The 40,804-nt window shown below is 73.5% G+C and carries 35 protein-coding genes and 1 pseudogene; 14 read left to right on the plus strand and 22 right to left on the minus strand.

The window, feature by feature from the left end:
* Both ETD96_RS05680 and ETD96_RS05685 read left to right on the plus strand, forming a co-directional pair.
* A partial coding sequence (locus ETD96_RS05680) for a DoxX family protein (RefSeq protein ID WP_274704591.1) occupies positions 1–583 on the plus strand: 583 nt, incomplete at its 5' end.
* Between the two features lie 299 nt (positions 584–882).
* The gene (locus ETD96_RS05685; protein WP_138635148.1) at positions 883–2,313 is read left to right on the plus strand and encodes an alpha,alpha-trehalose-phosphate synthase (UDP-forming); all 1,431 of its coding nucleotides are present in this window, start codon (positions 883–885) and stop codon (positions 2,311–2,313) included.
* On the opposite strand, the gene ETD96_RS05690 is transcribed toward ETD96_RS05685, so the two are convergent.
* On the minus strand, positions 2,249–2,914 hold the full coding sequence (locus tag ETD96_RS05690; protein WP_138635151.1) for an ATP-binding protein: 666 nt from the start codon (positions 2,912–2,914) through the stop codon (positions 2,249–2,251). The two genes, ETD96_RS05685 and ETD96_RS05690, sit on opposite strands and share 65 nt — an antisense overlap.
* Before the next feature lie 192 nt (positions 2,915–3,106).
* Between ETD96_RS05690 and ETD96_RS05695 the strand changes: the two genes are divergently transcribed.
* Positions 3,107–3,337 carry a DUF397 domain-containing protein gene (locus ETD96_RS05695; RefSeq protein ID WP_138635154.1) on the plus strand — a complete coding sequence of 77 codons (231 nt, stop codon included), beginning with the start codon at positions 3,107–3,109 and terminating at the stop codon, positions 3,335–3,337.
* 56 nt (positions 3,338–3,393) lie between these two features.
* Entirely contained in the window at positions 3,394–4,929 is a 1,536-nt protein-coding gene (locus ETD96_RS05700; RefSeq protein ID WP_138635157.1) for an acyl-CoA synthetase, read from the plus strand.
* 76 nt (positions 4,930–5,005) lie between these two features.
* On the opposite strand, the gene ETD96_RS05705 is transcribed toward ETD96_RS05700, so the two are convergent.
* The 6 genes from ETD96_RS05705 to ETD96_RS05730 all read right to left on the minus strand — a co-directional run bounded on the left by ETD96_RS05705 (position 5,006) and on the right by ETD96_RS05730 (position 15,867).
* Positions 5,006–6,463: a DHA2 family efflux MFS transporter permease subunit gene (locus ETD96_RS05705; RefSeq protein WP_240807277.1), complete on the minus strand. Its 1,458-nt coding sequence runs from the start codon at positions 6,461–6,463 to the stop codon at positions 5,006–5,008.
* A gap of 477 nt (positions 6,464–6,940) precedes the next feature.
* A complete protein-coding gene (vph, locus tag ETD96_RS05710) occupies positions 6,941–7,792 on the minus strand; it encodes a viomycin phosphotransferase (RefSeq protein ID WP_138635160.1) in 852 nt (283 codons plus the stop codon).
* Positions 7,792–11,049: an NACHT domain-containing protein gene (locus tag ETD96_RS05715; RefSeq protein ID WP_138635163.1), complete on the minus strand. Its 3,258-nt coding sequence runs from the start codon at positions 11,047–11,049 to the stop codon at positions 7,792–7,794. The genes vph and ETD96_RS05715 overlap by 1 nt, the downstream gene beginning before the upstream one ends.
* Positions 11,050–11,157: 108 nt before the next feature.
* Entirely contained in the window at positions 11,158–12,987 is a 1,830-nt protein-coding gene (locus ETD96_RS05720; protein ID WP_138635166.1) for a WD40 repeat domain-containing serine/threonine protein kinase, read from the minus strand.
* A gap of 3 nt (positions 12,988–12,990) precedes the next feature.
* Complete coding sequence (locus ETD96_RS05725) at positions 12,991–14,946, minus strand: WD40 repeat domain-containing serine/threonine protein kinase (RefSeq protein ID WP_138635169.1); 1,956 nt, start codon at positions 14,944–14,946, stop codon at positions 12,991–12,993.
* Positions 14,947–15,081: 135 nt separating this feature from the next.
* A complete protein-coding gene (locus ETD96_RS05730) occupies positions 15,082–15,867 on the minus strand; it encodes a class I SAM-dependent methyltransferase (RefSeq protein WP_138635170.1) in 786 nt (261 codons plus the stop codon).
* A 49-nt stretch (positions 15,868–15,916) separates the two neighbouring features.
* Here ETD96_RS05730 and ETD96_RS05735 point away from each other — a divergent pair, with 49 nt between their 5' ends.
* Complete coding sequence (locus ETD96_RS05735; protein WP_138635172.1) at positions 15,917–16,504, plus strand: TetR/AcrR family transcriptional regulator; 588 nt, start codon at positions 15,917–15,919, stop codon at positions 16,502–16,504.
* A gap of 3 nt (positions 16,505–16,507) precedes the next feature.
* Here the strand turns inward: ETD96_RS05735 and ETD96_RS05740 are convergent, their stop codons facing one another.
* Together ETD96_RS05740 and ETD96_RS05745 are read right to left on the minus strand one after the other, a co-directional pair.
* Entirely contained in the window at positions 16,508–17,368 is an 861-nt protein-coding gene (locus ETD96_RS05740; RefSeq protein ID WP_338072533.1) for an SAM-dependent methyltransferase, read from the minus strand.
* A gap of 41 nt (positions 17,369–17,409) precedes the next feature.
* The gene (locus ETD96_RS05745; RefSeq protein WP_138635175.1) at positions 17,410–18,159 is read right to left on the minus strand and encodes an FkbM family methyltransferase; all 750 of its coding nucleotides are present in this window, start codon (positions 18,157–18,159) and stop codon (positions 17,410–17,412) included.
* A gap of 124 nt (positions 18,160–18,283) precedes the next feature.
* Here ETD96_RS05745 and ETD96_RS46495 point away from each other — a divergent pair.
* Positions 18,284–18,472, plus strand: a pseudogene (locus ETD96_RS46495) (sigma factor); the annotation flags it as partial.
* Between the two features lie 89 nt (positions 18,473–18,561).
* Positions 18,562–19,569 (plus strand): TolB-like translocation protein, encoded by a 1,008-nt coding sequence (locus ETD96_RS46500; protein WP_240807289.1) that lies wholly within the window; start codon positions 18,562–18,564, stop codon positions 19,567–19,569.
* A gap of 64 nt (positions 19,570–19,633) precedes the next feature.
* Here ETD96_RS46500 and ETD96_RS05755 read toward each other — a convergent pair whose 3' ends face one another.
* From ETD96_RS05755 to ETD96_RS05770, 4 genes are read right to left on the minus strand one after another with little or no spacing between them, the layout of a single operon-like run.
* Complete coding sequence (locus ETD96_RS05755; protein WP_138635179.1) at positions 19,634–20,782, minus strand: acyl-CoA dehydrogenase family protein; 1,149 nt, start codon at positions 20,780–20,782, stop codon at positions 19,634–19,636.
* Positions 20,783–20,784: 2 nt separating this feature from the next.
* Positions 20,785–21,708 (minus strand): hydroxymethylglutaryl-CoA lyase, encoded by a 924-nt coding sequence (locus ETD96_RS05760; protein ID WP_138635181.1) that lies wholly within the window; start codon positions 21,706–21,708, stop codon positions 20,785–20,787.
* Positions 21,705–23,657, minus strand: a complete 1,953-nt coding sequence (locus ETD96_RS05765; protein ID WP_138635183.1) for an acetyl/propionyl/methylcrotonyl-CoA carboxylase subunit alpha — start codon at positions 23,655–23,657, stop codon at positions 21,705–21,707. Before ETD96_RS05765 ends, ETD96_RS05760 begins: the two co-directional genes overlap by 4 nt.
* Positions 23,658–23,665: 8 nt before the next feature.
* Positions 23,666–25,279 (minus strand): carboxyl transferase domain-containing protein, encoded by a 1,614-nt coding sequence (locus ETD96_RS05770; protein WP_138635185.1) that lies wholly within the window; start codon positions 25,277–25,279, stop codon positions 23,666–23,668.
* Positions 25,280–25,356: 77 nt separating this feature from the next.
* On the opposite strand from ETD96_RS05770, the gene ETD96_RS05775 reads away from it, so the two are divergent.
* Positions 25,357–25,947, plus strand: a complete 591-nt coding sequence (locus ETD96_RS05775) for an SACE_7040 family transcriptional regulator (RefSeq protein WP_138635188.1) — start codon at positions 25,357–25,359, stop codon at positions 25,945–25,947.
* 15 nt (positions 25,948–25,962) lie between these two features.
* Here the strand turns inward: ETD96_RS05775 and ETD96_RS05780 are convergent, their stop codons facing one another.
* Both ETD96_RS05780 and ETD96_RS05785 read right to left on the minus strand, forming a co-directional pair.
* Positions 25,963–27,324 carry an extracellular solute-binding protein gene (locus ETD96_RS05780; protein ID WP_171068875.1) on the minus strand — a complete coding sequence of 454 codons (1,362 nt, stop codon included), beginning with the start codon at positions 27,322–27,324 and terminating at the stop codon, positions 25,963–25,965.
* Positions 27,321–29,420 (minus strand): vWA domain-containing protein, encoded by a 2,100-nt coding sequence (locus ETD96_RS05785; RefSeq protein ID WP_138635192.1) that lies wholly within the window; start codon positions 29,418–29,420, stop codon positions 27,321–27,323. Before ETD96_RS05785 ends, ETD96_RS05780 begins: the two co-directional genes overlap by 4 nt.
* Before the next feature lie 204 nt (positions 29,421–29,624).
* Here ETD96_RS05785 and ETD96_RS05790 point away from each other — a divergent pair, with 204 nt between their 5' ends.
* Complete coding sequence (locus tag ETD96_RS05790) at positions 29,625–31,175, plus strand: AMP-binding protein (RefSeq protein ID WP_138635194.1); 1,551 nt, start codon at positions 29,625–29,627, stop codon at positions 31,173–31,175.
* Positions 31,176–31,252: 77 nt separating this feature from the next.
* Positions 31,253–32,572 (plus strand): coiled-coil domain-containing protein, encoded by a 1,320-nt coding sequence (locus ETD96_RS44435; RefSeq protein WP_171068876.1) that lies wholly within the window; start codon positions 31,253–31,255, stop codon positions 32,570–32,572.
* A 111-nt stretch (positions 32,573–32,683) separates the two neighbouring features.
* On the opposite strand, the gene ETD96_RS05800 is transcribed toward ETD96_RS44435, so the two are convergent.
* From ETD96_RS05800 to ETD96_RS05815, 4 genes are all read right to left on the minus strand, one after another.
* Complete coding sequence (locus tag ETD96_RS05800; RefSeq protein ID WP_240807287.1) at positions 32,684–33,367, minus strand: adenosylcobinamide amidohydrolase; 684 nt, start codon at positions 33,365–33,367, stop codon at positions 32,684–32,686.
* A gap of 2 nt (positions 33,368–33,369) precedes the next feature.
* The gene (locus ETD96_RS05805) at positions 33,370–34,140 is read right to left on the minus strand and encodes an ABC transporter ATP-binding protein (RefSeq protein ID WP_138635196.1); all 771 of its coding nucleotides are present in this window, start codon (positions 34,138–34,140) and stop codon (positions 33,370–33,372) included.
* The gene (locus tag ETD96_RS05810) at positions 34,137–35,165 is read right to left on the minus strand and encodes a FecCD family ABC transporter permease (RefSeq protein ID WP_138635213.1); all 1,029 of its coding nucleotides are present in this window, start codon (positions 35,163–35,165) and stop codon (positions 34,137–34,139) included. The genes ETD96_RS05805 and ETD96_RS05810 overlap by 4 nt, the downstream gene beginning before the upstream one ends.
* Positions 35,166–35,271: 106 nt before the next feature.
* The gene (locus ETD96_RS05815; protein WP_240807281.1) at positions 35,272–36,201 is read right to left on the minus strand and encodes an ABC transporter substrate-binding protein; all 930 of its coding nucleotides are present in this window, start codon (positions 36,199–36,201) and stop codon (positions 35,272–35,274) included.
* Between the two features lie 276 nt (positions 36,202–36,477).
* Here ETD96_RS05815 and ETD96_RS05820 point away from each other — a divergent pair, with 276 nt between their 5' ends.
* Positions 36,478–37,122, plus strand: a complete 645-nt coding sequence (locus ETD96_RS05820; RefSeq protein ID WP_240807283.1) for a TetR/AcrR family transcriptional regulator — start codon at positions 36,478–36,480, stop codon at positions 37,120–37,122.
* Positions 37,119–37,505, plus strand: coding sequence for a VOC family protein (locus ETD96_RS05825; RefSeq protein WP_138635198.1), 387 nt, complete (start codon positions 37,119–37,121; stop codon positions 37,503–37,505). Before ETD96_RS05820 ends, ETD96_RS05825 begins: the two co-directional genes overlap by 4 nt.
* On the opposite strand, the gene ETD96_RS05830 is transcribed toward ETD96_RS05825, so the two are convergent.
* Both ETD96_RS05830 and ETD96_RS05835 read right to left on the minus strand, forming a co-directional pair.
* Positions 37,483–38,394, minus strand: coding sequence for an LLM class F420-dependent oxidoreductase (locus tag ETD96_RS05830; RefSeq protein WP_138635200.1), 912 nt, complete (start codon positions 38,392–38,394; stop codon positions 37,483–37,485). The two genes, ETD96_RS05825 and ETD96_RS05830, sit on opposite strands and share 23 nt — an antisense overlap.
* 32 nt (positions 38,395–38,426) lie before the next feature.
* Complete coding sequence (locus ETD96_RS05835) at positions 38,427–38,687, minus strand: hypothetical protein (protein WP_138635202.1); 261 nt, start codon at positions 38,685–38,687, stop codon at positions 38,427–38,429.
* A 106-nt stretch (positions 38,688–38,793) separates the two neighbouring features.
* Here ETD96_RS05835 and ETD96_RS05840 point away from each other — a divergent pair, with 106 nt between their 5' ends.
* Positions 38,794–39,540: an alpha/beta hydrolase gene (locus ETD96_RS05840; protein ID WP_420884734.1), complete on the plus strand. Its 747-nt coding sequence runs from the start codon at positions 38,794–38,796 to the stop codon at positions 39,538–39,540.
* Here the strand turns inward: ETD96_RS05840 and ETD96_RS05845 are convergent.
* A complete protein-coding gene (locus tag ETD96_RS05845; RefSeq protein ID WP_138635205.1) occupies positions 39,532–40,197 on the minus strand; it encodes a TetR/AcrR family transcriptional regulator C-terminal domain-containing protein in 666 nt (221 codons plus the stop codon). The genes ETD96_RS05840 and ETD96_RS05845 overlap by 9 nt on opposite strands.
* Positions 40,198–40,269: 72 nt before the next feature.
* Here ETD96_RS05845 and ETD96_RS05850 point away from each other — a divergent pair.
* On the plus strand, positions 40,270–40,804 hold a 535-nt coding region (locus ETD96_RS05850), incomplete at its 3' end, for an MFS transporter (RefSeq protein ID WP_138635207.1).

Below are 40,804 nucleotides of genomic sequence, written 5' to 3' on the forward strand. Positions count from 1 at the left end.
TCACGATGTCGGCGATCCGCATGATCACGCTGTCCACGATGCCGCCGAACAGCCCGGCGACCGAGCCGAACAGCGTGCCGACGAGGACGGCGCCGAGCGCCGCGGCGAGCCCGACCAGCAGCGACACGACAAAGCCACCGCCATCCTGGCCCTGCCCGACGCCGGCCTGCTCCTCGGCAGGCTGGCGGTCGGCGTCGTCTTCGTCGCGCACGGCTGGCAGAAGCTCACCGACGAGGGCCACGCCGCCGTCGCCCGCTCGTTCGACCACCTCGGCATCCCGCTGCCGGGGCTCGCCGCCGTCTACGGCACCTGGGTCGAGCTGCTCGGCGGCATCGCGCTCATCGCCGGCGTCCTGGTGCCGCTCGCCGGCGTGCTGATCGCCCTCGACATGGCCGGGGCCTTCTGGTACGTCCACATGGACAAGGGCCTGTTCAGCCAGGAGGGCGGCTACGAGTACGTGCTCGTGCTCGGCGTCGTCTGCCTGCTGTTCGCGTTCACGGGCGCGGGCCGCTTCTCCGTCGACTCCCTGCTCTGGGGCCGCCGCCGCGACGCCGCGCCCGATCGGCAGTCCGTCCCCGCCTGAGCACCCGCCCGGCGGCCGGGCCGGGCCGGACGGCCCGCCCCGGGGGCCCGGCCCGGCCGCCGATGTGATCTGGATAACTTTTTCGTTCGCGCCCCGGGTGCCGTGACCGCCGCGTCAGGACGGGTCACCTGCCCGGAAAGCAATATGGCCCGCTCCAATCCCCCGGCTGAGTGCTCCCGGCCCCCTGACATCCGCCTTTTCCGCCGCCTGCTCCTTAGCGTCGAAGTGACAAGATGTTCCTGATGACCGTTTTTGGGCATGAGTGATCGCTGAGGGTTTCCTGGAGAGGCGGGTCGCAGGTGTCGCGCGGTAGTGAGTTCGTTGTGGTGGCAAATCGGCTTCCGGTCGACCGGATCGTCGGGGCGGACGGAGCCCCCCGCTGGAGGCGCAGCCCCGGCGGGCTGGTGAGCGCCATCGCCCCGGTCATGCGCCGGCGGAAGGGCACCTGGATCGGCTGGACCGGCGCGCCGGACGAGGAGCTGGAGCCGTTCGAGGAGGACGGCATGTCGCTGCACCCCATCGCGCAGTCCGCCCGCGAGGTCGAGCTCTACTACGAGGGCTTCTCCAACGCGACGCTCTGGCCGCTCTACCACGACGTCGTCGCCCCGCCCGTGTACGACCGCGCGATGTGGGACGCCTACGTCGGCGTGAACCGGCGGTTCGCGGAGGCGGCGGCGAAGGTCGCGGCCAAGGAAGCGATCGTCTGGGTGCAGGACTACCAGCTCCAGCTCGTCCCGTCGATGCTGCGCGAGCTGCGCCCCGACCTGCGCATCGGGTTCTTCCTGCACATCCCGTTCCCGCCGGTCGAGCTGTTCTGGCAGCTGCCGTGGCGGCGGCGGATCCTGGAGGGCCTGCTCGGCGCCGACCTGGTCGGCTTCCAGCTCCCGGGCGCGGCGGCCAACTTCGTGCGGCTGTGCCGCCGGCTGCTGGACGCCCGCTACGTCAAGCAGGACGTCTTCTGGGACGACCGCGTCGTGCGCGCCCGCGCGTTCCCCATCTCCGTGGACGTGGGCGAGCTGAACGACCTGGTGGCGCGCCAGGACGTCCAGGAGCGGGCGCAGGAGATCCGGGCCGACCTCGGCGACGCCACCGTGCTGCTCGGCGTCGACCGGCTCGACTACACCAAGGGCATCACGCAGCGGCTGCAGGCGTTCGGGGAGCTGTTCGAGGACGGCCACCTCAAGCCGGGCCAGGCGGTGTTCGTGCAGATCGCCACGCCGAGCCGGGAGCGCGTCGAGCAGTACCAGCTGCTCCGCGAGGAGATCGAGCAGCAGGTCGGCCGGATCAACGGCGAGTACGGCGAGATCGGGTTTCCGGTCATCCACTATCTGCACAGTTCGTATGACCGCGCCGAGCTGACCGCGCTCTACCTGGCGGCGGACGTGATGGTGGTCACCCCGCTGCGGGACGGCATGAACCTGGTTGCCAAGGAGTACGTCGCCTGCCGCAAGGACCTGCGCGGCGCGCTCGTGCTGAGCGAGTTCACCGGCGCCGCCGCCGAGCTGCGGCGCGGCGGGTTCATGGTGAACCCCTACGACATCGACGGGCTCAAGGGCACGCTGCGCGACGCGCTGAACGCCGAGCCCGCCGAGCAGGCGCGGCGGATGCGCTCGATGCGCCGCCGCGTCATCGAGCACGACGTGGACCGCTGGGCCCAGTCGTTCCTCAGCGAGCTGGAGAGTCCGGAGCGGTCGCGGGCCGAGCCGGCTCCGGTGATGCTGGAGGGCTGACCCGCAGGTCGAAGGCCGCCCAGACGGCCTTCCCGCCGGTGGCGAGCCGCGCCCAGCCCCAGGCGTCGCTGATCGCGCCGACGACCACGAGGCCGCGGCCGCCCTCGGTGAACCGGTCGGGCTCGCCCGGCACCGGCTCGGGCACGCGGCCCGACGGGTCGGTCACCGAGACGACGAGCCGCCGCGGGTGCCCGACCAGCACCAGCTGGATCGGGCACAGCGGCAGCGGCTGGGGGAGGCCCTCCAGCCCGTGCCGCAGCGCGTTCGTCACCAGTTCCGACACCGCGACGACGACGTCTCCGGCGTCCCCGCCGAGGCCCCAGTCGTCCAGCGTGGCCTGCGTGAACTCGCGCGCCGCCCGGGGCGCGGTGATCTCCGCGGGCAGCACCCGCCGCGCGGTGCGCGGGGTGCCGGCGTGCGGGGCGGGCCAGAGCCCGGCCAGGCCCGGCACGGCGGCCGGGACGCTCGGGCGGGGGTTCGCCGGGATGTTCGGCGCGGGCGGCGCCGCGTCCGGCCAGTGCGCGTGCACGGCGGCGCGCCGCGACCGGCCGCCTCCCATGGCGGCGGGGGCCGCGACTTCGTCTGCCTGGTCAACGGTCATGGTCAAACCTCAGAGGCGTGCGGAGTGGTCACCGGTGAGCGTTCGCTATCTTGCTCCCCAAGCCGTGCAGATGCAAGACCGTCTGCATGAACGAATGCAAGAACGAATGCACGTGCATCTCGTACCATTGTGTGGGGTGGGGCGAGATCGCGGCCTCCCGTGTGGAGGCTGAGACGCCTAGAGGGGGCAGACATGGACGGCCACCACATGCCGGACGTCCGGCGGACCGGGCTCGTCTGGCAGAAGAGCCGCCGGAGCAACCCGTCCGGGAACTGCGTCGAGATGGCCGAACTCCCCAGCGGGGAGATCGCCGTGCGCAACTCCCGGGACCCGGAGGGAGCGATCCTCGTCTACACGCGCGAGGAGGTGGAGGCGTTCGTGGGCGGGGCCAAGGACGGCGACTTCGACCACATGCTCGTCTGACGCCCGATAAACCGAACGGCATTCCAATCGGCGGTCCGGCCCGGTAGGTTGCGGCCATGCACCTGGGGCAGATCGCCGCTCAGACGCCCGACAAGCCCGCCGTGATCATGGCGGGCTCCGGGCGGGTCGTCACCTTCCGGGAACTGAACGAGGAGTCCAACCGGCTCGCGCAGCTGCTCCGCGCGGAGGGGCTGCGCCCGGGGGACCACATCGCGTTCATGCTGGAGAACCATCCGCTCTACCTGGCCATCGCCTGGGCCGCCCAGCGGTCGGGCCTCTACTACACCCCCATCAGCTCGCGGCTCCAGGACGAGGAGCTCGCCTACATCGTGGGCAACTGCGAGGCCAAGGTCTTCATCGCCGGCGCGTCGATGGAGGCGGCCGCGCGATCCGCGCCGGACGTGCCGCTGTGCCTCATGCTCGGCGGCACGGCCCCCGGCTACGAGTCGTACGAGGAGCGCGTCGCCCGGTACCCGTCCACCCCGATCGAGGACGAGTGCGAGGGCATGGACATGCTCTACTCGTCGGGCACCACGGGCCGCCCCAAGGGCGTGAAGCCGCCGCTGTCCAAGGCGCCCATGGGCGAGGCCGGGCCGCTCTACATGCTGATCTCGCACCTGTTCGCGGCCGGCGGCGACTCGGTGTACCTGTCCCCGGCGCCGCTCTACCACGCCGCGCCGCTGCGCTACTCGCTCGTCTTCCACCGGCTCGGCGCCACCGTCGTCGTGATGGAGAAGTTCGACCCCGAGCAGGCGCTCGCCGCAATCGAGAAGTACCGCGTCACGCACAGCCAGTGGGTGCCGACCATGTTCATCCGGATGCTGAAGCTCCCGGACGAGACCCGCGCCCGCTACGACCTCTCCTCGCTGGCCTACGCCGTGCACGCGGCAGCGCCCTGCCCCGTCCCCGCCAAGGAGCGGATGATCGAGTGGTGGGGCCCGATCCTGCACGAGTACTACGCGGGCACCGAGGGCAACTGCTTCGTCTACACCAACTCCGAGGACTGGCTCGCCCACAAGGGCTCCGTCGGGCGTCCCATCCTGGGCGAGGTCCACGTGTGCGACGAGGAGGGCGACGAACTGCCGCCGGGCGAGTCCGGCACGCTCTACTTCGGCAACGGGCCCACGTTCGAGTACCACGGCGACGAGGAGAAGACCGCCGCCACCCGCGACCCGAAGGGCCGCGGCTGGACCACCCTCGGCGACGTCGGCTACGTGGACGAGGACGGCTTCCTCTACCTCACCGACCGTCGCGCCTACATGATCATCAGCGGCGGGGTGAACATCTACCCGCAGGAGGCCGAGAACGTCCTCGCGGTGCACCCCAAGGTCGCCGACGTCGCGGTGTTCGGCGTCCCCGACGCCGAGATGGGGGAGGCGGTGAAGGCCGTCGTCCAGCCCCTGTCGATGGACGAGGCCGGCCCCGAGTTGGAGGCCGAGCTGATCGCCTATTGCCGCGACCACCTCGCCCACTACAAGTGCCCGCGGTCGGTCGACTTCCGGCCCGAACTGCCCCGGCACCCGACCGGCAAGCTCTACAAGCGGCTGCTGAAGGACGAGTACTGGGCCGACAGGCGGTCTGCGACGGCCTGAGAGGGCCCTGAAAAGGCGAAACCCCGGCCGGGCCCACTCGGGGTCCGGCCGGGGTCTGGAACGCGCCAGGGACGTTCTAGTGCATCGGCATCGGCGCGTCGACCGCCGGGGTCTCCGGCTTCTTGCGCGGCAGCAGCAGCGCCGGCAGGAACGCCAGGGCGATCAGGCCGACCGCGTACCAGTAGGTGTGCTGGAACGCGTCCGCCATCGGCCCGGCGATCTTCTCCATGATCGCCGGGGGCACCTTCTCGGTGCTGCCGATCTCGCCGCCGGCCCCGCCGCCGAGCTTGGCGGTGAGCTGGTTCGCCAGCAGGACCGACATCAGCGCGGTGCCGATGGAGGCCGACACCTGCTGGATGATGTTCAGCATCGTGCTGGCCCGCGGGACCTCGTCGTGGCCGAGGGTCTGGATGGCCGCGGCCATCGTCGGCATCATGGTCAGGCCCATGCCGAGACCCATCACGAACAGCACCGTGCCGAGCACCCAGTAGGACGTGTCGCCCTCCAGCACCGCCGCGAAGCCGGCGACCGACAGCACCACCACGACCAGGCCGCCGAGCACGACCCGCCCGGGGCCGATCCGGTCGGTGAGCTTGCCGCCGATCGGCATCGTGACCATCGCGCCGAACCCCTGCGGGGCCAGCAGCAGGCCGGCCGCCATCGCGCCCTCGCCGCGCACGACCTGGTAGTACAGCGGCAGCAGCAGCATCGCGCCCATGAACGCGGTCACGAACATCACCATCGTGCCGGAGGCCGCCGCCACCGACCGGCGCTTCAGCAGCCGCAGGTCGATCAGGGGGCTCGCGGCCGTCAGCGCACGGAACACGAACGCGATCACCAGTACCGCGCCGGCGACCGTGAACACCGCCGGCTCGGTCTGCAGGAAGTCCTTCTCCTCGGCGCCGCGCGCGATGCCGTAGATCAGGGCCGCCAGACCGGGCGACAGCAGGAGCAGCCCGAGCAGGTCGAGCCGCTCGGCCGGCTTCGGCTCGTCCCGCTTGAGGATCTTCGCGGCCAGCACCAGCGAGATGATCCCGATCGGCAGGTTGATGAAGAAGATCCAGCGCCACGACACGTCGTCGACGAGGTAGCCGCCGATGATCGGGCCGAGGATCGGGCCGAGCAGCATCGGCACGCCGACGATGCTCATCACCTGGCCGACCCGCTGCGGGCCGGCCGCCTGGGTCATGATCGTCATACCGGCCGGCATGATCATGCCGCCGCCGAGGCCCTGCAGCACCCGGAAGAGGATCAGGGACTCCGCCGACCAGGCCAGGCCGGCGAGCGTCGAGCCGATCACGAACAGCAGGATCGACACCATGTACAGGCGCTTGGTGCCGAACCTCGCACACGCCCACCCGGTGACCGGGATCACCGTGGCCAGTGCCAATGTGTAGCCAGTCGCCACCCACTGGATCGTCGCCAGCGAGGTGTTGAACTCCTTGGCCAGGTCGTTGATGGCCACGTTGACGACGGTCACGTCCAGGATGGACATGATCGCGCCGAGGACGACGACCCCGGCCACGGCCAGCACGCCGCGGTCGAGACCGCCGCCGGCGTCGGGTTGCTTCAGTGGGCCATCCGCCGTCGCTTGAGACGCGGGAGCGGTCAACTCTCTTCCAATCGTCGGGGCCCGCACGCGGGCACGCAGGACCGTGGGCACGTTTCAGGGGGTAGGTCGCAAAAATACTGCAGCGACTGACACTTTCGCGAACCGTTAAACTTCGCGCGCTCCGGGAGTATTCCAGCGGGGTCCGACGAATCGGCCCTGCTCTCCGGCCTCCAGCCTGAGACCTCGACCACAGTCGAGGTCAACGAGGTGTGACGCACACGACACCGGACTCCTCCCTTCGCGCTCCCTCAATGGACCGGCGCCGCGCCGAGAACTCATCGCCACCAACCGGACAACTCGCGCCGCTCTCGCCGCCATGCCGCCTCACCTGCATCGGTGCACGGGAAGTAGTCGCGCGATCACGGCAATCCGCCCCGCTTTTCGGGACGCGGACTGGGCTCAGCGGTAACCGGTCAGGCCGTCCGCGAGTTCCTCCGCGTCGCCGTCGCGGACGGCGTAGAGGGCTTGCTGCAGGGCGAACGTGCCGCGGATCGCAGCGATGCGGGCGAGGAGTTCACGGTGCGACCCCGCGCTGAGGGCGAGCATGCGTTTCAGCAGCTCAGGGCCGTAACTGGCGCTGATGGCGGCGAGGTCTTCGGCCGGGTCGCCGAGGGCGACGTCGTCCCAGTCGAGCACTCCGGAGAGGCGCGGCAGGCCGTCCGCCCACTCCCACAGGACGTTCTCGGCTCCGAGGTCGCCATGGACCACTGCGTGCGTGACATGAGGGAGGCCGTCGAGTGCCGCGAGTTCCCGCTCGGCGCGCAGGCGCCCGCTGGCGGACATGAGCTGGAACAACTCCGTGCGCACGTCGTCCGCGAACCGCCGCCAGTGGTCTTCCGGCGCCTGGGGGATGACCGCTCGTACCGTCTCGTCGGCGCCGGCACGGGCGAGACCGGACAGCAGCGCGGCGTACTGCGCCGCCACGGAGTCGATCACGTGGGCGTCGTTGAGTGCGTCAGCCTCCAGCGGCTGCCCCGGAATGCGGCTGAGGACCAGGAACGGCGCCTCGCCGGTGCCGGAGGCGCCGCCCTGCGACAGCGGCTCGGGCGTGCGGAAGCCGAGGTCGAGGCGGGCGAGCGCGTGCAGTACGGCCGCCCGCGTGGGCAACCGGTCGGCGGCCGCCGGGGTGCGGGGCAGGCACACGACGCGGTCCGCGCCCATGACCACGATGTGGAACTGGCCTTGGCGTACTTGCAGGTCATCCGGGTCGTCATCGGGCAGCAGACGGTTCAGCAGATCGCGATGATCCATCAGCGGACTTTCAGTCGCCGTCCGAGCGCCTCGGCCCCACGGACGTCCTGCCCTGCCTCGACGGTGACGGTGAGTTTGCGGTTGGCGGCCAGAGGCGCGAGATCGAGCCCGGGTGCGGCGCCGCCGAGATCGAGGTGCCGGAGGTTCGGCAGGGAGGCCAATTGGCTCAGATCGCCGAGGCGAGTGCAGTCGCTGAGCCAGAGCTGACGCAACTCGGACAGATCACGCAGTGACCGGAGGTCTTCGATGAGCGTTCCGGACAGGTTCAGGTAGTTCAGACCGGTCAAGGAGGAGAGCGGCTCGAAGTCGGTCACGTTCTCGCAGTGAGCGATATAGAGCCCCTCCAGTGGCAGGGGGGCGAGCGGACGAAGATCCGTTACCCAGTCGCAGCGGCTCGCTGCCAGCCTCAAGAGGCGGGTGGCCGCTCGGCTTATCCGGTCCAGGCCGTCGTCGAGAGGCGAGTCGCCGATCCCGAGAGTCCGGACTCGCTCAAGGGGAGGGAGCATGGTGAGGCTCGTCAGGTGCACGCATCCATCCAGCCACAGCGTCGTCAGCCTCGACTGCCGCCGGAGCGGCGAGTAATCGATGATCATGTCGCAACGCCCTAGCCAGAGTTGTTCAAGGCGAGGGAGGCCGTCGAGGAAATCGAGGGCACCGAGACGAGGATGCCCGAGTGTGAGAGCCCGCAGAGCAGGTAGCGGTGGCAGCAGCATGGGATCGACCATCGACCGCCCGGCACTAAGGCCGAGATAGGCCAGCGTTTCCGCGTGGCCTGTGAGGAAGTCGAGATCCTCGATGTCGTCCATGTGGACGTACAGGTCGGACAGGGGCTGAACACGGCTGAGGGTGCGCACGAGATGTGGAGCGTCGCGCAGTGTGAGAGCACCTCTTGCCCGAGCGTTGGCGAGTACCCGGTCGGCGAACTCGTCGGCGTCGAAGTAGGCCCAAGCCGTGGCGAGTTGCTCCAGAATCCCACCACGCGCATTGGACGCGTAGCGTGCGAGCACGTCCAGGGCGTGCGGCCCGTTGATCAGGCAGGCCGTTTGCACGGTCGCGCGGGCGGCCGCCTCGCTGAGGTTCTCGAGCGTTTCCGGCAGCCGGGTGAGCACGGGCTCGCCGACGGTGGCGAGGGAGCGGGCCGAAGCTTCGTCTCGGGGCGGGATCAGGTCGTCCAGACAGTGGTCGAGGTCTTCCCGGAGGTCGTCCGGTATCGACGGGAGTGTCTCCAGGCAGGCGACGGCCACCAGTTTCAGCGTGCGGGCGCGTCGCTGCTCCGAGCGGGCGCGGCTCAGGACGCCGGAGAGGAGTTCGCGCCGCAGCGGCTCGTTGGCGTGGCCGGCGGCCATGATGACGGTCCCCCGCCAGGTGTCGCGGTGCGCGTACCTGATCAGGATGTCCATGTCGCCGAGGTCGGCGGCCTGCTTGGCGGCGAGGTACTCCTGGACGGTCCGGTGGACGAAGTCGATGCGGCCCGGGACCGGCTCGCGCAGGACGCCGCTGCGCTGGAGCAGCTCGTCCAGGACCGTGCTCGGGCGGACGTGGACCTGCGGCATCGACGCCAGCCGGTCGGCGACGAGTCGCTCGACCATGGGTTTCGGCAGTTCCACGCGGCCGCTGGTGGAGAGGTGCCAGGCGATGTCCTGCAATATGCGGATCTTCTGCTCGCGTTCGAGGACGCTCGGAATGCCGCGCTTGGTGTCGCGCGTCTCCAGGAGCATTTCGAGGGCGGCGCCGTAGAGGCCCATGCGATTGCGCGGGAGCGTCTCGCGGTCGAGGTTGAGCGCGCAGAGCATGGCGGCGAGCAGCGGGCTGGACGCGAGGGCCCGCAGGTGAGAGGCGGCCTCAAGCCGCGCCAGGAGCCGCGCCTCGTAGGACGGCAGGCGCTCCGGCTCGCACGGCAGGTCGGCGCAGTCGCGGACGGCGGTGTGCCAGTGCTGGACGAGCGTCCTGATCTCCGCCGGGGAGAGCTGCTCGAGGAAGGCCGTCGCGAACCCTTCGGCGCGGAGCCAGTCGGAGGCGGCCGCCGCCGGACGCGAGGTGACGATGATCCGGATGTCGCGGAACTCGGTGACGATCTGCTTGAGCCATTCCCGAACCGCCTGGCGCTGCGAGCCGGTGACCTCGTCCACGCCGTCCACGAGGAGCAGTGCCCGGCCGGATGAGAGCTGCCGGTGCGCCCACCCGCGCGGCATGATCCCGGCGAGGTGACCGGCGACGTCGTCGATGAACTCTTCGGGACGCGGCAACGGTTTGCCCGCGTGGCTGCGCAGCTTGATGACGAACGGGACAGACCCGTTCCACTTGCTCAGCGGGCCGCTGAACGAACCCCGCGCCGCCGTGACCGCGAGCCATCGCAGCAAGGTGCTCTTGCCGCCGCCCGCCTCACCGCGCAACAACAACAGCCGGTGGTCGGCCAAGGCTGCTTCGACCCGGACGGACCCGGACCTGACCCCGTCCCGCCAATCGCTGACCGGCACCGCATGCGGCCTCGACGGGCGGGCAGCCCGCTTGCTCTCATCCGACACGTTGAGGCTGATGTAGGCGACGCTCAGCGCGGTCTGCGGACGCGTGAACCGCTCGAACCGGACGCCGAACAGTTCCAGGGTGTCGAGGGACTCGCTGATCGACGCGAGGTACCGGCGGGTGAACTCGTCATCGTCCGACGTGCCCTCTGGCGCGTCGAGGGTGCGTGCGGGGAGCCGCGCCAGGACGGCGCCGACCTGGTCCGCCAGCCCGCTCAGCCTGCCCAGCATCTCCGCCGACGCGCGCGGCCCGAACTGCGGGAGGTGGACGATGATGCGGGCGAGGCAGTCGCAGCACTCGTCCAGCACCACCTCGTACAGCCGGGCACCGGCCTCGCCCAGTTCGAACTCGGCTCGCCGGGGTGGAAGGCGCGTCCGCAGGCCGCGCGCCAGCTTCACCGGGTCGGCATCGGCCGAGAAGAAGGCGTCGTCCGACAGATCGGCAATGTCGAGAGTGCGGACCACCTCGTGCAGCGCCGCCTGGCGGTCGCCGTCGGTGAGCCCGCCGAATTCGCGTCCCGCGAAGGTCAGGAGCCGGTCGGCGACCGAATCCGCGATGTCCTCGAACTGCCGCTGGACGCGCCGCCGCCTGATCTCGTCCGGGAACCCCGTCTTGATCAGTTCGACGAGGTCCCGGCCGGCTCCGTCCCTGGTCGAACGCCCGGCGAGCCACCGCCCCACGGCCAGTTGCGTCACCGACATGCCCACCCGCACCGCGGCGACCTCGACCGACACGCCACCCCCCGGATTCAGTGGAAGCTGCCATTATGGCGAGTAATCGGGCGCCGTTTCCCGGCTTTCCCGCGTCCATGTTCGGACGCCGGATGAGGGTCCCGCCTCCTGCTACCGGAAGGTCCAGAGGCGGGTCGTCCCGGTGCCGCTGGTGGTGGCGAAGCTCTGGCCGTGGGGGGCGAAGGCCAGCGCCTGCTCGTCGTCGGCGTCGCCGGGGAGCGTCGCCGTGTTGCGGCCCGTCGGGACGTGCCACAGGTGGATGTTCTTCTGGTCGGCGGTGACGAGCGTGTCGCCGTCCGGGCTGAACCCCAGGGCCTGGACCTCGCCGCCGAGGTCTCTGACGGTGGTCTTCAGGTCGCCGCCGACCGCCTTCCGGATTTCGTATCCGTAGTAGCCGCCGGTGGAGGCCGCCACGGTCGTCCCGTCGGGGCTGAACGCGAGGCACGGGATCTCGGTGGCGTCGCGCGGTGAGATCTCGGTGGCCTTGCCGGACGAGACGTCCCAGACGGTGAAGCGTCCGGCGAAGGCGTAGCCGCCCGAGAGGGATCTGCCGTCCGGTGAGAAGGTGAGCGCCTTGGCGTAGTAGTCCGTCTTCATCGGGACGGACTTGCCGGTGGCGATGTCCCAGACCTGGACGTAGCGGGGGCCGTTGCCGACGCTGACGGCGAGGGAGCGGCCGTCCGGGCTGAACGCGAGCGACTGGACGCCCTGGATCCGCGGGAAGGTCTTGCGGATCTTCCCGGACGCCGCGTCCCACAGGTGGACGACCTTGTCGTCGCCGGAGGTGGCGAGGGTCTTCGCGTCCGGGCTGAAGGCCATGGGCCGCCGGTAGGTCTCGGCGTTGTCATCGATCTTGCGGGTGGTGACCTGGGCGGTGGCCAGATCCCAGCGCAGGATGGTGGAGAACCCGGCACCCCACAGGGTCCTGCCGTCGGGGGAGAACGCCACGGCGTGCACCGCGACCTCCGAGCTCGGCAGGGTCATCCCGGTGGGGACGCCGATCGGGGTCTTCGGGGCGTTCCGCCGGGCGGCGGGCGCGTCCGAGGGCCACAGCAGCACGGCCGGGACGGCCGCGGCGGCGGTCGCCGCGGCGGCCGCGCCGCCGAGCAGGACGGCGCGGCGGGGGAGGCGGCGCGGCGGTGCGCCGTTGAGCGCCGCGAGGACCTCCGGGAGGGACGGCCGCCGCGCCGGATCCTTCTCCAGGCAGCGGACGACCACGTCGCGCAGATGCGGGTCGGCCAATCCGGCGACGTCGGGCGGCGCGCCGACGATCTTGTGGACGATCGCCGGGATGGTCGCCGCGTCGAACGGGCCGCGCCCGGTCGCCGCGTAGGCGAGCACGCAGCCGAGCGCGAACACGTCGCTCGGCGGGCCGGTGGCGTCGGCGCGCACCTGCTCGGGGGACATGAACGAGAACGTGCCGACGACCGCTCCGGTGGAGGTCAGCGCGGTCGCGTCGGCCGTGCGGGCGATGCCGAAGTCGATGATCCGGGGGCCGTCCGGGCTCATGATCACGTTGCCCGGCTTGAGGTCGCGGTGCACCAGCCCGCACGCGTGGATCGCGGCGAGGCCCTCGGCCAGCCCGGCGCCCAGTTCGCGCACCGCGGCCGGGGCGAGGGGCCCCTGGCGCTGGACGACCTGCCGCAGGGACGGGCCGGGGATGAACGCGGTCACCATCCACGGCGACGCGGCGTCCGGGTCGGCGTCGACGACCTGCGCGGTGTGGAAGCCGCCGACGCGGCGGGCGGCCTCGATCTCCTGCGCGAACCGGCGGCGGAACCCCGGGTCGGCGGCGTACTCGGCGCGGACGGTCTTCACCGCGACCCTGCGCCCGCTCGGCGACGCCCCGAGGAACACCTCGCCCATGCCGCCCGCGCCGAGCCGTCCGTGCAGCCGGTAGGGGCCGACCTCGCGGGGGTCGTCGTCGCGCAGCGGATCCACCGGTCAGACCTTCCAGAGCGTGACGGTGCCGTCCGGCTTGGAGCTGCCGACGGCCGCGACCAGCGTGCCGCCGGAGCCGAGGGCGATCTTGGCGACGGGCTGCGGGTGCCCGACGAGCGTCGAGGTGAGCGCGCCGGTGGCGGTGCTCCAGACGCGGACGGTCCGGTCGGAGCAGGCGCCGAGGACGGACGCGCCGTCCGGGGAGAGCCGTACGTCCCGCACCCGCGCCTCGCCCGCGTCGATGACGCGCACGGCGCGGCGGGCTGCGACGTCCCAGATCCGGACCGTGGAGTCCGCGCCGCAGCTGGCGAGGCGCCGCCCGTTCGCGCCGAACGCGACGCCGGTGACGTTCGCGGTGTGCCCGGTGAGCCGGCCGCGGCGGCGGAGCGTCCGGCCGTCGAGGAGCTGGACGGTGCGGCCCGGCGGCTTCTTGTAGTAGCCGTCGACCCCGACCGCGACGGTCCCGCCGTCCGGGCTGAACGCGACCGCGTTGACGCCGCTGTGGCCGAGGTCGAACTCCGCCCGGGTGCGGCCGGTGGCGGCGTCGAACAGCCGGGCGTCGGGGTTGGAGCCCGCGATCGTGCGGCCGTCGGGGCTGTAGGCCAGCGCGTTCAGCCCGAACTCACCGGTCCGCACGTTCACCTTGAGGCGTCCGGACGCCACGTCCCAGACCAGGAGCTGGCCGGGGGAGGTGGACGAGCTCGCGAGGGACGCGCCGTCCGGGCTGAACGCGAGCGCGCCGACCCAGCCCGTCCTGCGGATCGTGCGGAGCACGCGCCCGGTCGCGACGTCCCACAGCGTGATCGTGGAGTCGAGGCCGCCGGCGGCCACCGTCCGCCCGTCGGGGCTGATGGCGACCTCGTCGAGGGTCTTGACGTCCGGGGCGCTGAGCGATCCGCTGTGGGGGATCAGCCCGTCCGGCCGGGGCGGCGAGGCGGGCGGCGCGGCGGCCGGCCTCTCCTCCCGGCGGGTCAGGAGGAACGCCGCCGGGACGCCCGCAGCGACCGCCGCCGCAGCGGCGCCCCCGCCGATGAGCAGCGCGCGGCGGCCGACCGGTGCCGGGGCCGCCGCCGGGGCGTCCCGCGGCCGGGTCGCGCTGAGCGTCGCGCCGGCGTGCGTGCCGGCCTCGCCGCCGGGCGGGCCGGTGTCCGGCGGCGGCTCGATGCTCTCCGGCGCGGTGATGAGCGCGTCCGGGCCGGGCCGCCGCGCCGGGTCCTTGGCGAGGCACGCGGCGACCATGTTGCGGAGGCCGTCCGGGAGCGCGGACAGGTCCGGCTCCTCGTGCAGGACGCGGTGCACGATCGCCGGGATGGTCTCCGCGTCGAACGGGCCGCGCCCGGTCGCGGCGTAGGCGAGCACGCAGCCGAGCGAGAACACGTCGCCGGACGGCCCCGGCATGTCGCCGAGCACCTGCTCGGGCGCCATGTAGGCGTAGGTGCCGACGACCGCGTTGTGCGAGGTCAGCGCGGTCGCGTCGGTCGCGCGGGCGATGCCGAAGTCGATGATGCGGGGGCCGTCCGCCGCCATGATGACGTTGCCGGGCTTGAGGTCGCGGTGCACGAGCCCGCACGCGTGGATCGCGGCGAGGCCCTCGGCCAGCCCGGACGCGAGCGCCCGCACCGCGCCGGGATCGAGCGGCCCGCGCCCGGCGACGGCCTCCCGCAGGGACGGGCCGGGGACGAACGCGGTGACGAGCCACGGCGACGCGGCCTCCGGATCGGCGTCCACGACCTGCGCGGTGTGGTACCCGCCGACCCGGCGGGCCGCCTCGACCTCGCGGGCGAACCGCGCCCGGAACCGGTCGTCCCCGGCGTACTCGGCGCGGATCACCTTGACGGCGACGCGGCGGGCGCCCGGCGAGACGCCGAGGAACACCTGCCCCATGCCGCCCGCGCCCAGCCGGGCCTCCAGCCGGTACGGGCCGACCTGCCGGGGGTCCCCGGGGCGCAGCGCTTCCATGAACCACCCGTCGTCGGTCCGGACACGACCGGTGGATTTCTAGCAGACACCCCTGTTCTTTCGACACCGCTCCGCCCCGGGTGTGACGTACGGCATGCCCGATCGGGGCGCGGCCGTTCCGCCGGGGCGGGCGGCTCAGGCGCGGATCGCGGTGGCGACGACCGTGGTGTAGCCCATGGTGAACGCGCCGCCCGCGGCGTCGATGGCGGCGCCGATGTCGGCGAGGATCCGCCGCTGCCTGTCCGCCGGGACCCGGGAGTGCAGGCCGAAGGTCGGGACCTGCTCCAGCCATTCGTCGCGGGTGTAGTCGCGCTCCCAGGGGAAGCGCCACTCCGCCGGGTCGCCGAACCCGCCCGCCTGCCGCATGCCGTCGGACGCCTTGTCGCACATCAGCGAGTACGCCTCCGGGCCGGGCAGCGGGCTCTGGAACAGCGGCGAGTCCGGCATGGCCCGGCGGTAGGCGGCGGCCATGGCGTCCCCGAGGCCGGGCGGGGGCTGGAACGAGTGCCAGAACACCGCCAGGCGCCCGCCGGGACGCAGGGCCCGCGCCGCCTTGGCCGCGCCCGCGACCGGGTCGACCCAGTGCCACGCCTGCCCGGCGACGACCGTGTCGAACGCCCGGCCGGCCGGGTCCCAGTCCTCGATGGTGGACACCTCGACCGGGACGCCGGCGCGTTCGGCCAGGCCGGCCATGCGGGCGTCGGGCTCGACGCCGAGGACGCGGCAGCCGGCCGCCTGGAACTGGCGGGCCGCGATGCCGGTCCCGCAGCCGACGTCGAGGACGTCCGGTCCGCCGGCCGCGAGGCGTGCCACGAGGGCGTCCGGATAGCCGGGGCGCGTCCGGTCGTAGCGCTCGGCGTCCGCGCCGAACGACTCCGCCACATCGCGCGCCCGATGGGGCTCGTTCGCTAGAGTGGGCATGTGCCCACCATAGTGGGCGCCTGCCCACTTGTCGAGAGGACGGTGCGACGTGCCCACAGGGGTGGCTCTCCGGGACGTGCGCGAGCAGCTGTTCGACGCCGCCGAGCGCGTCCTGCTCCACGGCGGCCCGAGCGCGCTGACCAGCCGCGCGGTCACCGACGAGGCGGGGGTCGCCAAGGGGGTGCTGCACCGGCACTTCGCCGACTTCGACGCGTTCCTCGCCGACTTCGTCATCGACCGCGCCGGCCGGATGGACCCGCAGGCCGCCGCGCTGCGCGAGTCCGCCGGGACGGGGGAGATCGCCGGCAACCTCACCGGCGCGCTGACGGCGCTGTTCGGGTCGGTCGCCGTCGCGATCGTCCCGCTGATCACGTTCCGGACCCAGTTGCGGGTCCGGCTGCGGCGGGTCTGGCCGGCCGGCGTCCCGGTGCTGACCGAGGCCGTGGACGTGGTCGCGGGCTACCTCACCGCCGAACGCGACCTCGGCCGCCTCCGCCCGGACGCCGACATCGGCACGCTCGCGCCCACCTTGATCGGGGCCGCGCACCTGCTGTTCGCCGACAGCTCCGGGCCTCCGCCGGAGCCGGACGCCGTCCGGCGGATGGTGGTGACCGTCATCGCCGGCGCCGTCGCCTGACCGTCAGCGCTTGACGGCCACGCCGCCGTACATCGAGACCTGGGAGTCGTCGATCGCGCGGGCCCGCTCGTCCGGCCGCCAGTGGTGGACGGGCGTCAGCCCCGGCTCGATCAGCTCGAAGCCGTCGAAGAAGCTCCGCACCTGGGCCTTCGTGCGGGCCTTCGAGTTGATCCCCCGCGCGTTGTACCTGCGGACGGCGTCGCCGACCTCCTCGGGGGCGCTGTCGATCGTGATCGTGGAGAGCGCGAGGTGGCTGCCGGACGGGAGCGCGTCCATGAGCCGGCGCACGACGCCGCGCGCCAGCTCCTCGTCGTGCACGAAGTGGAGCACCGCGATGAGGCAGAGCGCCACCGGCCGGGACAGGTCGAGCGTGTCGCGCACCTCCGGTGACGCCAGGATGGCGTCCGGCTCGGCGAGGTCGGCGTGGATGTAGCGCGACCGCCCCTCGGGGGTGCCGGTGAGCAGGGCGCGGGCGTGCACCAGCACGATCGGGTCGTTGTCGGCGTAGACCACGCGGGCGGACGGATCGACCCCCTGGACCACCTCGTGCAGGTTCGGCGACGTCGGCAGGCCGGTGCCGATGTCGAGGAACTGCCTGATGCCGGCCTCGGCGGCCAGGTACCGCGCCACCCGGACCATGAACTCGCGGTTCGCCCGCACCGACGTGCGCATGTAGGGGGCGATCCTGACGACCTCCTCGGCCGCGGCCCGGTCGGCGGCGTAGTTGTCCTTGCCGCCGAGCAGGTAGTCGTAGACCCGCGCGGAGTGGGCCACGTCGGTCCTCAGGTCGGCCGACGACGGCTCACTCTCCGATGCGTCCGGCACGGTGGCCCCCATACGTCGCTGTAGTGGTGCGGGCCACATATTAGTAAGTCTTGTTTCCAGATGGGCCGGTTCGCCCGAGTTCACCGGCCGGGGGAGCGCAGCCGGGCGTAGACGTCGCCGGACCGGCCGCGCGGCCGGATGCCCTCCAGCCGCCGCCGCAGCTCGGCGGCGCTCAGCCAGCGCGGGCTCGCGAGCCGCATGGTCTCGATGGGGGAGTAGTTGTACTCGTACGCGCCGAGCCGCTCCACGAGGCCCAGCGCCTCCAGCGCGGCGTCGTGCGCCGACGGGACGTACTCGAACGACAGCGCGGGGACCGGCCGGGACAGGCCCGCGAGGACGTCCGCCTCGAAGCCCTCGACGTCGATCTTGCAGAAGGCGGGCTCGCCGTGCGCCGCGACGAGGGCGTCCAGCGTGGTCACCTCGACCTCGACCGAGCGGTCCCAGCGGACGCGGGCGAAGCTGCTGTCGGTCGTCACCGACCTGATCCAGCCGGGCGACATCGAGGACACCGTCGGCGTCGCCGTGGACAGCGCCAGGTGCGCCTTGCCCGGCTCCGCCCCGGCCGCGCCCGGCACGATCGCCACGTCGCGGTCGCGCCCGAAGAACAGCCGCAGCACGCGCAGGCAGTCGGGCTGGGGCTCGACCGCGACCACGCGCGCCCCGAGCCGCCGCCAGACCCGCACCCGGCCGCCCACGTGCGCGCCGATGTCGAACGCCACGTCACCGGGCCCGATGAACATGCCGTAGAGCCGCTTCGCGCGCCGGTGCTTGCCCGGAACCCCGTAGTACATGACCAGCGACCGGGCGATCCCATAGGCGCGCAGCAGCATCCGCCGACCCTACCGCGCCCGCCGCGCCCCGGACGGGCGTGCAACAGATCCGGTCCCCGGCGCGTCCTTGGGGCGATGGAGGGACGGGTCTTTGGACGATGACGGCGTGACGTACGAGGAATTCGTGACGACACGCGCCCAGGCTCTGCTGCGCTACGGCTTTGTCCTCACCGGCAACGCCGACGACGCGGCGGACCTGCTGCAGGAGAGCCTGATCCGGCTGCGCGGCGCCTGGGGGCGGGTCGTCAACAAGAACGATCCCGAGGGGTACGTCCGGAAGATCATGGCGCGGCAGCACATCAGCATGTGGCGGCGGCGAAGACGCGAGCACCTGATGGGCAGCGTGCCGGAACGGCGCAACGACGACCCCGGCCTGGCCCGGGCCGAGAGCGACCCGCGCCTGTGGGAGGCGCTGGCGGTGCTTCCGCCGACCTCGGCGCGCCGGTCAAGGTGCGCGAACGCTGGCCGGACGCCGTCCGGAGCGTCCCCGGGCGGCTGCCGAACGGGCGCACCCTGCACCTCGTCGCGCTGCTGGACGGCGACGTGCTGGTCGGGACGACCTGGGCGTCCCTGCAGCTCCCGGACAAGCTGTGGTCCTACGACCTCGGCACCGGCCGCGCCAATGTGATCACCGACCTCGTGGTCCCGCCCGGATCGAGGATCTACTCGTCCGACTTCACCATCGCGCGGGGCCGGGTCGTCTGGTGGCTGTCGTACCGGGCGGGCGGCCGCGACACCGCCGAGGTCTGGGGCGCGCCGCTCGCCGGCGGCACCGCGCACAAGATCACCGGGCTGCCGGGGGACGGCGTGTCCACGCTGCTCATCGACGGGGACAGCGTCGTCATGGGGATGGGCGACGCCGTGTACCGGGCGCCGCTGGCGGGCGGCGCGCCCGTGAAGGTCCCCGGCAGCGACGGGTTCGCGATCGTGTCCTGGCCGTGGATCGGCTCCCCCGCGTCACGCGAGTGCGGGCTCGGCTCCGTCGGGTTCAAGTCGCTGCGGAACGCGGCGACCGGCGAGCGCCGCGACGCCCGCCTCGCGCCGTTCAAGGGGGCGTGGCCGTGCGGCGTGACCTGGTGCGTCGGAGGCCCCACGTCCGGCGTCACCTACCACCGGGACATGAAGACCGCCGTGCAGCGCAGGGACGGGAAGGCCGGCAGGACCCTGCCCGGCGACCCCGTCGGCCCCGGGCCGGAACTCGTCTACGGCCGGTACCTCCCGTACTTCCCGGACGGTCTGTTCAAGACGAAGACCCACGTCCTGTACGACGTCGAGTCGGGCGTGCCGCTCGACACCGGGATACGGCGGAACAACGAGATGATGGGTGCGGCGCGCGACGACCGGAACCCGCAGTACTTCTTCACGACCAAGAGCGGGACGATGCTGCTCGACCTGTCGAAGATCCGCTGACGGCGCGCCGCGCCGCCCGGCGGCGCCGCCCGTCCCGCGTTCGCGGGGCGGGCGGCGCGGCGGGTCAGGACGGCGGGAGGCCGAGCGCGCGGGCGATCAGCATCCGCTGCACCTCGGAGGTGCCCTCGCCGACTTCGAGGATCTTCGCGTCGCGGTAGAAGCGGCCGACCGCGTACTCGTTCATGAAGCCGTAGCCGCCGAAGACCTGCGTGGCGTCGCGGGCGTTGTCCATGGCCGCGTTGGACGCGACCAGCTTGGCGATCGCCGCCTCCTTCTTGAACGGCTCGCCGCGCAGCATCTTCGCGGCGGCGGCGTAGTAGGCGAGGCGCGCGGTGTGGGTCCGCGTCTCCATGTCGGCGATCTTGAACTGCATGGCCTGGTAGCGGCCGATCTCCCGGCCGAACGCCTCCCGCTCCCGGACGTAGCGGAGTGACTCGTCCACGCAGCCCTGGGCGAGGCCCACCGACAGCGCGGCGATCGCGATGCGGCCCTCGTCCAGGATGCGCAGGAACTGGGCGTAGCCCCGGCCGCGCTCGCCGACCAGGTTCTCGGCGGGGACCCGCACGTCGTCGAACGACAACTCGCGCGTGTCGGACGACGACCAGCCCACCTTGGAGTACTTGCGCCCGACCGTGAAGCCGGGGGTGCCGTTCGGGACGATGATCGTGGAGATCTCGTTCTCGCCGGTGTAGGCCGTGACCGTGACGAACGCGGTGATGTCGGTGCCGGAGTTGGTGATGAACGCCTTCGACCCGTTGATCACCCAGGTGTCGCCGTCCAGCCGGGCGGTGGTGCGCATGCCGCCGGGGACGTCGGAGCCGCCGCCCGGCTCGGTCAGCCCGAACCCGGCCAGCTTCTCGCCGGAGGTGAGCGCCGGGAGCCACCGCTCCTTCTGCTCCTGCGACCCGAACCGGTAGATCGGCATCGCGCCGAGCGAGACCCCGGCCTCCAGCGTGATCGCCACGGACGAGTCGACGCGGGCGAGCTCCTCAAGGGCCAGGCAGAGCGTGAAGTAGTCGCCGCCCATGCCGCCGTGCTCCTCGGGGAACGGCAGCCCGAACAGCCCCATCTTCCCCATCCCGGCGACGATCTCGTACGGGAACTCGCCGCGCTCGTACAGGTCGCCGATCACCGGGGCGACGGTTTCGCGGGCGAACCGCTCGACCGTGCGCCGCAGTTCCTCCTGCTCGTCGGTGAGCGTGAAGTCGATCATGGTTACTCCGATTCCGGGGACAGGGCCTGGACGACGCGGGACGGGCTGGGACGGCCGAGGTGCCCGGCCATCCAGCGGCTGGTGGCGGCGAGCGCGCCGAGGTCGACGCCCGTCTCGATGCCGAGGCCGTGCAGCATCCAGACGAGGTCCTCGGTGGGCAGGTTGCCGGTGGCGCTCTCGGCGTACGGGCAGCCGCCGAGGCCGCCCGCGGAGGCGTCCACGACGGTGACGCCGGCCTGCAGCGCGGCGAGTGTGTTGGCGAGGGCCTGCCCGTAGGTGTCGTGGAAGTGGACGGCGAGCCGCTCGGTGCCGATGCCCGCCGCGCCGAGCGCCTCGATCAGGGCGGTGACCTGGCCGGGCGTGCCGACGCCGATGGTGTCGCCGAGGCTGAGCTGGGAGCAGCCCATGTCCATCATCCGGGACGCCACGGACACCACCTGGGAGATGGGCACGTCGCCCTCCCACGGGTCGCCGCACACCATCGAGACGTAGGCGCGCACCCAGAGGCCCTCGGCGCGCGCGCGTTCCACGACCGGGGCGAACATCGCGAGGGACTCGTCCACCGTGCGGTTCAGGTTGCGGCGGGCGAACGTCTCCGTCGCGCTGCCGAAGATGGCGATCTCGGTGACGCCGTTGCTGAGCGCCCGTTCGAGGCCCCGCTCGTTCGGGACGAGGACGGGATAGCGCAACCGCGGCGAGCGCGGCAGGATCTCCAGGAGCTGCTCGGCGTCGGCGAGCTGCGGCACCCACTTCGGATGGACGAAGCTGGTGGTCTCGATCGTGCGCAGCCCGGCGTCCGCCAGCCGCGTCACGAACTCGGACTTGACGTCGACCGGGACGACCGCCTTCTCGTTCTGCAGCCCGTCCCGGGGCCCGACCTCGTAGATCGTGACCCGCTCGGGCAGTCCGGCGAGGGGTGTGCTCATCGGGCCTCCTCGATCACGGCCAGCACCGCGTCCAGCGCCACCTGCGCGCCCGCGCGGACCGGCAGCTTCGCCACGACGCCGGCGAGCGGCGCGGTGACGGTGTGCTCCATCTTCATCGCCTCGACGACCACGAGCGGCTGCCCGGCCTCGACCCGGTCGCCCTCGGCCGCCTTCACGGCGAGGACCGTCCCCGGCATCGGGCTGCGCAGCACCCCGTCGCCGGCGGCGGCCGCGGCGGCGCCGCCCTCGGCGCGGACGTGCTCGCTCAGCGCCCACGCGTGCCCGTCCCGGCCGAGCCACAGCGTGCCGCCGTCCCGGGCGGCCTCGAACGAGGTCGTCCTTCCACCGTAGGTCAGGATGAACGGGCCGGTCAGCGACGCGCCGACCGGCTCCGCGCCGCCGACCGCGACGCGGGCGGACGCGGCGCGGCCCTGCACGCGGACCTCCACCGGCTCCCCGCCGGACGGGGTGATGATCCACGGCGCCCACGCGTGCGCGCCGGGCCGCCAGCCGTCCGGGATGTCCCACGGGTCCCCGGTGCCGTCCGCGCCGGACTCCAGGGCGCGCATCCGCTCCAGCGCGGCGGCGGCCAGCACCTCCGGCGGCACGGAGGCGCCCGCGACCAGGTCGTCCAGGGCCCGCTCGACGAGCCCGGTGTCGAGGTCGCCGGAGACCACCGACGGGTGCCGCAGCAGCGCCCGCAGGAACGCCACGTTCGTCGGGACGCCCAGCAAGGTGTACGAGGCGAGCGCCCGGTCGAGCCGGTGCAGGGCCTCGGCGCGGTCGGCGCCGTGCACGATCACCTTGGCGAGCATCGGGTCGTAGGAGCCGCCGACCTCGGTGCCGGCGTCGAGCCCGGAGTCGACGCGGGCGCCCTCGGGCTCGCGGAGCGCCAGCACGCGCCCGCCGGTCGGCAGGAAGCCGCGCGCCGGGTCCTCGGCGTAGACGCGGGCCTCGATGGAGTGGCCGTCCAGCGCCACCTCGTCCTGCGTGAACGGCAGCGGCTCGCCGCACGCGACCCGGAGCTGGAGCTCCACCAGGTCCAGGCCCGTCACCAGCTCGGTGACCGGGTGCTCGACCTGGAGCCGGGTGTTCATCTCCATGAAGAAGAACTCGTCGGGGCGGTCGGCGGAGACGATGTACTCGACCGTCCCGGCGCCCACGTATCCGACGGCCTGCGCGGCGGCGACGGCGGCGGCGCCCATCCGCGCGCGGGACGCCTCGTCCAGCAGCGGCGACGGCGCCTCCTCGATGATCTTCTGGTGCCGACGCTGCAGGCTGCACTCGCGCTCGCCGAGGTGGACGGCGCCGCCGTGCGCGTCTGCGAAGACCTGGATCTCGATGTGCCGCGGGTTCGCCACGAACCGCTCGGCGAGCAGCGTGTCGTCGCCGAACGAGCCGCGCGCCTCGCGGCGGGCGGACGCGATCGCCTCCGGCAGGTCCGCCGCGTCCCGGACGAGCCGCATGCCCTTGCCGCCGCCGCCCGCGGACGGCTTGAGCAGCACCGGCAGCCCGACCTCCAGCGCGGCGGCCTCCAGCTCGGCGTCCGAGAGGCCGGGCTCGTCCCGGCCCGGCACGACCGGGACCCCGGCGGCCGCGACCGTCCGCTTCGCGCGGATCTTGTCGCCCATCGCCTCGATCGCCGCGGCGGGCGGGCCGATGAACACCAGCCCCGCCTCGCCGCACGCCCGCGCGAACGCCGTGTTCTCGGCGAGGAACCCGTACCCCGGGTGGACGGCCGACGCCCCGGAGTCCCGGGCCGCCGCGATCACGGCGTCGATGTCCAGGTACGACGGGATGCGCAGGGCCTCGTCCGCCTCGCGCACGTGGCGGGCCCCGGCGTCGGCGTCGGTGTGCACCGCCACCGAGCGGACGCCGAGCCGCCGCAGGGTCCGGAACACGCGGACGGCGATCTCCCCGCGGTTGGCGACCAGGACGCTGTCGAACATCAACACCCTCACATCCGGAAGACGCCGTAGCCGACCGGCTCCAGCGGTGCGTTGGCGGCCACCGACAGCCCGAGCCCGAGGACGCGCCGGGTGTCGAGCGGGTCGATCACCCCGTCGTCCCACAGCCGCGCCGTCGAGTAGTACGGGTTGCCCTGCGCCTCGTACTGCTCGCGGATCGGCGCCTTGAACCCCTCCTCGTCCGCGGCGGGCCACTCCTCGCCGCGCGCCTCCAACTGGTCGCGGCGGACGGTCGCGAGGACGCTCGCGGCCTGCTCCCCGCCCATGACCGAGATGCGGGCGTTCGGCCACATCCACAGGAAGCGCGGCGAGTAGGCCCGGCCGCACATCGCGTAGTTCCCGGCGCCGAACGAGCCGCCGATCACGACGGTGAACTTGGGGACGCGGGCGCACGCGACGGCGGTGACCATCTTCGCGCCGTGCTTGGCGATGCCGCTCGCCTCGTACTCGCGCCCGACCATGAACCCGGTGATGTTCTGCAGGAACACGAGCGGGACGCTGCGCCGGTCGCACAGCTCGATGAAGTGCGCGCCCTTCTGCGCGGACTCGCCGAACAGGATGCCGTTGTTCGCGACGATCCCGACCGGGTGCCCGTGGATGCGCGCGAACCCGGTGACGAGCGTGGCGCCGTACTCCTTCTTGAACTCCTGGAAGCGGCTGCCGTCCACGATCCGGGCGATGACCTCGCGCACGTCGTAGGGGGTGCGCGAGTCGGGCGGGACGATCCCGTACAGCTCGGACGGGTCGGCGGCGGGCTCCTCCGCGGGCGCGACGTCCCACGGGCGCGGCTCGCGCGGGCCCAGCGTGGAGACGATGTCGCGGACGATCCGCAGCGCGTGGGCGTCGTCCTCGGCGAGATGGTCGGTCACGCCGGACGTGCGGGAGTGCAGCTCGCCGCCGCCGAGCTCCTCGGCGGTGACGACCTCGCCGGTCGCGGCCTTCACCAGCGGCGGCCCGCCGAGGAAGATCGTCCCCTGGCCGCGCACGATGACGGCCTCGTCGCTCATCGCCGGGACGTAGGCGCCGCCCGCCGTGCACGACCCCAGCACCGCCGCGATCTGCGGGATGCCCCGCCCGGACATCGTCGCCTGGTTGTAGAAGATGCGGCCGAAGTGCTCGCGGTCGGGGAAGACCTCGTCCTGCCGGGGCAGGAACGCGCCGCCCGAGTCGACCAGGTAGAGGCACGGCAGCCGGTTGTGCAGCGCCACCTCCTGCGCCCGCAGGTGCTTCTTCACGGTGACGGGGTAGTACGTGCCGCCCTTGACGGTGGCGTCGTTGGCGACGATCACGCACTCGCGGCCGGACACCCGGCCGACGCCGGTGATGATCCCGGCGCCGGGCGCCTCGTCGCCGTACATGCCGTGCGCGGCCAGCGGCGACAGTTCCAGGAAGGGCGAGCCGGGGTCGAGCAGCGTGTCGACCCGGTCGCGGGGGAGCAGCTTGCCGCGCGCGACATGCCGTTCGCGGGCCCGCTCCGGACCGCCGCGCCCGGCCGCGTCGACGCGCTCGCGCAGCTCGGCGACCAGGGCCTCGTTGTGCGCCGTGTTGGCCTTGAACGCCTCGCCCGCCACGTCGGCGCGGGAGTCGATCTCGGGACCGCCCATGCCTCCCCTTCCCGGTTAACGTTCATTAACAATGCCGATGTTAACGGCCATTAACAACACTAGTCTAGACTGCCCGCATGACCTCCGCACGGACCGAGGCGCCGGCCGGACCGCCGAACCCGCGCCGGGCCGAGATCCTCGGCGCCGCCGCCGAACTGTTCGCGCGGCGCGGCTACCACGGGGTGTCGATCGGCGACCTCGGCCGCGCCGTCGGGCTCACCGGCCCCGCCCTCTACCGGCACTTCAGCGGCAAGGAGGCCGTCCTCGCCGAGATGCTCCTCGACATCAGCGAGCGGCTGCTCGCCGAGGGCGTCCGGCGCGCCGCGGATCCCGACCCGGCGCGGGCCCTCGACGCGCTGCTGCGCTGGCACATCGCGTTCGCGCTCGACAACCCCGCGCTGATCACCGTGCACGAGCGGGAGCTCGACAACGTGCCCGAGCCGCAGCGGCACCGCGTCCGCCGCCTCCAGCGCGCCTACGTCGAGGAATGGGTCGCCGTCCTGCGCCGCATGGACCCGTGCCGGCCCGACGACCGGACGCGCGCGGCCGTGCACGCCTGCTTCGGCCTGCTCAACTCCACCCCGCGCAGCGCCGCCGGGCTCGACCGCGACGCGATGGGCGACCTGCTGCACGCGATGGCCCGCGCCGCCCTCGGCGGCCTCCGCTAGCCGGGTCCGCCGGGCTCAGCAGGACGCGGTGCGGCCGTCCAGGGACCGCCCGACCGCCTCGGCGAACGCCTCGGGGTCCGTGCCCGCCCGGTCGAAGATCTTCTGGACGCAGCCCCGGAACGTGCCGGTGAACGTGCTGTAGTGCGGGGTCACCGGGCGCGGCTCGGCCCGGCCCAGCGCGGTCACCACCGCCCGCGCCAGCCCGGTGAGCTGCGCCTCGTCCGGCACCTCGGTCTCGCCCGGCCCGACCGGCTGGCCGGTGAGGGACGAGCAGGCCCGCACCTTCACGTCGGCGGGGGAGTGCCGGCCGGGCGACAGGCCGAGCGCCGAGTAGCGGCCCGGCGCGAACCCGCCGCAGGAGAACAGCAGCCGCTGGCTGCCCGTCCCGCTCAGGAACTCCACGAGGTCGGCGGCGTCGCCGGGGTTCGGGGAGCGCTCGGACACGGCGAGGTTCTGCCCGCCGAGGACGGTGCGTCCCGGCAGCGCCGCCACCCCGAACCGCAGCCGCGCGCCGTCCCGCATCCGGGGCTCGGACGCGAGCGCCGAGAACGCGTACGGCCAGTTGCGCATGAGCTTCGCCCCGGACGCGAACGCCTCGATGCTCTGCAGCTCCCCGTACCCGCGCGACGCCGCCAGCGCCCCGTGCACGCGCGGCACCAGCCGGGCGAGCGCCGGATACACCTTCGTCTTCAGCTCCTCCTCGCTCGGGCGGTCGGTGCCGGTGAGCCGTCCGCCGCCGCCGCCGTCGTTCCACACGGCCTCCAGCGCGTTCACCGTCAGGCCCTCGTAGTCGGCGAGCTGCATCGCGACGCCGGACGACAGCAGCCCCGGCCACGCGGTCGGCGGCGACACGCCCTCCCAGTAGTAGAGGAGGCCCACGTCCACGTTGAAGGGGACGGCGTACAGCTCGCCGTCCCACTCGCCCGTGCGCAGCGCGGCCGGGAAGAAGTCGTCGAGCCCGTCGATGCCGTCGAGCGGCCGCAGGTAGCCGGCGTCGGCGAACTGCGCCGTCCACGTGTTGTCCATGATCAGGACGTCGTAGGCGCAGCTGCCGGACTCCTGCACCGCCTTGATCTGGCTGTGCTGCAGGTCGGTGGACTCCGCCGCCTCGACCAGCGTGGCGTGCGGATGGGGGCGGCCGTCCGGGTAGCGGCCCTCGTTCCACTGCCGGATCAGGGCCCGCCGCTGGTTCTTCAGGCTGACGTCCGTGCCGCCCACGACGAACAGCTCCGACCTGTCGCAGTCGGCCGCCATGCCCGAGTACGACGCGCCCGGCCACAGGACGACGAGCAGCCACGCCACCAGCACCAGCGCCGCCCCGGCCGCGGCGCTCACCCGCGCGCGGCGGCCTCTCGGGAGAAGGCGGGGGCGTCTCATCGCAGCTCCGACAGCAGCTCGGCGGCCTGCTCGGCCTCGGGCGAACCGGTCAGCGACACGCATCCGCGCCCGTCCTTCGGGCCGAGCGCCGCCACGATCTCCCGCACAGGGGACGAGCCGCACGTCGCCGGTCCCGTCAGCACCACCGTCAGCCGCAGCCCCGGATGCCGCCCGCGGAACTCACCTGACAGCCAGCCGACCCGCGACCCGAGCCCCGGGTTGGTCGCGGCGGACTGCCCGTCGGTGACGAGGACGAGGTTCTGCCGCCCGGGCCCGAGGTCGGCCGCCGCGATCGCGTCGCTGAGCGGCTGGTCGGCGCCGCTGGACGCGACCGCCTGCAGCCTGCTCGTGATCGCGCTCTTCTGCTCCGGGGACGCCGCGTCCTGCGGGACGTTGCCGAAGGTGTCCGCCGCGCTCGGCGACGCCGTGGCCGACGACACCTGCAGGCCCGCGCGGTCGTTGCTCTGCAGTTGCGCCACCAGGCTGCGCAGGAACGACGTCCCGCGCACGAGCCGCGAACCGCCGCGCGCCTGCGCCGCGCCGCCCATCGACCCGGACACGTCCAGCAGCAGCGACACCGACGTCCGGGGGCGGGCCGCGCCGATGCGGTCGAGGGTGTCCTGGACGCCCGCCGGCGACTCCAGCCCCACCACTGTCGGCATCACCCTGGTGCCGACGAGGCCCTGCAGCCGCGACAGGTAGTAGTGCCGGGTGTCGCCCTCGCGCGCGGGCGGGATGACGCCGCGGTCGTCGCGGAGGCCCTGCCGGGTCAGCGGGTTGCGGTCGAGCCAGCGGCGGAACGCGGTGACCGCCGCGTCCCGCTCCCGCGTGTCCTGGCCGCGCCACTTCACCTGGACGAACGGGTGGTCCAGCGTCGGCAGGCCGGTCGCGTAGTAGGGGTGCAGGCGCCACCGCGCGAACGCGGCGGCGTCCGGGTCGGCCGCGCCGCAGCGGTCGCCGAGCGGCCGGCCCATGTCGTAGTCGTGCAGCGCCTGCTCGGGCACGGCGACGGCGACGTCGTCGGGCGGGGCGGAGTCCTGCGCGGCGGCGCGCTCCCGGAACCGGCACAGCAGCGACACCGCGTCCGGCGCCACCAGGTCGGCGGGCTCGGCGAACCGCTCGTCCGCGGCGTCGGAGCCGGGCGCCCCGTCGTACAACGCGGGCGTGACGGCGAGCGCCGCCGCCGACGTCTCCGGGACGGGCCGCGCGATCGCGCGCAGCCGCACCCCCGCGTCCGCGACCCGGCGCAGCAGCGCCGCCGTGCTCGGCGCGATCGGCGCCGCGATCGGGTCGGCGACGGACTCGTGCGCCCGGGTGAACAGCGCCAGCACCAGCGGGGACGTCCCGACCGAGCCGCGCACCCGGAACACCGGGTCGGCCTTGCCGGCCGGCGCGCCCGGCCCCGCCCCGGCCGCGCCGACCTGGCCCGGGCCCTTCGGGACGAAGTCGTACTCGGCCGTGGACGACGGGATCCAGATGTCGGGCTGCGGGCCGAACAGCTGCTGGGCGTCGGAGTGGCCGGCGTCCGCCGCCGCGCTGCGCCGCCACAGCAGCCGGAACCCGTCGTACAGCGGGACGGGCCCGGCCTCGGGGACGACGGTGACGCTGTACTCGCGGCAGCCGCGGTCCTCGCTGTCGTTCACGAACTCGGCCGCGGCGGCCCGCAGCGGCGTGAGCGTCTCGGGGGCGGTCAGCACCCGCAGGTCGAGCGGCTGCCCGCACGCGCTCGCGCGGTCGCGGAGCACCTGGACGCCGGTGCCGGCGAGCAGGAGCGCGGCCATCGCGGCGGCGCCCGCGAGGCCCCATCCGAGCGTCGCGCCGCCCCCGCGCAGCACGCGCCCGACCCGCTCCAGGACGGCGTGCGCGGTCGCGGGGTAGAAGACGAGCAGCACGGCCGTCAGCACCGCGACGACCAGCAGGGTGACGACCGCGTTCAGCCAGAAGACGCCGTGCACGAGCGTCACCCCGATGCTGACGATGACGGTGGAGCAGAGGTCGAGGAACATGACCTGCAGGAACCTGCGGAGCCAGGGGGGAAGGCCGTCCTGGCGCCCCGGCGGACGCGACCGGCCGCCGTCGCCGCTCGGTCCCGTCATGCACGCCCCATCGCCGTGTAGGTCTCGGTTCTCGGCCCCCCGGCACTGACCCATCATGATACGTAGCCGGACGGTCGCGGTCAGGAAAGCGGGCTGACCGGGGCCGGTCGATCTCCGTCGCCGCGCCGCGCCGCGTCCTCTTGACGGGTCGCCAGCAAGACGGGTCAGATGGACCGAGCCAGACCCCGCACTGAGGAGAGCCGTATGGGCGTCGAAGGTGTCGGCTTCTACCAGATCGCACAGAACGACCCGGACCGCCCGGCCGTGCTGGCCCCGGGCGAACCGGTGACCTACGGCGAACTCCACGCCGAGGTGAACCGCCTGTCCCACGCGCTCGCGAGCATCGGGTTGAGCCCCGGCGACGCGCTCGCGACGGTCCTGAGCAACCGGCGCGAGTTCCTCACCGTGATGCTGGCCGCGATGCAGTCGGGGCTCTACCTCGTCCCCGTGAGCCGCCACCTCACCGCGCCCGAGATCGGCTACATCCTCGGCGACTCCGGCGCCAAGGCCGTCATCACCGAGGGCGAGTTCGCCGCCGCCGTGTCCGGCGCGGCCGACGAGGCGGGCGTCCCGGCGGAGGGGCGGGTGAGCGCCGACCCCGCCGCGGGCTACCGCGCGATGGCCGAGCTGTGCGCCGCGCACAGCGCCGACCCGCCGGCCAAGCGCCAGATGGGCTCGGTGATGCTCTACACGTCCGGGACGACCGGACGGCCCAAGGGCGTGCGGCGCCCGCTGATGGACATCCCGCCCGAAGTGCTGTTCGAGGTCATGAAGCAGACGCTGATGCGGCACCTGAGCCTCGAACCCGGCGACGACGAGGTCCACCTCGCCATCGGCCCGCTGTACCACTCGGCGCCCTGCGTCCACGCGCTGATGTCGCTCAGCCTCGGCCACGCCGTCGTCATCTCCGCCCGCTTCGGGCCCGAGGAGACCCTCGACCTCATCCAGCGGTACCGGGTCACCAACTCCCTGATGGTGCCGACCATGTTCCACCGCATGCTCGGACTGCCCGAGGACGTCCGGGCCAGGTACGACGTGTCGTCGCTGCGGCAGGTCTTCCACACCGCCGCGCCGATCCCCAAGGAGACCAAGCAGCGGATGATGGACTGGTGGGGGCCCGTCCTCTACGAGTACTACGGCTCCACCGAGAGCGGGCCCGTCGTCGTCGCCGCGCCGCACGAGTGGCTCGCCCACCCCGGGACGGTCGGGCGCGCGGTCGAGGGCGTCCAGATCAAGATCCTGGACCCGGAGGGCGCCGAGCTGCCGCCCGGCGAGACCGGCCTGATCTACGCGAGCGGGCAGCCCGGCTTCGAGTACCACGACGACCCGGACAAGACCGCCGCCGCGATGCGCGGCGACTTCTACACGCCCGGCGACCTCGGCCACCTGGACGAGGACGGCTGGCTCTACATGAGCGACCGCCGCACCGACCTCATCATCTCCGGCGGCGTCAACATCTACCCGGCGGAGATCGAGTCCGTGCTGCTCCAGCACCCGGCCGTCGGGGACGCCGTCGTCATCGGCGTTCCCGACGACGACTGGGGGCAGCTCGCCGTCGCGCTCGTCGAGCCCGCCGAGGGCGCGGAGGCGGGCGACGCGCTGGCCGCCGACCTGCTCGCGTTCTGCGCGCCGCGGCTGGCGAAGCTGAAGCACCCCCGGCGGATCGAGTTCCGCCCGGCGCTGCCGCGCACCCCGTCCGGCAAGCTCAGCCGGCGTCGCGTCCGCGAGGACTACCTGGGCGGACGGGAGGGCTGACGGCGGCGGGGCGCGCCGCCCGCGACTCGCCGCCGGAAACGTCGAACGCGTCCGCGCGCCCGTGCGTACAACGGCACATGGAAGACCAGAAGGTCGCCCCGCTGGACGACGTCGCCCCGACTCCCGCCGCCCCGACGAAGACCGACCTTCCCGTCGTCACCGACCCGGCCGCGTACGCCGCGGAGGAGGCGCCGGCCGGCGCCGGCCCCGGCGAGCCCGCGGCCGCCGATGCCGACCGCGCCGGGATCGCACGCCTCGGTGACCCGGTCGCGGTCTGGCCGTGCGCCGGCTGCGGACGGCCCGTGCCGCAGCCGGTGCGCGGCGCCCGCACGGTCCGCTTCTGCCAGGACCGCGACGGCGCGTGCGAGCGGGCCGCGCGGGAGAGCCGCGAGCGGGCGCTGGAGTCCCCGGGGCTCACCGGGCAGGTCGCCTGGGCGTGGGAGATGGTCGACCGGCTGGAGGGCGCCGCCGACCGGCTCGCCGGCTCGCTGATGGCGGAGCTGAGCGTCGCCGGGGTCGAGCGGCGGGTCGCCGACGCCCGCGCCGACGCCGCCGGGCAGGTCGCCATCGCGCAGCGGGAGCGGGACGCCTCCCAGCGGCAGGCCGAGCTGGCGTGGCGGGAGACCGCCGCCGCGCGCGCCCGCGCGGAGGCCGCCGAGCGGGAGGCCGCGGCCGCCCGCGCCGAGGCCGAGCGGCTGACCGCCGAGCGCGACACCGCCCGGCAGGAGGCGGCGGACGCGCGGGACGAGGCCGACGGCGCGGCCGCGGCCCGGCTCGCCGCCGAGCGCGAGCGCGACCGGATGGCGTCCCGCGAGGGGGAGCTGCTCGCCTCGCTGGAGAGCGCCCGCTCCGAACTCGTCGCCCTGCACGGCCGGGTGTCGGAGGCCGAGACGCTCCTGGAGGGGCGGCGCGTCGAGTCGGCCGCCGCCGAGCGCGCCGCCGAGGACCTGCGCTCCGCCGTCCGCGACGCCGAGGCCAAGCGCGGGCAGGCCGTCGCCGACCGCGACCAGATCCAGGCGCGCGGCCGGGAGCTGGAGCGCCACAACTGGCAGCTGACCCGTGCCGCCGAGGAGCTGCGCGCGGCGGTGCGGGCGCTGACCGCCGAGCGCGACGCCGCGCGGTCCGAGGCCGACCGTGCCCGCCGCCGCGTCGACGCGCTCACCGCGCTCGCCGACCGCCAGGACACCGGCCCCCGCCCGGTGGCCGACCCGGAGCCGCTGACCGGGCTGCACCCGCTGCCGCCGGTGAACGGGACGCGGACCGGGTCGCTGCTGGACGGCGGCGACCCGCTCGCCACCGGCCCCCGCACCGGACCGCTGAACGGGCACCACAACGGCCACCGCAACGGACATGCCAACGGGCACGCTAACGGACATCGCCTTCCCCACGCCGGCTGACGGTCACGCCGGCGGAGCGACGCACAGGTAGGAGGTGAGGCGCAACTCCCATACTGCACTGGCCCTGAATCCGGCCGCCGTACCGCACCGGGGTGGTACGGCGGCCGGGTGCTAGCCGCGGGTCTCCAGGTAGCGGGTGTAGTCGACAGCCCCGGCGTGGACGGCGGCGTGCACGGCGCGGGCGATCCGCGCGCCCCACGTCGAGCGGGGCCCGGCGAAGACCTCTTCCGCCGCGCCGCCGGACGCGGCCGCCACGCAGACGGCGTCGGACGCGGTGCCCGTGCACGGGAAGCCCGCCTCCAGGAGCGCCTGCGTCTTCGCCTCCGTCGCGGTGACGACCGCGTTCACCAGCGCCGCGTCGCTCAGCGGGACGGGCACGGCGACGACGATGTTGATGGTGCCGGGCGTCCGGGCCGACCGGGGCGTCCCGTCGAGCGGCGCCAGCTCGGGGTCGGGGGTCCCGGCGGGGGAGGCCGCCCAGGTCGGGACGCGCAGCCCCACGGTCGCCGACACGCGCACGCCCGCGTCGTCCCGCCGCATCGTGCGGGCGACGGACGCGGCCGTCAGCATCCCGACGCCCGCCCCCTCCAGCCCGTACAGCGCGGCCAGCTCCGTCAGGTGCGCGACGGGGTCGGTGCGCGAGTAGGCGCCCGGGACCTGCGCGTTCAGCACCCATCCGGCGGGGCCGATGCCGCCGCCGAGCATCGCCGACGAGATCATCCGGTGGCCGGGCCCGGCCCGCCACACCGTCGCGGCGAGGCGCTTGCCGTCCTCCTCGCGCCACACGGTCTCCAGGTTCACGGCCGCTCCAGCGCCAGCATCGGCCGCCCGCCCGGACCGGGGGCGACATGGACCCGCGCGCCGAAGTGCTCCTCGACGACCGCGCGGGTGAGGACCTCCTCCGGCGTGCCCGCCGCCGCGACCCGCCCCTCGGAGATGAGGACGAGCGCGTCGGCGTACTGCCCGGCGAGGGTCAGGTCGTGGATCGTCGTCACCACGGTCAGCCCGTCGGCGAGCCGCAGCCGGTCGACCAGCTCCAGCACCTGCTGCTGGTGGCCGATGTCGAGCGCGGTCGTCGGCTCGTCCAGCAGGAGTACCGACGTCTGCTGCGCCAGCGCGCGCGCCAGCACCACCCGCTGCCTCTCGCCGCCGGACAGGTGGTCCAGAGTGCGGGTGGCGAAGGCGGTGAGGTCGAGCCGTTCGAGGACCTCCTCGGTGATGGCCCGGTCGCGCGCGCTCTCCCGGCCGAGATGCGGGATGTAGGGGGAGCGTCCGAGCAGGGTGTAGTCGAACACCGTCATCCCCACGGGGAGGTGCGGGTTCTGCGCGGCGTAGGCGACCGTCCGGGCCCGCTGCCGCGGCTTGAGCCGCTGGAGGTCCTCGCCCGCCACCGTGATCTCGCCGCGCGAGGCCACCAGGCCGAGGACCGCGCGCAGCAGCGTCGACTTCCCGGCGCCGTTCGGCCCGATCACCGCCGTCCACGACCCGGCGGGGACGTCCAGCGACACGCCCTTCAGCACCGGCCGGCCGCCGAGCGACACGTCCAGGCCCCGCACCGCGACCGTCACGTCCCCACCTGCCTGCGGGACGCGCGCAGCACCGCCACGAAGAACGGGCCGCCGACGAACGCCGTCACCACGCCGAGCGACAGCTCGCCCGGGCTGATGAGGGTGCGCGCCACCAGGTCCGCGAGCTCCAGGAACGCGGCGCCGCCGAGCAGCGACAGCGGCAGCACCACCCGGTAAGAGCCGCCCGCCAGCCGCCGCACCACGTGCGGCACGACGATGCCGACGAACCCGATCAGCCCGCTCACCGCCACCGCCGACGCCGTCGCCAGCGACGCGGCGAGCAGCACGATCAGCCGGACCCGGGACGCCGACAGGCCGAGGCTCGCCGCCTCCTCGTCCCCGACGCTCAGCACGTCCAGCAGGCGGCCGTGCGCCAGCAGGACGACGGTGGACACGAGCGCGTACGGGGCGACCAGCGCGAGCTGGTGCCAGTCCGCCGAGCCGACCCCGCCGAGGATCCAGGAGAAGATCCGCTGCAGCTCCTCGGCGTTCATCTGCTGGACGAGCGTCTGCACCGCCGACAGGAACAGCGACACCGCGACGCCCGCGAGCACCAGCGTCACCGCCTCGTGGCGGCCCGCCGTCCGGCCGAGCGCGTAGGCGAGGAACACCCCGCACAGGGCGCCGGCGAAGGCGGCGAGCGGGATGCCGTAGCCGGGGTCGCCGGGGACGAGGGCGATCACCAGCGTCGCGCCGACCCCCGCGCCGGACGCCGCGCCGAGCAGGTACGGGTCGGCGAGCGGGTTGCGGAACACGCCCTGGTACCCGGCGCCGGCCATGGCGAGCATTCCGCCGACCAGCGCCGCCATCAGCGCGCGCGGCACCCGCAGCTCGAACAGGACGCTCTCGTCGATCGGCCCGAGACCGGAGTCGACGTCCACGAACGGGACCTTGTCCGCGAGCGCCTTCAGCACGCCGCTGACGGGCAGCCCCGCGGCGCCCACCAGCACCCCGGCCAGCAGCGCCGCCGCGAGCACCGCGACGGCGACCGCGAGCGGCAGCGGCCGCAGCCGGGCGGCCGGCAGGGTGCCCGGCAGGGCGCCCGCCCCGGTGCCGGGGCGGGCGCGGCGCAGACCCTTCGCGAGCGGGCCGCGCAGGCCGTTCACGGGCGGGCGTCCCCGGCCGCGGCGGTCACTGCACCTTCTGCACGGCGTCGCCGATCGCCTTGACGAACTGCGGCAGGCGCGGCCCCCAGCGGGAGGCGATGTCGTCGTCGAGCTCGACCACGTTCTTGTTCTTCACCGCGCCCAGACCGGACCAGCCGGGACGCTCGCCCAGCGCGGCGGTGTTCTGACCGCAGCACTTGGTGTCGGCCAGGAAGATGAGGTCGGGGTCCTGCTTGAGCAGGTACTCGCGGGACAGCTGCGGGTACCCGCCGGTCGCCTTGTCGGCGGCGTCGGCGACGTTCCGCAGCCCGAACATGCCGTACACCTGGCCGACGAACGTCTTGGACGTCACCGAGTGCAGCTCGTTGTCGAGCTCGTGGTAGTACGTCAGGCCCTTGCCCTTGGCGGACGCGGACGCCGCCTCGACCGTCCGCTGGATCTCCGCCCGCATGCCGTCGGTGAGCTTCTTGGCCTCGGCGGCGTGGCCGGTGGCCAGGCCGAGGTCGTTGATCTCGTCGTAGGCGTCGTCCAGCTTCGCCGCCGCGGGCTCCAGCAGGACGGGGATCTTCACCTTCTCCAGCGACTTCACGATGCCGTTCAGGTCGTCGGACACGACGACGAGGTCCGGCTTGTAGGCGATGACCGCCTCGGCGTTCGGCTTGAAGCCGGACAGCTTGGTGCGCGGCGCCTCGGCCGGGTAGTTGGAGAAGTCGCTGACCGCGACCACCTGCGGGCCGGCGCCGATGGCGAACAGCGTCTCGGTGTGGGTGGGGGACAGCGACACGATGCGCTTCGGGCGGGCGGGGACGGTCACCGCGCCGTTCGCGGCCTGCACGGTGACGGACGCCGCGCCGCCCGTCCCGTCCTTGGCGCCGTCGCCGGCGCCGCCGCAGGCGGCCGTGACCAGGGCGACACCGATCGCCATCACCGCGCCGAGGGTACGTACGGGTCTCACAGGAGCCTCCAGGCTGGGGGAAGCCGCGGCCCGCTCATGACGGATCGCCCTTCCACGAGGTCGATAGTCGTCAGCGCGCGAGGAGGCGACCTGGCTCGGCCACTCGGAGAGGGGCACCACAGTTGCGGGACAGCGCCGGGTTCACACCGGACTTCGCTCCTGGGCGCGCAGCACCGCAACGGTATCAGCCGCCGTATCCGGGTTTGTCCGGGTGGTCGGAGTGAGCACTCACTTCGGTGTTGACGGAGTGAGTACTCACTCCGTACCGTGGGCGGCATGGAGCGCGAGAACCGGCGCCGGGCGCCGGGAATGAGCCCGCGGGAGCGCCGGGAGATGATCGTGCGCACCGCGCTGCCGCTCGTCGCCGAGCACGGCACCGCCGTGACCACCGGCCAGATCGCCCGCGCCGCCGGCATCGGCGAGGCGACGATCTTCCGGGTGTTCGCCGACAAGGACGAGCTGCTGGACGCCTGCGTCGCCGAGGCGCTGCGCCCCGACCACGTCCTCGCCGAGATCGAGGCCGTCCCGCTCGACCAGCCGCTGGCCGCGCGGCTCGCCGAGGCGAGCGACGCGATCGAGGCCTACCTCGGCCGCATGGGCATGGTCGTCGGCGCCCTGCACGCCACCGGGCGCGCCGGGAACCGCCGCGTGCCGCCCCGTCCGGACGAAGGGGAGGGGGCCGCCGGGCCCGCGCCCGACCGCGACGCCTCCATGACCCGCACCCGCGACGCCATCGCCGAGCTGTTCGAGCCGGAGCGCGACCGGCTCCGCCTGCCCCCCGAGCAGCTCGCGAGCCTGTTCATGGGCATGGCCTTCACCCGCGCCCGTCCCCCCGCCGGGCCGGCGGCGTCCAGTCCGTCCATGGCGGAGTACCTGGACGTCTTCCTGCACGGCGCCCTGAAGGAGGAGACCGCCGAATGACGATCAGCCTGAACCACACGATCGTGACCGCCGCCGACAACGACGAGGCCGCCCGCTTCTTCGCCGGCGTCATGGGCCTGCCGTACACGGGCCCGCACCCGCACGCGCGGCACTTCGTCCCGATCCGGGTCAACGAGGGCCTCACCCTCGACTTCCTGACGGTCGCGCACCCGCAGGGCCACCACCTGGCCTTCGACGTGGACGCCGGCACGTTCGAGGCCGTCCTCGACCGCCTCGACGCGCGCGAGATCCCCTACGGCGACGAACCCGCGCACGCCGACAGCGGCCGCGTCGACGAGGCGCACCCGCTCGGCGGGCGCGGCCTCTACTTCTCCGACTCCAGCGGCAACCTCTACGAGCTCATCGCGCCGCCGCGGCCTTGAGGAACCGCCGGGTCCGGCCCTGCTCGTCGTCCGGCATGAACTGGGCGGCGACGAAGTCGGTGACGCCGGCCGCGGCCAGCTCCTCCAGCCTGGCGGCGACGGTGTCCTCGTCCCCGACGACGGCCAGGTCGGCGGGGCCGGCCACGCCCTCCCGGTCCATCATCGCCCGGTAGGACGGCAGGTCGCCGTACATCGCGAATGTCTGGGCGGCCTGCTCCCGCGCGCGCTCGGGGTCGCTCGTGACGCACGTGGGCAGCGCGCACACGATCCTCGGCTCGTCGCGTCCCGCCGCCTTGGCCGCCGCCGTGATGGTCGGCGCGATGTGCTCCCGGACGGTGGCGGGCCCGGTCATCCACAGCACCGTCCCGTCCGCGCGCTCCGCCGCGAGCTTCAGCATCTTCGGCCCCAGCGCCGCCAGCAGCAGCGGGACCCGCGCCTCGTTGCCGACGCTCAGCCCGATGGAGCCCTTCAGCGTCTCGCCCTCGAACGACACGTTCTCGCCGTTCAGCAACGGCACCAGCACCGACAGGTACTCGTCCATGTGCCGGACGGGACGGCCGAAGTCGTACCCGTACACGCCCTCGATGACGACCTGGTGGGACAGGCCGATGCCGAGCGTGAACCGCCCGTCCAGGGCCAGGGCCGCCGTCCGCGCCTGCTGCGCCATCACGGCCGGGTGCCGCGGATACGTCGGGACGACCGCGGTGCCGAGCTCGATGTCCGGGACGCCGCGTCCCGCCACGGACAGCGCGGTGATCGCCTCCACCCCGAAGATCTGCGAGAGCCACGCGGAGGGGAACCCGTCGTCGGCCGCGCGCCGCACGTCGTCCGCCAGCCTGCCCAGCGCGTCCGCCCCGCCCCGCTCGCTCAGCATGACCCCAATACGCACAAGGACCTCCCTAGAACTGTGTAAGGCGATCCTTACACACCGTCCGGACCGCCGTCCCGGGGCGCGTACTTCTGCGCCAGCTCCCGGTCGTTCGCCGCCCACCTGCGATGCCGGGCGGCCGACTGCAGATGCAGGTCGGCCTCCTCGGGATGCGCGGCGGCCATCCGCTCCAGCAGCGCCGCCGCCCGCTCGTGCGCGCTCGCCGAGGACGCCATCGCCTGGCACGGGTACTCGTCACCCTCGTGCCGGCCCCCGCACGCCCTCACACCGAGCGCGTGGTCTTCGCTGTCCATATCCGCCGGCCCGTGCACCGATCAACCAACCCTCCAGCCACGTTCCCCTATCTACCCAGCCACCCGGTCGTTCAGCCCCGCTCCGCGATGACGGATCATGGAGGACGTGGCAGATCCCGAACCACTCACGCTCTACACCGCGGACGGCGTGCGGATCGACGCGGGCCACCTGCGGGGCGCCGACGAGGTGTGCTTCGTCCTGGCGCACGGGTTCACCTGCTCGTGGCGGCAGCCCGCGCTGCGCCGGATCGCCGGCTCCCTTGGCCGGCACGGCGGCGTCCTCGCGTTCGACTTCCGCGGCCACGGCAGGTCCGGCGGGCACTCCACGGTCGGCGACCGCGAGATCCTCGACGTCGCCGCCGCGGTCGCGGCGGCGCGCCGCCGGGGATACCGGCGCGTCGCGGTCACCGGGTTCTCCATGGGCGGCGCGGTGGTCGTCCGCCACGCCGCGCTGCACGGCGGCGTCGACGCGGTCGTGTCGGTCAGCGCGCCCGCCCGCTGGTACTACCGCGGGACGGTGCCGATGCGGCGCGTGCACTGGGTCATCGAACGGCGCCTCGGCCGCCTGGCCGTCCGCATGGCCCGCGGCACCCGCATCGCGCCGAAGGGCTGGGACCCGGTGCCCGAGGCGCCCCACCAGCTGGCCGGACGGATCGCGCCCGTCCCCTTCCTCGTCGTCCACGGCGACGCGGACGCGTTCTTCCCGCTCGACCACGCGCACCAGCTGTACGAGGCGGCGTCCGACCCGAAGGAACTGTGGATCGAACCGGCCTTCGGCCACGCCGAGGTGGCCGCCACCCCAGACCTGATCAACCGCATCGCCAAGTGGTCGACGGACGCGGTCTCAGCCTGACTGCGCGAGCCCGTCGATGAGGTTCCGCAGCCCGAACTCGAACCGGTCGGTCAGCCCCGGGGCCAGCAAGCCGTCCGCCACCGCGACGAGATCGGGATACTGCTCCACCGGCAGCCCGGCCAGGTAGCCGCCGACCTCGGCGAGCCGCGCACCGCCGTCGGCGCCCTTGCCGAAGGCGATCTCCTGCACCGCGAAGCCGACCACGTAGAACACCAGGATCAGGTAGCCGTAGCCCGCCATCCGGTCGTCGAACCCGGAGCGCCGCAGGATGCCGAGCACCCGGTCGGCCAGCCGCAGCCCGTGCGGACCGAACGGCAGCCGCCCCGGCAGCAGCCGCGTGGCGGCCGGATGCGACAACAGCACCTGCCGGAGATCCAGCCCCAACCGGGACAGCCGCTCCTGCCAGGGGCCGCCCTCCGCGTCCGGCAACGGGCACTTTCCGATCACCGTGTCGATGAGCAGCTCGAAGAGTTCGTCCTTCCCGCGCACATGCCAGTAGAGCGACGGTGACTTGACGTTGAGCTCCGCGGCGAGCTTGCGCATGCTGAACGCGTCGAAGCCGTCCCGGTCCAGCAGTTCGAGGGCCGCCCGGACGATCTCGCCGCGATCCAGCCGCGGCGGCGCCGCCGTCTCCTGCCCGCGCGGAAATCCACCCATGCCCGCAAACCTAACACTGCAAGGGAATCCCTAACACTGCTAGATTCTCCCTATCACTGCTAGGGAGAGCCCATGATCGACCCGATCCCGTCCGCTCCGACCCGCGAAGCCCTCCGTCCGCCCACCTGGTGGCCACTGACCGCGATCGTCGCCGCGGTCTTCATGCTCATGCTGGACGCGACCGTGGTGACCGTCGCCCTGTCCCGGATGCGCGACGACCTGCACGCCGGCCTCGGCGACCTCCAATGGGTGATGAACGGCTACACGATGGCGATGGCCGCGTTCCAACTCACCGCCGGCGCGCTGGCCGACCGCTGGGGCCGCCGCCGCTCGTTCCTCACCGGCGTCGCGCTGTTCACCGCGGCGTCGCTCGCCTGCGGCCTGGCCCCGAACGCGGCCGTGCTCATCGCCATGCGCGTCGTCCAGGGACTCGCCGGCGCCCTCATGTTCGCGACGACCCTCGCCCTGATCGCCCAGTGCTACACGGGCCGCCGCCGCGGCCTGGCGTTCGGCGTACGCGGCATGGCCGCGGGCTTAGCCGTCGTGCTCGGCCCGGTCGCCGGCGGCGCGCTGGTCTCCGGACTCGGCTGGCGGTGGATCTTCCTGG

This window comes from Actinomadura geliboluensis (assembly GCF_005889745.1).
GTDB classification, from domain to species: Bacteria; Actinomycetota; Actinomycetes; order Streptosporangiales; family Streptosporangiaceae; genus Spirillospora; species Spirillospora geliboluensis.

Excerpts from the sequence above, each read along its gene's own strand:
- ETD96_RS05730 (WP_138635170.1), bottom strand. The coding sequence starts at position 15,867 with ATGCCCACTCTAGCGAACGAGCCCCATCGGGCGCGCGATGTGGCGGAG.
- ETD96_RS05835 (WP_138635202.1), bottom strand. The coding sequence starts at position 38,687 with ATGGACAGCGAAGACCACGCGCTCGGTGTGAGGGCGTGCGGGGGCCGG.
- ETD96_RS05765 (WP_138635183.1), bottom strand. The coding sequence starts at position 23,657 with ATGTTCGACAGCGTCCTGGTCGCCAACCGCGGGGAGATCGCCGTCCGC.
- ETD96_RS05775 (WP_138635188.1), top strand. The coding sequence starts at position 25,357 with ATGACCTCCGCACGGACCGAGGCGCCGGCCGGACCGCCGAACCCGCGC.
- ETD96_RS05825 (WP_138635198.1), top strand. The coding sequence starts at position 37,119 with ATGACGATCAGCCTGAACCACACGATCGTGACCGCCGCCGACAACGAC.
- ETD96_RS05725 (WP_138635169.1), bottom strand. The coding sequence starts at position 14,946 with ATGGAAGCGCTGCGCCCCGGGGACCCCCGGCAGGTCGGCCCGTACCGG.
- ETD96_RS05785 (WP_138635192.1), bottom strand. The coding sequence starts at position 29,420 with ATGACGGGACCGAGCGGCGACGGCGGCCGGTCGCGTCCGCCGGGGCGC.
- ETD96_RS05770 (WP_138635185.1), bottom strand. The coding sequence starts at position 25,279 with ATGGGCGGTCCCGAGATCGACTCCCGCGCCGACGTGGCGGGCGAGGCG.
- ETD96_RS05695 (WP_138635154.1), top strand. The coding sequence starts at position 3,107 with ATGGACGGCCACCACATGCCGGACGTCCGGCGGACCGGGCTCGTCTGG.
- ETD96_RS05700 (WP_138635157.1), top strand. The coding sequence starts at position 3,394 with ATGCACCTGGGGCAGATCGCCGCTCAGACGCCCGACAAGCCCGCCGTG.
- vph (WP_138635160.1), bottom strand. The coding sequence starts at position 7,792 with ATGGATCATCGCGATCTGCTGAACCGTCTGCTGCCCGATGACGACCCG.
- ETD96_RS05745 (WP_138635175.1), bottom strand. The coding sequence starts at position 18,159 with ATGCTGCTGCGCGCCTATGGGATCGCCCGGTCGCTGGTCATGTACTAC.
- ETD96_RS05755 (WP_138635179.1), bottom strand. The coding sequence starts at position 20,782 with ATGATCGACTTCACGCTCACCGACGAGCAGGAGGAACTGCGGCGCACG.
- ETD96_RS05820 (WP_240807283.1), top strand. The coding sequence starts at position 36,478 with ATGGAGCGCGAGAACCGGCGCCGGGCGCCGGGAATGAGCCCGCGGGAG.
- ETD96_RS44435 (WP_171068876.1), top strand. The coding sequence starts at position 31,253 with ATGGAAGACCAGAAGGTCGCCCCGCTGGACGACGTCGCCCCGACTCCC.
- ETD96_RS05740 (WP_338072533.1), bottom strand. The coding sequence starts at position 17,368 with ATGTGGCCCGCACCACTACAGCGACGTATGGGGGCCACCGTGCCGGAC.
- ETD96_RS05845 (WP_138635205.1), bottom strand. The coding sequence starts at position 40,197 with ATGGGTGGATTTCCGCGCGGGCAGGAGACGGCGGCGCCGCCGCGGCTG.
- ETD96_RS05760 (WP_138635181.1), bottom strand. The coding sequence starts at position 21,708 with ATGAGCACACCCCTCGCCGGACTGCCCGAGCGGGTCACGATCTACGAG.
- ETD96_RS05690 (WP_138635151.1), bottom strand. The coding sequence starts at position 2,914 with ATGACCGTTGACCAGGCAGACGAAGTCGCGGCCCCCGCCGCCATGGGA.
- ETD96_RS05790 (WP_138635194.1), top strand. The coding sequence starts at position 29,625 with ATGGGCGTCGAAGGTGTCGGCTTCTACCAGATCGCACAGAACGACCCG.
- ETD96_RS05780 (WP_171068875.1), bottom strand. The coding sequence starts at position 27,324 with ATGAGACGCCCCCGCCTTCTCCCGAGAGGCCGCCGCGCGCGGGTGAGC.